General features: G+C 71.9%; 49 protein-coding genes and 1 tRNA gene (2 of these 50 cut by a window edge). 31 read left to right on the top strand and 19 right to left on the bottom strand.

The window, feature by feature from the left end:
* Positions 1-767 carry the start of an AMP-dependent synthetase/ligase gene (locus tag ACFY8U_RS04140; RefSeq protein WP_389565334.1) on the bottom strand. The gene continues 1057 nt to the left of window position 1, outside the view, so only the first 767 of its 1824 coding nucleotides appear in the window; the start codon lies at positions 765-767; its stop codon lies beyond the left edge, outside the window.
* A gap of 261 nt (positions 768-1028) precedes the next feature.
* Positions 1029-1919 (bottom strand): LysR substrate-binding domain-containing protein, encoded by an 891-nt coding sequence (locus tag ACFY8U_RS04135; protein ID WP_389565331.1) that lies wholly within the window; start codon positions 1917-1919, stop codon positions 1029-1031.
* A gap of 128 nt (positions 1920-2047) precedes the next feature.
* Between ACFY8U_RS04135 and ACFY8U_RS04130 the strand changes: the two genes are divergently transcribed.
* From ACFY8U_RS04130 to ACFY8U_RS04120, 3 genes are all read left to right on the top strand, one after another.
* Positions 2048-3103: a bile acid:sodium symporter family protein gene (locus ACFY8U_RS04130; protein WP_389565329.1), complete on the top strand. Its 1056-nt coding sequence runs from the start codon at positions 2048-2050 to the stop codon at positions 3101-3103.
* Positions 3104-3204: 101 nt separating this feature from the next.
* Positions 3205-3726 carry an isochorismatase family protein gene (locus tag ACFY8U_RS04125; protein ID WP_361757455.1) on the top strand — a complete coding sequence of 174 codons (522 nt, stop codon included), beginning with the start codon at positions 3205-3207 and terminating at the stop codon, positions 3724-3726.
* A complete protein-coding gene (locus tag ACFY8U_RS04120; protein WP_389565326.1) occupies positions 3723-4139 on the top strand; it encodes a (2Fe-2S) ferredoxin domain-containing protein in 417 nt (138 codons plus the stop codon). Before ACFY8U_RS04125 ends, ACFY8U_RS04120 begins: the two co-directional genes overlap by 4 nt.
* A gap of 151 nt (positions 4140-4290) precedes the next feature.
* On the opposite strand, the gene fdhD is transcribed toward ACFY8U_RS04120, so the two are convergent.
* Genes fdhD through ACFY8U_RS04095 form a run of 5 tightly spaced genes read right to left on the bottom strand, consistent with a single transcriptional unit; the run spans position 4291 to position 11172 of the window.
* On the bottom strand, positions 4291-5139 hold the full coding sequence (fdhD, locus tag ACFY8U_RS04115; protein WP_389565323.1) for a formate dehydrogenase accessory sulfurtransferase FdhD: 849 nt from the start codon (positions 5137-5139) through the stop codon (positions 4291-4293).
* A 4-nt stretch (positions 5140-5143) separates the two neighbouring features.
* The gene (locus ACFY8U_RS04110; RefSeq protein ID WP_389565319.1) at positions 5144-6004 is read right to left on the bottom strand and encodes a 2Fe-2S iron-sulfur cluster-binding protein; all 861 of its coding nucleotides are present in this window, start codon (positions 6002-6004) and stop codon (positions 5144-5146) included.
* Entirely contained in the window at positions 6001-8277 is a 2277-nt protein-coding gene (locus ACFY8U_RS04105; RefSeq protein WP_389565316.1) for an NADH-ubiquinone oxidoreductase-F iron-sulfur binding region domain-containing protein, read from the bottom strand. Before ACFY8U_RS04105 ends, ACFY8U_RS04110 begins: the two co-directional genes overlap by 4 nt.
* Positions 8258-10198 (bottom strand): molybdopterin oxidoreductase family protein, encoded by a 1941-nt coding sequence (locus ACFY8U_RS04100; protein ID WP_389565314.1) that lies wholly within the window; start codon positions 10196-10198, stop codon positions 8258-8260. Before ACFY8U_RS04100 ends, ACFY8U_RS04105 begins: the two co-directional genes overlap by 20 nt.
* The gene (locus ACFY8U_RS04095) at positions 10195-11172 is read right to left on the bottom strand and encodes a 2-dehydropantoate 2-reductase (RefSeq protein ID WP_389565311.1); all 978 of its coding nucleotides are present in this window, start codon (positions 11170-11172) and stop codon (positions 10195-10197) included. Before ACFY8U_RS04095 ends, ACFY8U_RS04100 begins: the two co-directional genes overlap by 4 nt.
* A gap of 270 nt (positions 11173-11442) precedes the next feature.
* Between ACFY8U_RS04095 and ACFY8U_RS04090 the strand changes: the two genes are divergently transcribed.
* From ACFY8U_RS04090 to ACFY8U_RS04000, 19 genes are all read left to right on the top strand, one after another.
* Positions 11443-12390, top strand: coding sequence for a beta-ketoacyl-ACP synthase III (locus ACFY8U_RS04090; RefSeq protein ID WP_389565308.1), 948 nt, complete (start codon positions 11443-11445; stop codon positions 12388-12390).
* Positions 12391-12532: 142 nt separating this feature from the next.
* Positions 12533-13210 (top strand): GntR family transcriptional regulator, encoded by a 678-nt coding sequence (locus ACFY8U_RS04085; RefSeq protein WP_389565305.1) that lies wholly within the window; start codon positions 12533-12535, stop codon positions 13208-13210.
* A gap of 191 nt (positions 13211-13401) precedes the next feature.
* The gene (locus tag ACFY8U_RS04080) at positions 13402-14208 is read left to right on the top strand and encodes a hypothetical protein (protein ID WP_389565302.1); all 807 of its coding nucleotides are present in this window, start codon (positions 13402-13404) and stop codon (positions 14206-14208) included.
* Positions 14209-14281: 73 nt separating this feature from the next.
* Entirely contained in the window at positions 14282-14926 is a 645-nt protein-coding gene (locus ACFY8U_RS04075; RefSeq protein ID WP_389565300.1) for a class F sortase, read from the top strand.
* 164 nt (positions 14927-15090) lie between these two features.
* Positions 15091-16272 carry an ROK family transcriptional regulator gene (locus ACFY8U_RS04070; RefSeq protein ID WP_361757429.1) on the top strand — a complete coding sequence of 394 codons (1182 nt, stop codon included), beginning with the start codon at positions 15091-15093 and terminating at the stop codon, positions 16270-16272.
* Positions 16273-16454: 182 nt separating this feature from the next.
* Positions 16455-17945 (top strand): sugar ABC transporter ATP-binding protein, encoded by a 1491-nt coding sequence (locus ACFY8U_RS04065; RefSeq protein WP_389565296.1) that lies wholly within the window; start codon positions 16455-16457, stop codon positions 17943-17945.
* A complete protein-coding gene (locus tag ACFY8U_RS04060) occupies positions 17942-18949 on the top strand; it encodes an ABC transporter permease (RefSeq protein ID WP_389565293.1) in 1008 nt (335 codons plus the stop codon). Before ACFY8U_RS04065 ends, ACFY8U_RS04060 begins: the two co-directional genes overlap by 4 nt.
* 102 nt (positions 18950-19051) lie before the next feature.
* Positions 19052-20089: a substrate-binding domain-containing protein gene (locus tag ACFY8U_RS04055; protein ID WP_361594717.1), complete on the top strand. Its 1038-nt coding sequence runs from the start codon at positions 19052-19054 to the stop codon at positions 20087-20089.
* A 64-nt stretch (positions 20090-20153) separates the two neighbouring features.
* Entirely contained in the window at positions 20154-21380 is a 1227-nt protein-coding gene (locus tag ACFY8U_RS04050; protein WP_389565290.1) for a Gfo/Idh/MocA family protein, read from the top strand.
* Positions 21381-21393: 13 nt separating this feature from the next.
* Positions 21394-22398: a sugar phosphate isomerase/epimerase family protein gene (locus ACFY8U_RS04045; protein ID WP_361646847.1), complete on the top strand. Its 1005-nt coding sequence runs from the start codon at positions 21394-21396 to the stop codon at positions 22396-22398.
* A gap of 267 nt (positions 22399-22665) precedes the next feature.
* Complete coding sequence (locus ACFY8U_RS04040) at positions 22666-26349, top strand: ThuA domain-containing protein (protein ID WP_389565285.1); 3684 nt, start codon at positions 22666-22668, stop codon at positions 26347-26349.
* An 82-nt stretch (positions 26350-26431) separates the two neighbouring features.
* On the top strand, positions 26432-27544 hold the full coding sequence (locus ACFY8U_RS04035; RefSeq protein WP_389565282.1) for an inositol-3-phosphate synthase: 1113 nt from the start codon (positions 26432-26434) through the stop codon (positions 27542-27544).
* Positions 27475-28671 (top strand): SCO3242 family prenyltransferase, encoded by a 1197-nt coding sequence (locus ACFY8U_RS04030; RefSeq protein WP_389566156.1) that lies wholly within the window; start codon positions 27475-27477, stop codon positions 28669-28671. Before ACFY8U_RS04035 ends, ACFY8U_RS04030 begins: the two co-directional genes overlap by 70 nt.
* Entirely contained in the window at positions 28668-29558 is an 891-nt protein-coding gene (locus ACFY8U_RS04025) for a sugar phosphate isomerase/epimerase family protein (RefSeq protein WP_389565279.1), read from the top strand. Before ACFY8U_RS04030 ends, ACFY8U_RS04025 begins: the two co-directional genes overlap by 4 nt.
* The gene (locus tag ACFY8U_RS04020) at positions 29552-30106 is read left to right on the top strand and encodes an EboA domain-containing protein (RefSeq protein ID WP_389565276.1); all 555 of its coding nucleotides are present in this window, start codon (positions 29552-29554) and stop codon (positions 30104-30106) included. Before ACFY8U_RS04025 ends, ACFY8U_RS04020 begins: the two co-directional genes overlap by 7 nt.
* Positions 30106-30954: a TatD family hydrolase gene (locus tag ACFY8U_RS04015; protein WP_361594733.1), complete on the top strand. Its 849-nt coding sequence runs from the start codon at positions 30106-30108 to the stop codon at positions 30952-30954. Before ACFY8U_RS04020 ends, ACFY8U_RS04015 begins: the two co-directional genes overlap by 1 nt.
* Positions 30955-30965: 11 nt before the next feature.
* A complete protein-coding gene (gene eboE, locus ACFY8U_RS04010) occupies positions 30966-32135 on the top strand; it encodes a metabolite traffic protein EboE (protein ID WP_389565273.1) in 1170 nt (389 codons plus the stop codon).
* A complete protein-coding gene (locus tag ACFY8U_RS04005; protein WP_389565271.1) occupies positions 32132-33529 on the top strand; it encodes an alkaline phosphatase family protein in 1398 nt (465 codons plus the stop codon). Before eboE ends, ACFY8U_RS04005 begins: the two co-directional genes overlap by 4 nt.
* Positions 33530-33578: 49 nt before the next feature.
* Positions 33579-34658 carry a sugar phosphate isomerase/epimerase family protein gene (locus tag ACFY8U_RS04000; RefSeq protein WP_389565268.1) on the top strand — a complete coding sequence of 360 codons (1080 nt, stop codon included), beginning with the start codon at positions 33579-33581 and terminating at the stop codon, positions 34656-34658.
* An 18-nt stretch (positions 34659-34676) separates the two neighbouring features.
* Here the strand turns inward: ACFY8U_RS04000 and ACFY8U_RS03995 are convergent, their stop codons facing one another.
* The 4 genes from ACFY8U_RS03995 to ACFY8U_RS03980 form a co-directional block, all read right to left on the bottom strand.
* Positions 34677-36062: an OFA family MFS transporter gene (locus ACFY8U_RS03995; protein ID WP_389565265.1), complete on the bottom strand. Its 1386-nt coding sequence runs from the start codon at positions 36060-36062 to the stop codon at positions 34677-34679.
* A gap of 112 nt (positions 36063-36174) precedes the next feature.
* A complete protein-coding gene (locus ACFY8U_RS03990) occupies positions 36175-38331 on the bottom strand; it encodes an acetate--CoA ligase family protein (RefSeq protein WP_389565262.1) in 2157 nt (718 codons plus the stop codon).
* Positions 38331-39575, bottom strand: a complete 1245-nt coding sequence (frc, locus tag ACFY8U_RS03985) for a formyl-CoA transferase (RefSeq protein ID WP_361594745.1) — start codon at positions 39573-39575, stop codon at positions 38331-38333. Before frc ends, ACFY8U_RS03990 begins: the two co-directional genes overlap by 1 nt.
* Positions 39576-39591: 16 nt before the next feature.
* A complete protein-coding gene (locus ACFY8U_RS03980) occupies positions 39592-41286 on the bottom strand; it encodes a thiamine pyrophosphate-binding protein (protein WP_389565258.1) in 1695 nt (564 codons plus the stop codon).
* A 145-nt stretch (positions 41287-41431) separates the two neighbouring features.
* Between ACFY8U_RS03980 and sucC the strand changes: the two genes are divergently transcribed.
* From sucC to ACFY8U_RS03965, 3 genes are all read left to right on the top strand, one after another.
* Positions 41432-42568, top strand: a complete 1137-nt coding sequence (gene sucC, locus ACFY8U_RS03975) for an ADP-forming succinate--CoA ligase subunit beta (RefSeq protein WP_389565255.1) — start codon at positions 41432-41434, stop codon at positions 42566-42568.
* A gap of 25 nt (positions 42569-42593) precedes the next feature.
* Complete coding sequence (sucD, locus tag ACFY8U_RS03970; RefSeq protein WP_389565252.1) at positions 42594-43496, top strand: succinate--CoA ligase subunit alpha; 903 nt, start codon at positions 42594-42596, stop codon at positions 43494-43496.
* A 184-nt stretch (positions 43497-43680) separates the two neighbouring features.
* Complete coding sequence (locus tag ACFY8U_RS03965) at positions 43681-45222, top strand: aldehyde dehydrogenase family protein (protein WP_389565249.1); 1542 nt, start codon at positions 43681-43683, stop codon at positions 45220-45222.
* A 12-nt stretch (positions 45223-45234) separates the two neighbouring features.
* Here the strand turns inward: ACFY8U_RS03965 and ACFY8U_RS03960 are convergent, their stop codons facing one another.
* Positions 45235-46503 (bottom strand): DUF2254 domain-containing protein, encoded by a 1269-nt coding sequence (locus ACFY8U_RS03960; RefSeq protein WP_389566153.1) that lies wholly within the window; start codon positions 46501-46503, stop codon positions 45235-45237.
* Between the two features lie 271 nt (positions 46504-46774).
* Here ACFY8U_RS03960 and ACFY8U_RS03955 point away from each other — a divergent pair.
* Positions 46775-46859, top strand: a tRNA-Leu gene (locus ACFY8U_RS03955).
* A gap of 98 nt (positions 46860-46957) precedes the next feature.
* On the opposite strand, the gene ACFY8U_RS03950 is transcribed toward ACFY8U_RS03955, so the two are convergent.
* From ACFY8U_RS03950 to ACFY8U_RS03940, 3 genes are read right to left on the bottom strand one after another with little or no spacing between them, the layout of a single operon-like run.
* Positions 46958-47671 (bottom strand): class I SAM-dependent methyltransferase, encoded by a 714-nt coding sequence (locus tag ACFY8U_RS03950; protein ID WP_389565246.1) that lies wholly within the window; start codon positions 47669-47671, stop codon positions 46958-46960.
* Positions 47640-48122: a hypothetical protein gene (locus tag ACFY8U_RS03945; RefSeq protein ID WP_389565243.1), complete on the bottom strand. Its 483-nt coding sequence runs from the start codon at positions 48120-48122 to the stop codon at positions 47640-47642. Before ACFY8U_RS03945 ends, ACFY8U_RS03950 begins: the two co-directional genes overlap by 32 nt.
* A gap of 5 nt (positions 48123-48127) precedes the next feature.
* Positions 48128-48565 carry an ATP-binding protein gene (locus ACFY8U_RS03940; RefSeq protein WP_389566151.1) on the bottom strand — a complete coding sequence of 146 codons (438 nt, stop codon included), beginning with the start codon at positions 48563-48565 and terminating at the stop codon, positions 48128-48130.
* 256 nt (positions 48566-48821) lie between these two features.
* Here ACFY8U_RS03940 and ACFY8U_RS03935 point away from each other — a divergent pair, with 256 nt between their 5' ends.
* The 3 genes from ACFY8U_RS03935 (at position 48822) to ACFY8U_RS03925 (ending at position 50806) form a co-directional block, all read left to right on the top strand.
* A complete protein-coding gene (locus ACFY8U_RS03935; protein WP_361440456.1) occupies positions 48822-49685 on the top strand; it encodes a helix-turn-helix transcriptional regulator in 864 nt (287 codons plus the stop codon).
* Positions 49686-49922 (top strand): DUF397 domain-containing protein, encoded by a 237-nt coding sequence (locus ACFY8U_RS03930; protein ID WP_137992288.1) that lies wholly within the window; start codon positions 49686-49688, stop codon positions 49920-49922.
* Between the two features lie 77 nt (positions 49923-49999).
* A complete protein-coding gene (locus ACFY8U_RS03925) occupies positions 50000-50806 on the top strand; it encodes an SAM-dependent methyltransferase (protein ID WP_389565239.1) in 807 nt (268 codons plus the stop codon).
* A 73-nt stretch (positions 50807-50879) separates the two neighbouring features.
* Here ACFY8U_RS03925 and ACFY8U_RS03920 read toward each other — a convergent pair whose 3' ends face one another.
* On the bottom strand, positions 50880-52784 hold the full coding sequence (locus ACFY8U_RS03920; RefSeq protein WP_389565236.1) for a M64 family metallopeptidase: 1905 nt from the start codon (positions 52782-52784) through the stop codon (positions 50880-50882).
* 69 nt (positions 52785-52853) lie between these two features.
* Entirely contained in the window at positions 52854-54197 is a 1344-nt protein-coding gene (locus ACFY8U_RS03915; RefSeq protein WP_389565233.1) for a 6-phospho-beta-glucosidase, read from the bottom strand.
* Between the two features lie 17 nt (positions 54198-54214).
* Here ACFY8U_RS03915 and ACFY8U_RS03910 point away from each other — a divergent pair, with 17 nt between their 5' ends.
* Positions 54215-54601 carry a VOC family protein gene (locus ACFY8U_RS03910; protein ID WP_389565230.1) on the top strand — a complete coding sequence of 129 codons (387 nt, stop codon included), beginning with the start codon at positions 54215-54217 and terminating at the stop codon, positions 54599-54601.
* Between the two features lie 13 nt (positions 54602-54614).
* Here the strand turns inward: ACFY8U_RS03910 and ACFY8U_RS03905 are convergent, their stop codons facing one another.
* Positions 54615-56408: an FAD-dependent oxidoreductase gene (locus tag ACFY8U_RS03905; RefSeq protein ID WP_389565228.1), complete on the bottom strand. Its 1794-nt coding sequence runs from the start codon at positions 56406-56408 to the stop codon at positions 54615-54617.
* 144 nt (positions 56409-56552) lie between these two features.
* On the opposite strand from ACFY8U_RS03905, the gene ACFY8U_RS03900 reads away from it, so the two are divergent.
* On the top strand, positions 56553-57014 hold the full coding sequence (locus ACFY8U_RS03900) for a YchJ family protein (RefSeq protein WP_389565225.1): 462 nt from the start codon (positions 56553-56555) through the stop codon (positions 57012-57014).
* Positions 57015-57183: 169 nt separating this feature from the next.
* On the opposite strand, the gene ACFY8U_RS03895 is transcribed toward ACFY8U_RS03900, so the two are convergent.
* Positions 57184-57671, bottom strand: the 3' portion of a protein-coding gene (locus ACFY8U_RS03895) for an MDR family MFS transporter (protein WP_389565222.1). Its footprint extends 1600 nt past the window's final position; 488 of the gene's 2088 nt are visible here — the last part of the coding sequence; the start codon falls outside the window, past its right edge; its stop codon occupies positions 57184-57186.

The raw sequence follows: 57671 nt of genomic DNA, 5'->3' as shown, positions 1-57671 counted from the left end.
TGTCCCATCTTCACCCCGCTCAGCACCGCCGCGACCTCCACCATCCGCCCGAAGACATGGGCGAGGGGGAGGAAGAGCAGGGTCGAGGCCTCGTCGCCCGGCTTGGAGTGGAAGACCGGCTCCCAGCGGCCGACCAGCATGTCCGTCTCGAACATGAAGTTGGAGTGGGTGATCACACAGCCCTTGGGGCGGCCCGTGGTGCCCGAGGTGTAGATGATCGTGGCCACGGAGTCCGGCGTCACCGCCCGGCGGTGCCGCTGGACGATGTCCTCGTCGATCTCCGTGCCCGCCGCCATCAGTTCGTCGACCGCGCCCGCGTCCAGCTGCCACAACCGCTGGAGCCGCGGCAGCCGGTCGACCACGGAACCGATCGTCATCGCGTGGTCCTCGTGCTCCACCACGCAGGCGGTGACCTCGGCGTCGTGCAGCATCCAGTAGACCTGATCGGCCGAGGAGGTGGGGTAGATCGGTACCGACTGGGCGCCCAGCGTCCACAGCGCGAAGTCGAACAGGGTCCATTCGTAGCGGGTCCTGGCCATGATGGCGACCCGGTCACCGAACCGTACGCCGTGCGCGATCAGCCCCTTCGCGAGCGCGAGCACCTCGTCCCGGAACTGCGCCGAGGTCACGTCCCGCCACTCGCCGGCGGCGTCCTTGCGGCCGAAGGCGACCCGGGTCGGTGTCTGCTCGGCGTGGTCGAACACGGCGTCCGCCAGACCGCCGACCTGAGGCGCCGCCTCGACGGGCGGCACGGTGAACTCGCGCAATGACCTGCTCCTCGACCGCTCGTTGTCGCGCTCCGTACGGCGCGGGTGACGGTACCCCACCCGACTGACGGGCGGGAGGGCCTTCACCAAGCCGGGACATTGGGTGTTGTCACAGGTCAGGGGAGGGTGAGGGGGCAAGTGACGGGCGGTCGGGGGCCGTTACTGACCGCGCAGTAAGTAGGCCGGGCCGGAATCTCCACGGAATCTGTACCGGCCGCTCACCTCGCTCACGTCGGTCGCCCGGGGAGTCCGGGCACGAGCTCAGGCGGTGAGATGTCCGGCGGCGCGGCGGGGCCGGTGCAGCCGGTCGCCCCCCGCGAGGATCGCCGCGGCCAGGGCGTCGGCCGCCTCCTGCGCCTTCCCTCGCTGCCGGCCCTTGCGCAGGACGAAGTCGACGTCGCCCAGGTCCGGCAGCCCCGCACGGGCGGGCAGTTGCGACAGGCCGGGCGGAACCAGCTCACGGGTGTGCGCCATCACCCCGAGACCGGCCCGGGCCGCCGCGATGTTCGCGCTCAGGCTGCTGCTCGTACACGCGATCCGCCAGGACCGCCCCTGAGCCTCCAGGGCTTCCAGCGCCCGGGCGCGGGTGATGCCGGGCGGCGGGAAGACGATCAGCGGCACCGGACGCTCCGGGTCGAGACGCAGCCGCGGCGAGCCGATCCAGATCAGCGAGTCCTGCCAGACCAACTCACCCGCGCTCTCCTTCGTGCGCCGCTTGGCGAGGATCAGGTCGAGCCGCCCCGCCTCGAGCCGGGCGTCGAGTGTCCCGGACAGCTCGACCGTCAGCTCCAGATCCACCTCGGGGTGCTCACGCCGGAACGACTCCAGGATCTCGGGCAGACGGGTCACCACGAAGTCCTCCGAGGCCCCGAAACGCAGCCGCCCGCGCAGCCGGGTCCCGGTGAAGTAGGCGGCCGCCCGCTCATGGGCCCGGAGGATCGTCCGGGCGAAGCCGAGCATCGCCTCGCCGTCCTCCGTCAGCTCGACGCTGTGGGTGTCCCGGGTGAACAGCGGACGCCCGGTGGCGTCCTCGAGCCGCCGCACATGCTGACTCACGGTCGACTGCCGCACCCCGAGCCGCCGGGCGGCCTGGGTGAAGCTCAGCGTCTGGGCGACGGCGAGAAAGGTACGGAGCTGCGCCGGGTCGTACACGCCTTCCAGGCTAACGCGCGCTCATCGCGATGCGTGATGACAGTCAGAGCGCTGTACGGGATTCCCGATCGCCGTGGCCGGGAGCAGGATGGGGAGGCACGATCTTTCGCCCGAGAGCAGTGGAGCACATGAACCGCCGTACCACCCTCCTGCCGTCCTGGCTGCCGATCGACCCGTACATCGCGGCACTCCTGGGCACGGTGGGCCTCGCGGCGCTGCTGCCCGCCTCCGGCGCCGCCGCGACCGTCGCCGACGGGGCCTCGACGGCGGCCGTCGCCCTGCTGTTCTTCCTCTACGGCGCACGCCTCTCCACGCGGGAGGCGCTGGACGGGCTCAGGCACTGGCGGCTCCACGTGACCGTCCTCGCGGCCACCTTCGTCGTCTTCCCGCTGCTCGGACTCGCGGCGAAGGGGCTGGTACCGGCCGTTCTCACACCCCCGCTCCACACCGGCCTGCTCTTCCTCTGCCTGGTGCCGTCCACCGTCCAGTCCTCGATCGCGTTCACCTCGATCGCCCGCGGCAACGTCCCGGCCGCGATCTGCGCGGGCTCCTTCTCCTCCCTGGCCGGCATCCTGCTCACCCCGCTGCTCGCCGCCGTTCTGATCGGCGGCGGCGCGGGCGGATTCTCCGCCGACTCGCTGCTGAAGATCGTGCTCCAGCTCCTCGCGCCGTTCCTGGCGGGCCAGCTGCTGCGGCGTTGGGTCGGGGGCTTCGTCCTACGGAAGAAGAAGGTTCTGGGGTACGTCGACCGAGGCTCGATCCTGCTCGTCGTGTACACCGCGTTCAGCCACGGCATGGTCGCCGGCATCTGGCACCAGGTCACCCCGGTCCGGCTCGGGCTCCTGCTCGCGGTCGAGGCCGTCCTGCTCGCCGTGATGCTGGCGCTGACCTGGTACGGCGCGAAGCGGCTCGGCTTCGACCGGGCGGACCGGATCGCGATCCAGTTCGCGGGCTCGAAGAAGAGCCTGGCGGCGGGGCTCCCGATGGCGAGCGTGCTGTTCGGCCCGCAGGCGTCCCTCGCGGTTCTGCCGCTGATGCTCTTCCACCAGATGCAGCTGATGGTCTGCGCGGTCATCGCGAAGCGCCGTGCCAGGGACCCGGAGCCGGCATGGGAGGCGGCGCCGGAGGGCGGGACGCCGCTGCCCGAGCGGGCGGCGGAGGCCGCGACGGCTGCCCGACGCTGAGGGCCAGCCGGCCGGGCGGCCCGTCGGGCGCCCGGCCCGCGTTGGCGGGATCACGTCCCCACCCCCACCACGATGATCATCGGGCCCGCTACCGTGCTCCCATGCCCGCACTCGATCCCGGCCGCACCGCGCTCGTCCTCGTCGACCTGATGGAACGCATCGTCGCGCTGCCGCTCGCCCCCCGCCCCGGAACCGACGTCGTCGCCGCCGCGGACCGGCTCGCCGACACCTTCCGGGCCGTCGGCGCGCCCGTCGTCCACATCAGGGTCGAGCGGCCGAACGTCGAGACCCAGCCGCCCGGCAGCGACCTCGTCCCCTCCCTCGTCCACGACGGCGACCACGTCGTCGTCAAGCGGACCGTCGGCGGATTCCAGGACACCGGCCTCCACGAGCTCCTCGCCGCGCACGCGGTCACGACGGTCGTGTTCGCCGGCATCGCCACCAACCTCGGCGTCGAGTCCACCGCCCGCGCCGCCTGCGACCTCGGCTACGAACCGGTCTTCGCCGAGGACGCCATGACCGCCCTCACCGCCGACGAGCACCACGCCTCGGTGACCCTGGACTTCCCGCGCCTCGGCACCGTCGCCCCCGTCGACGCGATCACCCTGGACGGACCCGAGTGACGCGCGTCCCGATACGGTACGGCGCCCGTCCCTGCGCCCTGGTCGTCTGCCGCGGCTGCTGCTGCGGCGACGCGGGCAAGAACCCGGGCGTCGACCACGAGGGCCAGCTCGCCCGGCTGCGCGAGGCCGCGGCGCGATCCGGCGGCCGGCTGTCCGTCCGTACGAGCGACTGCCTCGGCCCGTGCGCCCAGGCCAACGTCGTCGTGGTCCAGCCCTCCACCGAGGGCCGCCGCCGGGGCGGACGCGCCGCCTGGATCGGGTTCACGGTGGACGACGACTGCCTCGACGACATCCTCGCCTGGACGGCCGCGGGCGGACCCGGCATCGCCGAACCCCCGGCGACCCTCACGCTCCAGATGATCGACCCCCCGGCCGAGACACCACGCGCCCGCGCGGCCCGCCGCACCCGGTAGCGGCGAGCGCCGGGGGGCGCCCGTTCACACCGGTACGGGCACATCACCGCGGCGCGGCACCGCGGCCGTCCTAGGAAGGGCGCGGGACCGGCCGGCGCAGGGGGCGCTCCCCGCCGGCCGATAACCCGACCCGTGCAGCGCGCGGAGCCCGTCAGCCCCGGGTGGCCGCGGCCCCGAGGGCGATCCGGTGCTCGCCCGCGTACACGTTCATGTCCTGGCCGCGCAGGAAGCCGACCAGGGTGAGCCCCGTCTCCGCGGCCAGGTCCACGGCGAGCGAGGACGGCGCCGAGACCGCCGCGAGCACCGGGATGCCCGCCATCACGGCCTTCTGCGCCAGCTCGAAGGACGCCCGCCCGGACACCAGCAGGACCGCCCGGTCCAGCGGCAGCCGCCCGTCGCTCAGGGCGCGGCCCACCAGCTTGTCCACCGCGTTGTGGCGGCCCACGTCCTCCCGTACGTCGAGCAGCTCGCCGTCCTCCGAGAACAGCGCCGCCGCGTGCAGGCCCCCGGTCCGGTCGAAGACCCGCTGCGCCGCCCTCAGCCGGTCGGGGAGGCGGGAGAGCAGCTCGGGCGTGAGCCGGACCGGGGGAGTGTCGGCGATCGGGAAGCGTGCCGTGGTCCGTACGGCGTCCAGGCTGGCCTTGCCGCACAGCCCGCACGACGACGTCGTGTAGACGTTCCGCTCCAGGGTGATGTCCGGGACGGGGACACCGGGCGCCAGCTGGACGTCCACCACGTTGTACGTGTTCGTGCCGTCGTCCTTGGCACCGGCGCAGTACACGATGTTCCGCACGTCGGACGCCGCCCCGAGCACCCCCTCGCTGACCAGGAACCCGGCCGCGAGCGCGAAGTCGTCGCCGGGCGTGCGCATCGTGATCGCCAGCGGATTGCCGTTCAGCCGGATCTCCAGCGGCTCCTCGGCCACCAGCGTGTCCGGGCGTACGGTGACGGCCTCGCCCCGGATCCGGATGACGCGCCGTCGCTCGGTGACCCGTCCCATGTGGCTACACCCGATTCTGTACGTGCTGGAAGCCGAAACGGCCCTTGATACAGAGGTTGCCATGGGTCACCGGGTTGTCGTGCGGGGAGGTGACCTTGACGATCTCGTTGTCCTGGACGTGCAGGGTGAGGTTGCAGCCCACACCGCAGTACGCGCAGACCGTCGTCGTCTCCGTCTGCGCCGCCTCGTCCCAGGTGCCGTCCGCGCGCATGTCGAACTCCCGCTTGAAGCTCAGCGCGCCCGTCGGACAGACCTCGATGCAGTTGCCGCAGTACACGCACGCGGACTCCGTGAGGGGTCCGTCGTGCTCCACGGCGATCCGGGCGTCGAAGCCACGGCCGGTGACGGAGATCGCGAAGGAGTTCTGCCACTGGTCGCCGCAGGCGTCGACGCACTTGTAGCAGAGGATGCACTTGTCGTAGTCGCGGACGTAGAGGTCGTTGTCGACGCGCGGCTCCTCGCCGAGGCGGCGCGCGTCCGGCCCGAAGCGGTCGGGCTCCGCGCCGTACTCCTTGATCCACTCGGCGGCGCCCGGGGTGGTCGACAGATCCACCGACGAGGCGAGCAGCTCCAGGACGACCTTCCTGCTGTGCCGGGTCCGCTCGGTGTCGGTACGGACGACCATCCCCGGTTCGGCGCGGCGCGAGCAGGCCGGGACGAGGGTCCTGGCCCCCTCGACCTCGACCACGCACACCCGGCAGGCGTTCTTCGGGGTGAGCGTGTCGCCGTGGCAGAGCGTCGGCACCTCCGTACCGGCGGCGCGGCAGGCGTCGAGGATCGTGGCACCCTCCGGGACGCGCACGGGGGTGTCGTCGAGGGTGAACTCCAGGAGGCGGCGGGGCGGGGCGAGGGGAACCGTGGTCACTTGTAGACCCCCAGACGGTCGATGGCGGACTCGACGGCGTTCCACGCGGTCTGGCCGAGACCGCAGATCGAGGCGTCGCGCAGGGCCTGTCCGACCTCGCGCAGCAGGGCGATGTCACCGGCCGCCGCCTCGCCCGTACGGTCCTTGATGCGGTGCAGCGCCTCCTCCTGCCGGACCGTGCCCACCCGGCACGGCACGCACTGGCCGCAGGACTCGTCGCGGAAGAACTCGGCGATGCGCAGCAGGATCCGCGGCAGGTCCACGGACTCGTCGAGGACGAGGACCACGCCGGAGCCGAGGGTGGTGCCGGCGGCCCGGGTGCCCTCGAAGGTGAGCGGTATGCCGAGCTCGTCCGGGCGGACGAACCCGCCCGCCGCCCCGCCGAGCAGCACCGCGCGCAGGGTGTCCGGCCGCCCGGCGAGGTCGAGGAGCTCGCCGAGGGTCGCGCCGAACGGGAGCTCGTACACCCCGGGCCGTTCGACGTTGCCGGACACGCAGAAGAGCTTGGTCTCGGCCGCGCGGAACGCCTCGGCGCCCCGGGTGAGGATCGGCAGGACGTTGACGAGCGTCTCGACGTTGTTGGCGGCCGTCGGTTTGCCGAACAGCCCCTTCTCGACGGGGAAGGGCGGCTTGGATCGCGGCTCGCCCCGGTACCCCTCGATGGAGTTGAACAGCGCGGTCTCCTCGCCGCAGATGTACGCGCCGGCGCCGCGCCGTATCTCGATGTCGAAGGCGAAGCCGCTGCCGAGGACGGAATCGCCGAGGAGTCCGCGGGCGCGGGCCTCGTCGAGGGCGTGGGCGAGTCTCTCGTACGCGCGGGGGTACTCACCCCGGATGTAGAGGTAGCCCAGGCGGGCACCGACGGCGTACCCGGCGACCGTCATCGCCTCGACGAGCGCGTACGGGTCGCCCTCCATGAGCACGCGGTCCTTGAAGGTGCCCGGCTCGGACTCGTCGGCGTTGCACACGACGTAGTGGGGGGAGTCGGGCTGGGAGGCGGTCGCCTGCCACTTCCGCCCGGTGGGGAACGCGGCCCCGCCGCGCCCGACGAGCCCGGACTCCGTGACCTCCCGGATGACCCCGGCGGGCCCGAGCGCGAACGCCCGCCGCAGCGCGGCGTATCCGCCGTGGGCCCGGTAGTCGTCCACGCTGGTCGGATCGACGACCCCGACCCTCCCGAGGAGCGTGAGGTGGGCACGCCCCTCGTCGGGGAGCACCCGCCGCGCGGCGTGTTCCGCCCACTCGGTGTGCTGCCCGGCCTGCGGAACGGCCATGACGGCGGGTGCTTCGGGCGCGGTGGCCTCGGGGTGCCGGGCGGCCCGGGCGAGCTCGCCCGCCGTCGCCGGGGCGACGACGACGGCGAGGCGGGTGCGGGGGGCCGGGGATGCGGCGGCGGTGGGTCCGTCGCCCCGGGTCGTGCCTCCCGGGGCGACGGAGTTCCGGGTCCCGGCGGTGCCGGTGGCGCCCGGCCCTGTCGGCTCCTGCCCGCTGAGCGCGCCGAGCAGCGAGGTGCCGGGGCCGCCGGGGACGGGCCCCGACGGGGCGGGGGGTGTCGCGGACGGATCGGGGGCGGGCCCCGACGGGCCGCCGGGTGCCGCGGACGGATCGGGCGCCGGCACCGACGGGCCGGAGGGTGTCGCGGACGGATCGGGCGCGGGCACCGACGGGCTGGGCGCGGGCCCCGACGGGCTGGGCGTCGGCCCGGGCATTCCGGGCGTCGGCCCCGAGGCCCCGGGCGTCGGCCCCGAGGCCCCGGGCGCGGGCCCCGAGGTCCCCCCGGCACCGGCGGCGGTCGCGTCCACCCCCGCCCGTACCAGCAGAGCCGCCGGCGCCCGTTCGCAGAGGCCCAGGCACGGGCTCGGTGCGAAGGCGACGCCCTCGGCCGTGAGGCCCGCCGTCACCGCGGCCGATCCCCGCGCCGCACACGTCAGGTCCGTGCAGACGTGCAGGACCTGCGCCGGGCGGGGACGCACCGCGAACATCGCGTAGAACGTGGCCACCCCGTACGCCTCCGCCGGCGGCACCGTCAGCCGCCGGCACAGATAGTCCAGACCGCCCTCGCTGATCCACCCCACCCGGTCGTTGAGGGCGTGCAGTCCCGGCAGCAGCAGGTCCCTGCGCTCCCGGGCCTCTCGCCCGCCGCGCGCCCACCGCAGATCCGCCGCCGAGCGGTCGTCCGCGCCCTGCCACGCCGACTCGGGAGGACCGAGGACCGCGTCGACCGCCTCCCGTTCCTCGTCCGTCGGCTTGCTGTCACCGAAGCGCAGATCCATCGTCCGCCACCCCCGTCACCCTCTCGATCCGTATCGCGGACGCCTTGAACTCCGCCGTGCCCGCGATCGGACAGTTCGCCTCGATCGTCAGCTGGTTGGTGTCGACCTCGTCCGGAAAGTGCATCGTCATGAACGCGAGCCCCGGCCGCAGCGCGGGATCCACCCAGACCGGCGCCACCACCGACCCGCGTCGCGACGTCACCCGGACCTCCTGGCCCACCGCGACCCCGTACCGCTCCGCGTCCTCCGGGCACAGCTCCACGTACTCGCCGCGCCGCAGCGGGGAGGCGAAACTCCCGCTCTGTACCCCGGTGTTGTACGAGTCGAGCCGGCGCCCGGTCGTCAGCCGGATCGGATACCGCTCGTCGGTGAGATCGACGGGCGGGTCGTGCCGGACGATGCCGAACGGGGCCGGGCTGCCTCGTCGTTCGGGATCGGTCTCCCACAACCGGCCGTGCAGGAAGGTCGGTTCGAGCCGCTCCAGGTCGGGGCACGGCCACTGGATGCCCTGGTGCTCCTCCAGGCGGTCGTACGTCATGCCCCAGTGGTCCGGCGACAGCGCCCGCAGCTCGTTCCAGACGGCCTCCGCGTCCGGATACGTCCACTCCTCATGGCCGAGCCGCCGCGCCAGTTCGCAGATGATGTCGATGTCCTCGCGGGCCTCGCCGGGCGGCCGCACCGCTTTCCGTACCCGCTGGACCCGCCGTTCGCTGTTGGTCGTCGTGCCGTCCGTCTCGCACCAGGCCGCCGTCGCCGGCAGGACCACGTCCGCGAACTCGGCGGTCTTCGTCAGGAAGATGTCCTGCACCACCAGGCAGTCGAGCTTCGCGAGGCGTCCCATCGCCTGCGCGCTGTCCGCCTCCGACTGCGCGGGGTTCTCGCCGATGCAGTACACGGCTCGCAGCTCGCCGCTCTCCATCGCCTCGAACATCTCGGTCAGGTTCCGTCCGTACCGCGGCTGGATCCCCACGCCCCAGAAGGACTCGAACTTCTTCCGCACCTCCGTGTCGAGGATGTCCTGGAAGCCCGGCAGCCGGTTCGGGATGGCGCCCATGTCCCCGCCGCCCTGCACGTTGTTCTGGCCGCGCAGCGGCTGGACCCCGGAGCCGTACCGCCCGACGTGCCCGGTCAGCAGCGCCAGGTTGATCAGCGCCCGGACGTTGTCGGTGCCGTTGTGGTGCTCGGTGATGCCCAGCGTCCAGCACAGCTGGGCCCGTTCGGCGCGGGCGAAGGCATGGGCCAACTCCCGTATCGCGGCGGCCGGTACGCCCGTCACCTTCGAGGCGGCCGTCAGCGTCCACGGCTCCACCAGGGCCCGGTACTCCTCGAAGCCGCTCGTGGCGCGCTCCACGAACGCCCGGTTGTACAGGCCCTCGTGGATGATCTCGCGGCCGAGGGCGTGAGCCAGCGGGATGTCGGTGCCGACGTCGAGCCCGAGCCAGCTCTCGGCCCACTCGGCGGTCGACGTGCGGCGCGGATCGACCGCGTACATCCGCGCGCCGTTCCGTATCCCCTTCAGTACGTGCTGGAAGAAGATCGGGTGCGCGAAGCGGGCGTTGGAGCCCCACATCACGATCACGTCGGTGTGCTCGATCTCCTCGTACGAGGAGGTGCCGCCGCCCGAGCCGAAGACCGCGGACAGTCCGGCGACGCTCGGCGCGTGACACGTCCGGTTGCAGGAGTCGACGTCGTTGGTGCCCATCACCACGCGCGCGAACTTCTGCGCCACGTAGTTCATCTCGTTGGTCGCGCGGGCGCAGGAGAACATCCCGAACGCGCCCCGAGCCGCCCGGAACCCGGCCGCTGCCCGCTCCAGGGCCTCGTCCCAGCTCGCCGGCCGCAGCGGCCCGCCCTTCTCGTCCCGTACGAGCGGGTGGGTGAGCCGGGTGTACGTCTTGGGTTCGCGGTTCCGCTTCTTCATGCCGTGCTCCTGGACTGGGTCGCGAGCAGATCCGACAGGGCGTGGACGGTACGGAGCGTCGGCACGGGCACGTCGGTGATGCCCGCCAGCTCCACCACGGCGGCGAGGAGGACGTCCAGCTCCAGCGGCTTGCCCCGCTCCAGGTCCTGAAGGGTGGAGGTGCGGTGGTCGCCCACCCGCTCGGCGCCCGCGAGGCGGCGCTCGACGGAGATGTCGGGGCGGCAGCCGAGGGCCGCGGCGACCGCCAGGGTCTCGTGCATCATCTGCTCGATCACCTGCCGTGTACCGCCGTGCAGGCACATCTGACGCATCGTCGCCCGGGCGAGCGCGCTGATCGGGTTGAAGGAGATATTGCCGAGCAGCTTGATCCAGATGTCGTGCCGCAACTCCGCCTCGACCGGGCACTTCAGGCCCCCGGCCCGCATCGCCTCGGCGAACATCTCGCAGCGTGCGGAGGCCGAGCGGTCCGGCTCGCCGATGGAGAACCGGGTGCCCTCCAGGTGGCGGACCACCCCGGGGCCGCTGAGCTCGGTCGCGGCGTAGACGACGCAGCCGATGGCCCGTTGGGGGGCGAGGACGGCCGAGACCGCGCCGCCCGGGTCGACGCTCTCGACGCGATGGCCGTCGTGCGGGCCGCCGTGACGGTGGAAGTACCACCAGGGGATGCCGTTCTGAGCGGCGACGACCGCCGTGGTGTCGTGCAGGAGCGGCGCGATGAGCGGCCCGCACGCCGCGTACGCGTTGGCCTTCAGGCCCAGGAAGACGTAGTCGGCCGGGCCTACGTCGGACGGGTCGTCGGTGGCGTGCACCCGGGCGGTGAAATCGCCGCGCGGGCTCTCGACCCGTACACCGTGCTGCCTCATGGCCGCGAGATGCGGTCCACGGGCGATCAGATGGACATCGGCGCCGGCGCGGTCGAGCGCGGCTCCGACGTAGGCGCCGATCGCACCGGCGCCGAGGACTGCGACCTTCACGTGCGGATCTCCGTTCGGTCGAGGGAACCGCGAGGGAGGACGGAAGCGTTGTGTCGACGAAATATTGTCTACAGTATGGAGTGGGGGTCGACAAGGGGTCGGGAGCGCGCCCGTTCCTCGCCCGTTGTCGCGGTCTCCCAACAGGTGCGGGTGAATCTTGGTGGTTTACGCGCCCGGTTACCGATGAGTCGCTGGCGAGACTGGGTGGTCCTGCTTACTTGCACTGTGCAAGCGCTCCACGCACCACATGAACCCAAGGGGGTCCCGGGCATGACGGGCACTCGTATCGCCGCGCTCGGGCACTACCAGCCCGCCAAGGTCCTGACCAATGAGGATCTGGCCGAGCTCGTCGACACCAGCGACGAATGGATCAGCAGCCGCGTCGGCATCAGGACCCGTCACATGGCGGGGCAGGACGAGCCGGTCGACGAACTCGCCGCGCACGCCGCCGGCAAGGCGCTCGCCGCGGCCGGCCTGGTCCCCGCCGACATCGACCTCGTCCTCGTCGCCACCTCCACGGCGATCGACCGCTCGCCCAACACCGCGGCCCGCGTCGCCGCCCGGCTCGGCATGGGCTCGCCCGCCACCATGGACCTCAACGTGGTCTGCGCGGGCTTCACCCACGCGCTCGCCACCGCCGACCACGCGATCCGGGCCGGCTCCGCCCGGCGCGCCCTGGTCATCGGCGCCGACAAGATGACCGAGATCACCGACTGGACCGACCGCACGACCTGCGTGCTCGTCGGCGACGGCGCGGGTGCGGCGGTCGTCGAGGCCGTGGAGGAGGGCGTGGAGCCCGGCATCGGCCCGGTGCTCTGGGGTTCCGTACCGGAGATGGGCCACGCCGTCCGTATCGAGGGCACCCCTCCGCGCTTCGCCCAGGAGGGCCAGACCGTCTACCGCTGGGCCACCCAGCAGCTGCCCGCCCTCGCCCGCCAGGTGTGCGAGCGGTCGGGGGTCGCCCCGGAGGAGCTGGCCGGGGTCGTGCTGCACCAGGCCAACCTGCGGATCATCGAGCCGCTCGCCGCGAAGATCGGCGCGGTCAACGCTGTCGTCGCCCGTGATGTGGTCGATTCCGGCAACACCTCGGCCGCCTCGATCCCGCTGGCGCTCTCCAAGCTGGTCGAACGCGGGGAGCTCCCGTCCGGGGCGCCGACCCTGCTCTTCGGCTTCGGCGGCAACCTCTCGTACGCGGGACAGGTCGTCCGCGTCCCGTAGGCGGGCGCGCCACGCTCCGCGCGCACCGGGCGGGGTGTTTCGGACGAGATCATGAAGCGCCGCATGCCTGGACCTGTACGCCGGTAGACTGTAGACGATAGCCAATCCGTGCTCATCGCCTACGGCGTACGAGGGGGCCGCGATGTTGTCCGCAGGACTGCCGCAAGGGGCCGTGCCCAGGCTGGAGCGGCCGGGGCCGCTGCGCGACCGGGTCTACGAGGCGCTGCTCGAACTGATCACCACCCGCGCCCTGCGACCCGGTCAGCATCTGGTCGAGAGCGAACTGGCCGGACACCTCGGGGTCTCCCGTCAGCCCGTCCGTGAGGCGCTCCAGCGGCTGAACACCGAGGGCTGGGTCGACCTCCGGCCGGCGCAGGGCGCCTTCGTCCACGAGCCGACCGACGAGGAGGCCGACCAACTGCTCTCCGTCCGTACGCTCCTGGAGGCGGAGGCCGCCCGGCTCGCCGCCGCGAACTCCGGCTCGGCCGGGATCGCCGCACTGGAGGAGCTCTGCGCGCGGGGCGAGCAGGCGGTGGCGGACGACGACGTCGATCTGGCCGTGGCGACGAACGCGGCCTTCCACGCCAAGGTCATGGAACTGGCCGGAAACCTCGTCCTGTCCGAGCTGGCGGGCCAGGTCGACCGCCGCGTCCGCTGGTACTACACACCGGTCGCCCGGCAGCGTGGCAAGCAGTCGTGGAAGGAGCACCGCGAGCTGATCGACGCGATCGCGGCCCGCGACGAGGCCCGCGCCACGACGGTCATGCGCGCCCACACGGAGCACACGCGCACGACCTACCACGAGCACACCCAGGGCTGAGCGGAGTCGCGCAGTCAGGGCTGAGCGGAGTCGCCCCGCCAGGGCCGAGTGGAGTCGCCCGCTTCCCCGTTCGGCGGAGCCCGGTGGCGGGGGGCCCGGGGCCGCCCTAGCTTCGGACGGGGCGAGGGACATCACCCGCCGTACGCGGCAACGGGCCGCCGGGCGTTCCTCGTGTGATCTGGAGGAGCGCCATGCGCGCGATACGTGTTGCTTCCGCGGCCCTGCTCGCCACGGCCGCCCTCTCGCTCGCGGCGCCGACGGCCGCACTGGCCGACGAGGGAACCGGGAGCGACGCGACGCCGAGCGTGGGCGCGCAGGCCGGCGGCGTGTCGAGCGACCCGACGGACGCAGCCACCACGGTCGACCCCGACGACGTCGCCGAGGCCGCCGGTGGCGAGGGCACACAGAGCGTCGGCGTCGGCGCGGCCGAGGCCGGTACGGACGGGCCGGCCACGAACGCGGCCGGCCCGGTGGACGTCGGCGCGTCGGGCGACGCCGTACCTTCCCCCGTCGACGTCCCGTCCGCCGAGACGGTCCCGTCGACCGACGGCACCGCCGACAACGTCACGCCGTTCGGCTTCTCCGTCACGCCCGCGACCGTCGCCCCCGGCGGCACGGTCACGCTGACCTCCGACGGCTGCGAGGCCTCATCCGTCACCGTCACCTCCGGGGTCTTCGACACCGTCACGCTCACCGAGGGCCGCGCGGGCACCGCCACCATCGACGTCGAGGCCAAGATCGCCGCGGAGTACGAGGTGACCTTCGACTGCAAGGGCAAGAAGGGCACCGCTCCCCTCACCATCACAGCCGGCTCCACCGGTCACTCCGCGGGCGGCCATGACACCGGCGCGGACAAGGGCGTCAAGGCCGGCTTCGGCGGCGGCGCCGGCGAACTCGGCGTCACGGAGGTGGCCATGGGAACCGCGCTGATCGCGGGCGCGCTGGGCGGCGGCGGAATGCTGCTGACGCGCCGCCGTGGAACCGGCGACCGCGCCTGATACGGCTCCTTCGCCCCGGGGTGACGAGGTCCGGGGCGGGGGAGCGTCATCGCCTACACCGGGAGTGCGGATCGTGCACGGGTCGAGCGGACTGTCCAGGCGGGGCGCCTGGGGCGTCGTCGCCGTCGTCCTGCTCGTAGGCATCCATCTGGTGCGGGGCGGTACGGAGGAGTGGCGCGCCGGCGGCCCGCCTCAGCCGCTCGCCGCCGCGGCCCCGGCACACGCCGCCGCCCTCGCTCCCGCGGCAGGTCCCGGCCCGCTGCCCGCCTCCCGCCCCACGCACGTCCGCGTGCCCGCCGTCCGAATCGACGCGCCCGTCACGCCCGTCGGGCTCGACGCCGAGGGCTGGATCGACACACCGCCCGCGGACGAGACCGGCCTCGCCGGCTGGTTCACCGGCGCCGTCACCCCCGGCGAGAAGGGCACGGCGGTCGTCGTCGGCCATGTCGACACCCCGGACGGTCCGAGCGTCTTCTACGAACTCGGCGCGCTGAGCAAGGGGCAGCGCATCGAGATCGCCCGCCAGGACGGCCGGACGGCCGTCTTCTCCGTGTACGGCGTCGAAGTGGTCCCGAAGGACGACTTCCCGGCCGAGCGGATCTACCGGACGTCCCCCCACCCCGAGCTGCGCCTCCTCACCTGCGGCGGCGGATTCTCCCGGCAGAAGGGGTACGACGGCAACGTCGTCGTCTCCGCCCGTCTCGTCGAGGTGCGCTGACCCACGGACCACAAGGCTTTGTCCTCACCCGGGAAAAAGTCGGACCGGATTGCTGCGCAACTTCTTCCCAGTCCCGGACACCACTGCTACGTTCCCCTCGAAAGCCCGACGGCGAGCCGACCGAAGGGCTTCGCCAACTCGTCAGGGGAGGGCGCGTGAGACGCATGACGGCACGACCCGCCAACGCGCACCAGGCGCGACTGCTGCGGCTGCTGCGCGACGGAGGCCCCAACTCCCGTGCGCAGCTGGGCGATCAGATCGACCTGTCACGCTCCAAGCTCGCCGTCGAGGTCGACCGGCTCCTGGAGACCGGCCTCGTCGTCGCCGACGGACTCGCCGCCTCCCGCGGCGGCCGCCGGTCGCACAACATCCGGCTCGCGCCCGAACTCCGCTTCCTCGGCGTCGACATCGGCGCCACGTCGATCGATGTGGCGGTCACCAACGCCGAGTTGGAGGTGCTCGGACATCTCAACCACCCCATGGACGTCCGCGAGGGCCCGGTCGCAGTATTCGAGCAGGCGCTCGCCATGGCGGCCAAGCTGCGCGCCTCCGGCCTCGCCGAAGGCTTCGACGGCGCCGGCATCGGTGTCCCGGGTCCGGTCCGCTTCCCCGAGGGCATCCCGGTCGCGCCCCCGATCATGCCCGGCTGGGACGGCTTCCCCGTACGGGAGGCGCTCAGCCAGGAACTGGGCTGCCCGGTCATGGTCGACAACGACGTGAACCTCATGGCCATGGGGGAGCAGCACGCCGGCGTCGCCCGCTCGGTCGGCGATTTCCTCTGCGTCAAGATCGGTACGGGCATCGGCTGCGGCATCGTCGTCGGCGGGCAGGTCTACCGCGGTACGACGGGCAGCGCCGGAGACATCGGGCACATCCAGGTGGAACCGGACGGCCGCTCCTGCGCGTGCGGCAACAAGGGCTGCCTGGAAGCCCACTTCAGCGGAGCCGCCCTGGCCCGCGACGCCGAGGACGCGGCGCGCGCGGGCCGGTCGGACGAGCTCGCCGGACGCCTCGCGGCGGCCGGCCGGCTCACGGCGGTCGACGTCGCCGCGGCGGCCGCCGCGGGGGACGCCACCTCACTCGCCCTCATCCGTGAGGGCGGCAACCGGGTCGGGCAGGTCATCGCCGGACTCGTCAGCTTCTTCAACCCCGGTCTGGTGGTGATCGGCGGCGGTGTCACCGGCCTCGGTCACAACCTCCTCGCCAGTGTCCGCACCCAGGTCTACCGCCAGTCCCTGCCGCTGGCCACCGGCAACCTCCCCATCGTGCTGGGCGAGCTGGGACCGACCGCCGGAGTGATCGGCGCGGCCCGACTCATCAGCGACCACCTCTTCTCCCCGGCGTAAACCCCGCCTTCCGGTGGTCCGTGTGCCTTCGTTCCGCAGGACGGAGGCACACACCACCCACCGGCGACCAGCCGCCGGACCCCACCCTTCACACCCACTCGCTCAGGCGCCACCCGCACCCGCCGAGGGGATCACCCATGCCATCGCCACCTCCGGCACGCCCTGAAACGCCCCTGCTCACCATGTCCGCCATCACCAAGTCCTTTCCCGGTGTCCGCGCCCTCGACGGCGTCGACCTCGACGTCGCCCCCGGCGAGGTCCACTGCCTCCTCGGCCAGAACGGCGCCGGAAAGTCCACCCTGATCAAGGTCCTCGCCGGCGCCCACCAGCCCGACGGCGGGAGCATCACCTGGCGCGGCGAACCCGTCCAGCTCCGCTCCCCGATCGCCGCCATGCGCCTCGGCATCGCCACCATCTACCAGGAACTCGACCTCGTCGAAGGGCTCTCCGTCGCCGAGAACGTCCACCTCGGACACGAACCCACCACCGCGGGATTCGTCGTCCGCGGCCGCGCCGCCCGCGCGTCGACGGCAGCTCTGCTGAAGCGGCTCGGCCATCCCGAGATCGACCCCGGCCGCCGCGTCGGCGAACTCTCCGCCGCACAGCAGCAGATCGTCTCGATGGCCCGCGCCCTCTCCCACGACGTCCGGCTCATCGTCATGGACGAGCCGTCGGCCGCCCTCGACCCCGACGAGGTCGACAACCTCTTCCGCATCGTCGCCGACCTCACCGCGGACGGGGTCGCCGTCGTCTACATCTCCCACCGTCTGGAGGAGATCCGCCGCATCGGCGACCGGGTCACCGTCCTGAAGGACGGCCGCGCCGTGGCCGGCGGCCTGCCCGCCGCCTCGACCCCCACCCGGGACATCGTCGCCCTGATGACCGGCCGCAACGTCGAGTACGTCTTCCCGCCGCGCCCCGCCGAACCCCCGGCAGCCGCACCCGTGCTCCAGCTCCAAGGCCTCGCCAGGGAAGGTGAGTTCGCCCCCGTCGACCTCGAAGTGCGGCCGGGCGAGATCGTGGGTCTCGCCGGGCTCGTCGGCTCCGGACGCTCCGAGATCCTGGAGACGGTCTACGGCGCCCGGAAGGCCACCGCCGGACGCGTCGTCGTCGACGGCCGCGCCCTGCGCCCCGGCAGCGTCCGCGACGCCGTCCGCGCCGGGCTCGGGCTCGCCCCCGAGGAACGCAAGGCCCAGGGGCTGCTCATGCTGGAGTCCGTCACCCGCAACGTCTCGGTCTCCACGCTCGCCCGCTTCTCGCGCGCCGGCTGGATCGACCGTACCGGCGAACGCGAAGCGGCCCGGGCGGCCACCCGGGAGCTGTCGCTGCGGCCCGACAACCCCGACGCCCCGATCCGTACCCTCTCCGGCGGAAACCAGCAGAAGGCCGTCCTCGCCCGCTGGCTCCTGCGCGGCTGCCGCGTCCTCCTGCTCGACGAGCCGACCCGCGGCGTCGACGTCGGCGCCCGCGCCGAGCTGTACGCCGTCATCCGCCGCCTCGCCGACGACGGCCTCGCCGTCCTCCTCGTGTCGAGCGAAGTGCCCGAGGTGCTGGGCCTGGCCGACCGTGTCCTGGTGCTCAGGGAGGGCCGTGTCGTCCACACGGCACCCGCCCGCGAGCTCGACGAACACCGCGTACTCGACCTCGTGATGGAAGGGAGTCCCACGTCATGACGCTGTCCACCGCCAAGGACACCACGGCGCCCGCGCAGGAGGGCGGCCGGCGCCCGCTCGGTCTGCGGGCCGACGTCCGGAACCTCTCCCTGCTCGGGGTGCTCGCCGTGCTGATCGCGGTCGGCGGCTTCACCCGGCCCGACGAGTTCCTCGCCGTCTCCAACCTCCAGCTCGTGCTCACCCAGGCGTCCGTGATCGGTGTCGTCACCGTCGGCATGACCTTCGTCATCACCAGCGGCGGCATCGACCTCTCCGTCGGCGCGATCGTCGCCCTCGCCTCCGTCTGGGCGACCACGCTGGCGACACAGGAGTACGGATTCGCCGGCATCCTCTTCACCGCCGTCGTCGTCGGCGTGGGGTGCGGCCTGGTGAACGGGCTGCTCATCGCGTACGGCGGGATGGTCCCCTTCATCGCGACCCTCGCCATGTTCGCCTCGGCCCGCGGTCTCGCCCTCCAGATCACCGACGGACGCACACAGATCGTCAGCGTCGACTCCGTCCTCGACCTCGGCATCCCCGACGCCTACATCCTGGGCATCCCGCCGCTCGTCCTCGTCTTCGCCGCCGTCACCGTCGCGGGCTGGCTGATCCTCAACAGGACCACCTTCGGCCGCCGCACGGTCGCCGTCGGCGGCAACGCGGAGGCCGCCCGCCTCGCTGGCATCGACGTACGCCGCCAGCGCCTCTACCTCTACCTGCTCTCCGGACTGTGCTGCGGCATCGCGGCCTTCCTGCTGATCATCCTCTCCGGCTCCGGCCAGAACACCAACGGCAACCTGTACGAACTCGACGCCATCGCCGCCGCGATCATCGGCGGCACCCTCCTCACCGGCGGCCGCGGCACGATCGTCGGCTCCGTCCTCGGTGTCCTGGTCTTCACCACGATCACCAACATTTTCGCGCTCAACAACCTGCAGAGCGACGTCCAGCAGATCGCCAAGGGCGCGATCATCGTCGCCGCCGTCCTGGTCCAGCACCGCACCGCGCGCCACGGCGGCACCTGACCTCCCCATCCGCCACGGCGGCACGTGACCTCCCCCTTCCGCCACGACGAACCCCCATCCGCCCCCCGAGAGCCTCCCTCACCCCCGAAGGGATCCATCGCCATGCCAGAAACCAGCCGCAGAGGACTGCTTTTCGGCTCCGCCGCCGTCTCCGCCGGCGCGCTCCTCACCGCCTGTACCAGCAACGAGCCCAAGAACGCGGCCCCGGCCGCGAGCAACGCCCCCGCCGCCGACGACAAGCCCGGCACCCCCGTCACCATCGGCTTCGCCGGCCCCCAGGCCGACCACGGCTGGCTCAACGCCATCAACCAGAACGCCAAGGAGCGCGCGAAGAAGTACTCCGAGGTCACCCTGGAGATCACCGAAGGCTCCAACGACACGGCCACCCAGATCGGCCAGATCCAGACCCTGATCAACAAGAAGGTCGACGTCCTGGTCATCCTGCCCGCCGACGGCAAGGCGCTCACCCAGGTCGGCCTCCAGGCCATGAAGGCCGGCATCCCGGTCATCAACCTGGACCGCATCTTCGCCTCCCCGCAGGCCTATCGCTGCTGGATCGGCGGCGACAACTACGGCATGGGCCTCAACGCCGGCCGCTACATCGGCGAGAAGCTCAAGGACAAGCCGGGCGCCACCGTCATCGAACTCGCCGGCATGGACAGCCTGGAGCTGACCAAGCAGCGCACCCAGGGTTTCGACGACGCCCTCAAGAACTACCCCAACATCCGTAAGGTCGCCCGCCAGGCCGCCGACTTCACCGTCGAGTCGGGCCAGGCCAAGATGGCCCAACTCCTCCAGGCCCAGCCGAAGTTCGACGCCCTGTGGAACCACGACGACGACCAGGGCGTGGGCGCCCTGCGGGCCATCGCCCAGGCCGGCCGCAAGGACTTCCTGATGGTCGGCGGCGCCGGAGCCAAGTCCGCGATGGACGCCATCAAGGCCGACGACGGGGTCCTCAAGGCCACCGTCCTCTACCCGCCGACCATGGCCGCCTCCGCCATCGACCTGGCCCGCGCCCTCGGCCAGAAGAAGGGCGTCGGGGGTCTCGCCGAGCTGGAGATCCCGGCCTCCCTCACCCTCTACTCGGCCGTCGTGACCAAGGAGAACGTCGACGAGTACCTGCCCACCGGCTTCAGCTGACCGGGGTCCGGCCGCCGGCCCGAGCCCGGCACCCCCCACCGTGCAACCGATGAGGAGGAACCGTATGGAACAGCGGGAGAGCGAGGCCGGCCCGACCGGTCAGGCCGGCGAGGCCACGGCGCCGTCACTCGGCATCGGGATGGTCGGCTACGCGTTCATGGGCGCCGCCCACTCCCAGGGGTGGCGGACCGCGGGGCGTGTCTTCGACCTGCCGCTGCGGCCCGTGCTCGCCGCCGTCGCCGGCCGTGACCGGGCCGCGGTCCGGGCGGCGGCGGCCAAGCACGGCTGGGCGGCGGCCGAGACCGACTGGCGCGCCCTCGTCGCACGCGACGACGTCCAGCTCGTCGACGTCTGCACCCCGGGCGACAGCCACGCGGAGATCGCGATCGCCGCTCTGGAGGCGGGCAAGCACGTCCTGTGCGAGAAGCCGCTCGCCAACTCGGTCGCCGAGGCCGAGGCCATGGTCGCCGCCGCGGAGGCGGCGGCCGCCCGTGGCCAGGTAGCCATGGTCGGCTTCAACTACCGGCGGGTGCCGGCCATCGCGTACGCCCGTGGGCTCATCGCCGAGGGCAGGCTGGGCGCCCTGCGGCACGTACGGGTCACCTATCTGCAGGACTGGCTCGTCGACCCCGGCTTCCCGCTGACCTGGCGCCTGGAGCGCGAACACGCGGGATCCGGGGCCCTCGGGGACCTCGGCGCGCACGCGGTCGACCTCGCCCAGTACCTGGCGGGGGAGCTCCTGGTCGGGGTCTCGGCGCTCACCGAGACCTTCGTACGGGAGCGGCCGCTGCTCGCGGGGGTCTCGGCCGGTCTCTCCGGCGCCGCCACGGGCGGGGCGTACGGGGCGGTGACGGTGGACGACGCCGCGCTGTTCACCGGGCGGCTCGCCTCCGGCGCGCTCGCCTCCTTCGAGGCGACCCGGATGGCGGCGGGGCGGAAGAACGCCCTGCGGCTGGAGATCAACGGGGAGAAGGGCTCGCTCGCCTTCGACCTGGAGCGGCTCAACGAGCTCTCGTTCCACGACCACACGGAGCCGGCCGCCTCCGCGGGCTTCCGCCGGATCCTGGTCACCGAGCCGGACCATCCGTATCTGGAGGGCTGGTGGCCGCCGGGCCACGCGCTCGGGTACGAGCACACCTTCGCCCACCAGGCCCGCGATCTGGTCCTCGCCATCGCGTCCGGTACCGCCCCCGCGCCCACCTTCGCCGACGGGCTCCAGGTCCAGCGGGTGCTCGCCGCGGTGGAGGAGAGTGCCGAGAAGAACGCCGTCTACACCCCCGTACAGCTCTAGGAGGCCGTCGACCGTGACCCGTCCCTTCACCCTCTTCACCGGCCAGTGGGCCGACCTGCCGCTGGAGGAGGTCTGCCGGCTCGCCCGTGACTTCGGCTACGACGGCCTCGAACTCGCTTGCTGGGGCGACCACTTCGAGGTGGACAAGGCGCTCGCCGACCCCTCGTACGTCGACGGTCGCCGTGCCCTTCTGGAGAAGTACGGTCTGAAGTGCTGGGCGATCTCCAACCATCTGGTGGGTCAGGCCGTCTGCGACCACCCGATCGACGAGCGGCACGAGGCGATCGTGCCGGCCCGGATCTGGGGCGACGGAGAGCCGGAAGGCGTACGGCGGCGGGCGGCGCGCGAGCTCGCCGACACCGCGCGGGCCGCCGCCGCCCTCGGCGTCGACACCGTCATCGGCTTCACGGGCTCGTCGATCTGGCATCTGGTGGCGATGTTCCCGCCCGTCCCGGAGCGCATGATCGAGCGTGGCTTCGAGGACTTCGCGGAGCGCTGGAACCCGATCCTGGACGTCTTCGACGCCGAGGGCGTCCGCTTCGCGCACGAGGTCCATCCGAGCGAGATCGCGTACGACTACTGGACCACGCAGCGAGCCCTCGAGGCGGTGGACCGGCGTCCGGCCTTCGGGCTGAACTTCGACCCGAGCCACTTCGTCTGGCAGGACCTGGACCCGGTCGGCTTCCTCTGGGACTTCCGCGACCGGATCTACCACGTGGACTGCAAGGAGGCCCGCAAACGCCTCGACGGGCGCAACGGGCGGCTCGGCTCGCACCTGCCGTGGGGCGATCCGCGGCGCGGCTGGGACTTCGTCTCGGCCGGGCACGGTGACGTGCCATGGGAGGACGTCTTCCGGATGCTGCGCTCGATCGACTACGCGGGGCCCGTCTCCGTGGAGTGGGAGGACGCCGGGATGGACCGGCTGACCGGCGCGCCGGAAGCGCTTGCTCATCTCAAGCGGTACGACTTCGATCCGCCCGCGGCCTCCTTCGACGCGGCCTTCGGGGGCCGCGACTGACCTGACACGGCAGGTGAGAGCCCGGCGGCGGCGACGCCACCGGGTTGCTCCGCCGTGTCCTCAGCGGGCTTTGTCCTGTCGCGGTGAAAAGATCGACCAGGTCTGTGCGCAAGGGCTTTCCGCTGGGGACGAACCCCGCTACGGTCCTTGAGGTGTACATGACGTAACCATGCAAGAACCTGTGCTCCACCGTGCTTTGAGACCAGCGTGACGGCGCGCGCCGGTCCCCGGACACCCGCACACCCGGCCCTACTCCGGAGGACATCCGTGCACAGCAAACGACTCCGAGCCAGAAAGACACTCGCCCTCCTCGCCGTCGGACTCCTCACCCTCGGGGGTCAACAGGCCCTCGCGGCCGAGACGGACGGCGGCGCTGGCACCGCCGCGGCCGCCGAGGAGTTCCAGCAGGTCACCCTCGCCAAGGGCGGTGAGGAGGTCGGCGAACCGATGTCGCTGGCCGTGCTCCCCGACCGCAGCGTCCTGCACACCTCACGCAACGGCGAACTCCGCCGCACCGACGCGGCGGGCAACACCAAGGTCATCGGCACCGTCCCCGTCTACTCCCACGACGAGGAAGGCCTCCAGGGCATCGGGCTCGACCCGGACTTCGCCCGGAACAAGGCCATCTACCTCTACTACGCACCGCCGCTCGACACCCCCTCCGGCGACGCCCCCGAGAACGGCACGGCCGCCGAGTTCGCCCGGTACGACGGCGTCAACCGCCTCTCCCGCTTCACGCTGAAGGCCGACGGCACGCTCGACAACGCGAGCGAGAAGAAGGTCGTCGACATCCCCGCCACCCGCGGCATCTGCTGCCACGTCGGCGGCGACATCGACTTCGACGCCCAGGGCAACCTGTACCTGTCGACCGGTGACGACTCCAACCCCTTCGCCTCCGACGGCTTCACCCCCATCGACGAACGCCCGGGCCGCAACCCCGCGTTCGACGCCCGGCGCACCTCCGGCAACACCAACGACCTCCGCGGCAAGATCCTGCGCATCAAGGTCGCCGAGGACGGCTCGTACACCGTCCCCGACGGGAACCTCTTCGCCCCCGGTACCGCGAAGACCCGCCCCGAGATCTACGCGATGGGCTTCCGCAACCGCTTCCGCTTCAGCGTCGACAAGGCCACGGGCGTGCTGTACGTCGGTGACTACGGCCCCGACGCGGGCGCCGCCGACCCCAAGCGCGGACCTGCGGGCCAGGTCGAGTTCGCCCGCGTCACCAAGCCCGGCAACTTCGGCTGGCCCTTCTGCACCGGCAACAACGACGCCTACCTCGACTACGACTTCGCGACCAAGGTGTCCGGAGCGGCCTTCGACTGCGGCGCGCCGAAGAACGACTCGCCGTACAACACCGGACTCGTCGACCTCCCGCCGGCCGAGCCCGCCTGGCTCCCGTACAACGGCGGCTCCGTACCTGAGTTCGGTACCGGATCCGAGTCCCCGATGGGCGGGCCCGTCTACCGCTACGACGCCGCCTCCACCTCCCCGGTCAAGTTCCCGGAGGCGTACGACGGAGACTTCTTCGCCGGAGAGTTCGGCCGCCGCTGGATCAAGCGCATCGAGCAGGGCTCCGACGGCGCCGTCCAGTCCATCAACTCCGTCCCCTGGACCGGCACCCAGGTGATGGACATGGCCTTCGGACCCGACGGAGCGCTGTACGTACTCGACTACGGCACCGCCTGGTTCGGCGGCGACCACAACTCCGGGCTCTACCGCATCGAGAACGCCACCGGCGGACGCTCCCCGGTCGCCGAGGCGAGCGCGAACAAGACCTCCGGCACGGCCCCGCTGAAGGTCGCCTTCTCCTCCGCGGGCACCTCCGACGGCGACGGTGACGCCCTCACGTACAGCTGGGACTTCGGCGACGGCGGTACGTCGACGGCCGCCAGCCCCACCTACACGTACCGCAAGAACGGCACCTACACGGCGACGGTCACGGCGAAGGATCCGAGCGGGCGCACCGGCTCCGCCTCCGTCCACGTCGTCGTCGGCAACACCGCGCCCAAGGTCACCCTCGAACTCCCCGCGGAGGGCGCCCTCTTCTCCTTCGGCGACGAGGTCCCCTTCAAGGTGAAGGTCACCGACCCGGAGGACGGCACGATCGACTGCGCCAAGGTCAAGGTCACCTACGTCCTCGGCCATGACAGCCACGGCCACCCTGTCACCTCGGCCAACGGCTGCACCGGCACCATCAAGACCTCCTCCGACGGCGGCCACGACGACGACGCCAACATCTTCGCGGTCTTCGACGCCGAGTACACCGACGGCGGAGGCGGCGGCCAGGCCACCCTTACCACCCACGACCAGGCCAAGCTCCAGCCCCGCCACCGTCAGGCCGAGCACTTCGACGCCCAGAACGGCGTCAACGTCTTCGACAAGGCGGAGGCGAACGGCGGCCGGACCGTCGGCGACATCCACGACGGCGACTGGATCTCCCTCAAGCCCTACAACCTGAGCGGAGCCACCAAGCTCACCGCCCGCGTCTCCTCCGGCGGCGTCGGCGGCTTCCTCGAAGTCCGCACCGGCTCCCCCACCGGCACCCTCCACGGCTCCGCGCCCGTCCCCGTCACCGGTGGCTGGGAGACCTTCCAGGACATCGACGTGCCGCTGCGCAACGTGCCCCGCACCACCACCGAACTCTTCCTCGTCTTCAAGGGCGGCGCCGGCGCGCTCTACGACGTCGACGACTTCACGTTCTCCAACGCCCCGGTGAACCGGAACGCCAAGCGGGTGCTGGTCTTCTCCAGGACCGCCGGATTCCGGCATGACTCCATCGGCACCGGCATCGCCGCCCTCAAGGAGCTGGGCGCCGGCAGCGACATCACCGTCGACGCCACCGAGGAACCCCGCCAGTTCACCACCAGCAACCTCGCCCGCTACGACGCCGTCGTCTTCCTCTCGACGACCGGTGACGTTCTCAACGCCGAACAGCAGACCGCCTTCGAGAACTACGTCTCCACCGGCGGCGGCTACATGGGCATCCACGCCGCCGCCGACACCGAGTACGACTGGGAGTTCTACGGCGGTCTCGTCGGCGCCCACTTCGCCTCCCACCCGCATATCCAGCCCGCGACCGTACGCGTCGAGGACCACGACCATCCGGCCACCGCCCACCTCGACGGCCCCTGGCAGCGGACCGACGAGTGGTACAACTACCGCACCAACCCGCGCGGTCAGGCCCGGATCCTCGCCACCCTCGACGAGACCACCTACCAGGGCGGCACCATGAAGGGCGACCACCCGATCGCCTGGTGCAAGACCTACGGCGGCGGCCGCTCGTTCTACACCGGCGGCGGCCACACCAAGGAGTCGTACGCCGAGCCGGCCTTCCGGCAGCACCTCCTCGGCGGGCTCACCTACGCCACCGGCCAGGCCACGGCCGACTGCCGGCCGCAGACCGGGTACCGCGAGCTCTTCAACGGCCAGACCCACGAGGGCTGGAAGCAGGCCGGCCCCGGCGGCTTCGACATCGCCGACGGTGAACTGCGCTCGGTGGGCGGCATGGGCATGCTCTGGTACCAGGCCAAGGAGTTCTCCTCCTACTCCCTCACGCTCGACTGGAAAGCGGCGGGCGACGACAACTCCGGCATCTTCGTCGGCTTCCCCGCCTCCGACGACCCCTGGTCCGCCGTGAACAAGGGGTACGAGATCCAGATCGACGCGACCGACGCCGCCGACCGGACCACCGGGGCCGTCTACGGCTTCAAGTCCGCCGACCTGGCGGCCCGGGACCGCGTGCTGCGCCCGCCGGGGCAGTGGAACAGCTACGAGATCCGCGTGCGCGGCGAGCGGCTCCAGGTGTTCCTCAACGGAGTGAAGATCAACGACTTCACCAACACCGACCCGGCCCGCAGCCTCAAGGACGGTCACATCGGCCTCCAGAACCACGGGGCCGACGACCAGGTGTCGTTCCGCGGCATCAAGCTCAGGGAGCTCCCCTCGTAGAGCCCCCGCTCAGCCGGCGGCGGGCGGGGAGGCGCCGTACCCCCCGCCCGCCGTCTCCACCACAGTCCAGGGAGGCAGAGTCGTGACCACAGGAACACGTACGGGAGTCTGGCTCATCGGGGCGAGAGGCTCCGTGGCCACCACGGCGGTCACCGGCTGCGCCGCGACCACGGCCGGCCTGCACCCACCGACCGGCATGGTGACCGAGACCGACGCCTTCGCCTCGGCCGGCCTCCCACCCCTCGCCTCCCTCGTCTTCGGCGGACACGACACGGCGGCGTGTCCGCTGCCCAAACGGGCCGAGGAACTCACCGCCGCGGGAGTCCTTCCGCACGGCCTCGCCGCCGCCGTCGCGGCCGAACTCGCGGCCGCCGACGCGGAGATCCGCCCCGGCGGACCGCTGCCCGGCGGCAGCCACGATGCGGAGGACCTGATCACCTCCTTCGCCGCCGACATGACCGACTTCCGGGACCGGCTGGCCCTGGACCGGGTAGTCGTCGTCAACGTGGCTTCCACGGAGCCGGCGCCGGGGGGCGCCGCGCTCCCACCCAGCTCCCTCTACGCGGCCGCCGCCCTCCGCGCCGGCTGCCCCTACGTCAACTTCACCCCCTCGACCGGACTGCGCCACCCCGCCCTCACCGATGCCCTCGCCGCGAGCGGTCTTCCCCACGCGGGCCGCGACGGCAAGACCGGCCAGACCCTCCTGCGCTCCGTCCTCGCCCCGATGTTCCACCAACGCGCCCTGACCGTACGGGCCTGGTCGGGCACCAATCTGCTGGGTGGCGGCGACGGCGCGGCCCTCGCCGACCCGGCCGCCGCCGCGGCGAAGAACGCCGGCAAGGAACGGGTCCTCGCGGACGTCTTCGGCCACGTCCCCGAGGGCGAGGTCCACATCGACGAGGTCCCGGCCCTGGGGGAGTGGAAGACGGCCTGGGACCACATCGCCTTCGACGGCTTCCTCGGCTCCCGCATGATCCTCCAGACCACCTGGCAGGGCTGCGACTCGGCCCTCGCCGCGCCCCTCGTCCTCGACCTGGCCCGGCTGACGGCCCGCGCCCACGAACGGGGCCTCGCCGGCCCGCTGGAGGACCTCGCCTTCTACTTCAAGGACCCGGAGGGTGAGTCATCCGCCTGCCTCGCGGACCAGTACGCGCGCCTCGTGGCGTTCGCCGCGAGCCTGGGGGAGGTCCGGTGAGCCGGGCGAGCGGACGCGCGGCCGCCTGGGCGGAGCTGCTGCGCGTCTCCGCCCTGGCCACGGTGCCGGGCGACGCCCTGGCGGGCGCGGCGGCCGCGGGCCTGCGCCCCAACCGCTCGACCCTGCTGGCCATCGGCTCCTCCCTCTGTCTGTACGAGGCCGGCATGGCGCTCAACGACTGGGCCGACCGGGCGGAGGACGCCGTCGACCGCCCCCACCGCCCCCTCCCCTCCGGCCGCATCACCCCCCGCGCCGCCCTCGCCGCCTCCGCCGCCCTCACGGCCGCCGGCCTCACCTTCGCGGCCCGCGCAGGCCGCCCCGCCCTCGCGACCGCCACCGCCCTCGCCGCGACGGTCTGGTTCTACGACCTCCACCTCAAACACACCCCTGCCGCCCCCGCCACCATGGCGACGGCCCGCGCTCTGAACCTCCTCCTCGGCACGATCGCGACGACGACGGGGCGCCCCGGCGCGCGACGCGGGGGCCGCCCGCCTGTCGCCGCCCTCCCTTCGGCCGCCCTGCTGGGCGCCCACACCTACGCGGTGACCGCGGTCTCCCGCCACGAGGCCCAGGGCGGCTCGACGCGCGCACCGCTCCTGGCCCTCGCCACGACCGTGGCCCTGGCCGCCGTCACATCCAGGCCGCGCACCGGCGCGGCGACAGGCAACCCCGGGGGTGCCGCCCCCGGGGCACACCGGTCTCCGGCAGTCGGCCCGGGCGCCGCCAGGGCCGGCGGTCCGAAGGCCGTTCCGGTCGGCGCTCCGGTTGGCGTTCCGGGCGCCGTTCCGGGCGGCCGCGCCCTTGTCGGCCACTCCTCGGCCGGCCACGCCCCGAGCGGCCCACCCGCCGACATCGGCCCGGGCGGGCCCATCGCCGCACCGATCGGCCCGCTCGTCACCGCCGCACTGGCCGTCGCCTACGCCCGGACCCCGGCCGCCTCTCTCCTCCACGCGGCCCTCAACCCGTCACCTCCCCTCACCCAGCGCTCCGTCGGCGCCGGTATCCGTGCCCTGATCCCCCTCCAGGCGGCCCTCGCCGCCCGGGCCGGTGCGCCCGGCACCGCGCTCCTGGTGCTCGGCCTCGCCCCGCTCGCCCGCGCCCTCGCCCGGAAGGTGAGCCCGACATGAGCCCCAGACCACCCGCCGTCCGCTTCGGCTACGGCACGAACGGCCTCACCGACCTCCGGCTCGACGACGCGCTCGCCCTCCTCGCCGACCTCGGCCACGACGGCGTCGGCCTCACCCTCGACCACATGCACCTCGACCCCCTCGCCCCCGACCTCCCCGCCCGCACCGCCGCCGTGGCCCGGCGCCTGGACGCGCTCGGCCTCGGCGTCACCGTCGAGACCGGCGCCCGCTACGTCCTCGACCCGCGCCGCAAGCACGGCCCCTCCCTCCTCGACCCGGACCCCGAGGCCCGAGCCGCCCGCGTCCGACTTCTCCTGCGCGCCGTCCGCGTCGCCGCCGACCTCGGCGCCCACGCCGTGCACTGCTTCAGCGGCATCACCCCCGCGGACACCCCCGACGAGACCGCCTGGAAGCGACTCGCCTCCTCTCTCACCCCCGTTCTCGAAGCCGCGGCCGCCGCCCGCGTCCCCCTCGCCATCGAACCCGAACCAGGTCACCTCCTCGCCACCCTGGACGACTTCCACACGCTGCGTGGCCTCCTCGGCGACCCGGACCCCCGCCACCTCGGCCTCACCCTCGACATCGGCCACTGCCAGTGCCTGGAACCCGCGCCCCCCGCCGACTGCGTCCGCGCCGCCGCGCCCTGGCTGCACCACGTCCAGATCGAGGACATGCGTCGCGGTGTCCACGAACACCTGCCGTTCGGCGACGGCGAGATCGACTTCCCGCCCGTCCTCGCCGCCCTCGCCGACGTCACCGCCGCCGGCTACCCGGGCCTGACGGTCGTCGAACTGCCCCGCCACTCCCACGCCGGCCCCGAACTCGCCCGCTCCTCCCTCGCGTTCCTGCGCCGTCACTCCGCCCCACGGGAGGCCCCGGCATGCTGACCGCCACCGCCCAGGCCTGGCTGGACGAGGCCCTCGCCGCCGCCACCGCCCGCACCACCCTCTGGGAGCTGCGCTTCGCCTCCGCCGGCCGGCACTGCGGCGCCGAGCACGCCGACTCCGTCCGCGTCCTCCTCCTCAAGGCGGCACGCGCCGACACGGCCGTCCTCACCCGCCTCTATCACCACGGCTCCGCCGCAGAACGCCGCGCCGTGCTCCTGTCCCTCCCCTCACTCGTCGCGGGACCCGAGGCCCTGCCCCTCGTCGACGACGCGCTGCGCGCCCACGACACCGATCTGGTCGCGGCCGCCCTCGGCACCTACGCGGCCACCCACCTCGCCCCCCACGCCTGGCGCCACGCCGTCCTCAAGTGCCTCTTCACCGGAGTCCCCGTCGACACCGTGGCCGGACTGCACGAACGCGCCCGTGGCGACAGCGAGCTCGCCCGCATGCTCACCGACTACGCCGCCGAACGCACCGCCGCCGGCCGCACCGTCCCCACCGACCTCTACCGCGTCCTCGCCCTCACCGCCCCCACCGAGGAGTCCTGATGCGCATCTTCGACCCCCACATCCACATGTCCTCGCGCACCACGGACGACTACCAGGCCATGTACGACGCCGGAGTCCGCGCCCTGGTCGAGCCGTCCTTCTGGCTCGGCCAGCCCCGCACCTCACCCGCCTCCTTCCTCGACTACTTCGACTCCCTCCTCGGATGGGAACCCTTCCGGGCCGCCCAGTACGGCATCGCCCACCACTGCACCCTCGCCCTCAACCCCAAGGAGGCCAACGACCCCCGCTGCACCCCCGTTCTCGACGCCCTGCCCCGCTACCTCGTCAAGGACAACGTCGTCGCCGTCGGCGAGATCGGCTACGACTCCATGACCCCCGCCGAGGACACCGCCCTGGCGGCTCAGCTCCAGCTCGCCGCCGACCACGGCCTGCCCGCCCTCGTCCACACCCCGCACCGCGACAAGCTCGCCGGGCTGCGCCGGACCCTCGACGTCGTCCGCGAGTCCGACCTCGCCCCGGAACGGGTCCTGCTCGACCACCTCAACGAGACCACCGTCAAGGAGGCCGCCGACAGCGGCGCCTGGCTGGGGTTCTCCGTCTACCCCGACACCAAGATGGACGAGGACCGCATGGTCGCCGTTCTCAAGGACCACGGCCTCGAGCGCGTCCTGGTGAACTCGGCCGCGGACTGGGGCAAGAGCGACCCGCTCAAGACCCGCAAGGTCGGCGACGCCATGCTCGCCGCCGGATTCTCCCCGGACGACGTCGACCAGGTGCTGTGGCGCAACCCCGTCGCCTTCTACGACCTCAGCGGCCGCCTGCGGCTCGACCCCCCTTCACCGGACACCTCCCACGAGGGCAACTCCATCCTCCGCGGCGGGGAATGAGGCGGCCGCCCATGCGCTTCCGCCACCCCGACGGCTCCACCGTCCACCTCGCCTACTGCACCAACGTCCACCCGGCCGAGACCCTCGGCGGCGTCCTCGCCCAACTGCGAGACCACTGCGAACCCGTCCGCCGACGTCTCGGCCGGGACCGGCTCGGCATCGGCCTCTGGCTGGCCAGGGACGCCGCCCAGGCCCTGATCACCGACCCGGGCTCCCTGCGAACGCTCCGGGCCGAGGTCGACCGCCGCGGCCTCGAAGTCGTCACCCTCAACGGCTTCCCGTACGAGGGCTTCGGTGCCGCGGAGGTCAAGTACCGCGTGTACCAGCCGGACTGGACCCGCCCCGAACGTCTCGCCCACACCACCGACCTCGCCCGGCTCCTTTCCGCGCTCCTCCCCGACGACGTCACCGAAGGCTCCGTCTCCACCCTGCCGCTCGCCTGGCGCACCCCCTTCGACTCGCGCGCCGCGGACACCGCCCTCGCAGCCCTGACCACCCTCGCCGAACGCCTCGACGCCCTCGAGGAACTCACCGGAAACAGCATCCGGATCGGACTCGAACCCGAACCCGGCTGCACCGTCGAGACCACCGCCGACGCAATCGCCCCGCTCACTGCCGTATCAAGCCCCCGCATCGGCGTCTGCGTCGACACCTGCCATCTCGCCACCTCCTTCGAAGACCCGCACACCGCCCTGGACGCCCTCGGCGCCGCCGGCATCCCCGTGGTCAAGGCGCAGCTCTCCGCCGCCCTGCACGCCGAACACCCCCATCTCCCGGAGGTCCGCGCCGCGCTAGCCGCCTTCGCCGAACCCCGCTTCCTCCACCAGACACGCACACGGACCGCCGCCGGCCTGCGGGGCACCGACGACCTTCCCGAAGCCGTCTCCGGCCGCGCCCTCCCCGACGGCGCCCCCTGGCGCGCGCATTTCCACGTCCCTCTGCACGCCCCGCCCGAGCCTCCGCTCACCTCCACTCTTCCCGTGCTCAGGACCACGCTGGCCCAGCTCGTCGGCGGCCCCCGTCCCCGCACCCACCACCTGGAGGTCGAGACCTACACCTGGCAGGCCCTGCCGGCCGGCCGGCGCCCCCGCAACCGCGCCCGCCTCGCCGACGGAATCGCCGCCGAACTCACCCTGGCCCGCGACCTGCTGACCGACCTCGGCCTCAAGGAACTGCCATGACCAGCCCCCGGAGCGACACGCGACCCACCCCCCTCCTCGTCCTCGACGTCGTCGGTCTCACGCCCCGCCTCCTGGAGCACATGCCCCATCTGCGAGCCCTCGGCCGCACCGGCTCGCAAGCGGCCCTGTCCACCGTCCTGCCGGCCGTCACCTGCACTGCCCAGACCACCTTCCTCACCGGCACCCTCCCCTCCGAACACGGCATCGTCGCCAACGGCTGGTACTTCCGCGAACTGGGCGACGTCCTGCTCTGGCGCCAGCACAACGGCCTCGTCTCCGGCGACCGCCTCTGGGACGCCGCCCGCCGCTCCCACCCCGGCTACACCGTCGCCAACATCTGCTGGTGGTACGCCATGGGCGCCGACACCGACATCACCGTCACCCCCCGTCCCGTCTACTACGCCGACGGCCGCAAGGAACCCGACTGCTACACCCGGCCCCCGGCCCTCCACGACGAACTCACCGAGAAGCTCGGCACCTTCCCCCTCTTCCACTTCTGGGGCCCCGGCGCGGATCTGGTCTCCAGCCAGTGGATCATCGACGCCACCCGCCACATCCTCCGCACCCGCCACCCCGACCTGGCCCTCGCCTACGTCCCCCACCTCGACTACGACCTCCAGCGGTACGGCCCCGACGACCCGCGCGCCTTCCGTGCCGCGGCCGAACTCGACGCCGCCCTAGCCCCCCTCCTCGACGACGCCCGAGCCGAAGGCCGTACCGTCGTCGCGCTCTCCGAGTACGGCATCACCCGGGTGAGCCGCCCCGTGGACATCAACCGCGCCCTGCGCCGTGCCGGCCTCCTGGAAGTCCACACCCAGGACGGCATGGAGTACCTGGACCCGATGACCTCCCGGGCCTTCGCGGTCGCCGACCACCAGCTCGCCCACGTCTACGTCCGACGCCCCGAAGACCTCGAACTCGTCCGCGAGACGCTGGCCGGGCTGCCCGGCATCGAGCGACTCCTCGACGACGAGGGCAAGAAGGAGAACGGCCTCGACCACCCCCGTTCCGGGGAGCTCGTCGCCCTCGCCGAACCCGACGCGTGGTTCACGTACTACTACTGGCTCGACGACGCGCACGCCCCCGACTTCGCCCAGCTCGTCGAGATCCACCGCAAACCCGGATACGACCCCGTCGAACTCTTCATGGATCCGCTCGATCCCTACGTACGGATCAAGGCGGCGAAGGCGATCGCCCGCAAGAAGCTCGGCATGCGCTACCGGCTGGCGGTGGTCCCCCTGGACCCCTCACCTATTCGCGGCAGCCATGGCCGCCTCCCCACGAGCGACGACGAAAGTCCGCTCATTCTGTGCTCCACCCCCCGCGCTGTGAGCGGCCGCGTAGCGGCCACCGATGTGAAGTCCCTCTTGCTCCAACTGGCCGGTCTTCACTGACCGGACTCCAGTGAAGCAGACCTCACCGACAACAAGGAGTTATCCACAGATGACCCGCGCCCGCCGCCTCTCGCACACCACCCCCGACCCCGAGCTCACCCACAAGCTCAGCAGACGGAACATGCTCGGCGTCGCCGCCGGCGCCACCGCCGCCGCCCTCCTCGGCGCGACCGCCCCCACCGCCGCGGCCGCGGAAGCCGGCACCGCGGACCGCGGCCACGACCACAGCCACGGCCACGGCAAGGGCCGCCCCGTCCTGCCGCCCGGCCGCCTCGGCATCCAGCTCTACTCCCTGCGCGACAAGGTCGCCACGCTCGGCTTCGCCACCGTCTTCGCCGAGCTGAGCAAGTACGGCTACGACGAGGTGGAGTTCGCCGGGTACAGCCAGGGATCCGCGGGCCCGATCACCCTCGCCGAACTCCGGCGGCTCACCCGCGACCACGGCCTGCGCGGCATCGGCAGCCACGTCGGCTACTACTCCACCGACCCCAACGCCTACACGTTCGCGCAGAACCTCGACAAGGTCCTCGACGACGCCCAGGCCCTCGGCCTTCCGCACATCGGCACCGCCTCCGGCCCCTGGCGCTACGGCGCCACCGTCGACGGCTGGAAGCGGTGCGCCGAGGAGTTCAACCACTACGGAGCCGAGGCGAAGAAACGCGGCATGAAGTTCTACCAGCACAACCACGCCGAGGAGTTCTCCTTCGCCACCGACCGTCCCGACGTACGGCTCTACGACGTGCTGCTCGCCGAGACCGACCCCGAACTCGTCCACCTCGAAATGGACGTCTACTGGGCGTACGTGGCGCAGCACCGTTTCTCCCGCCGTGTCGACGGCACCCCCGCGCCCTTCGACCCGCTGCGCTACGTCCTCGACCAGCCCCACCGCTATCCGCTCTTCCACGTCAAGGACGGCGAACGCGACGAATCCGTCCGCGACGGCTACCGGATGGCGGACGTCGGGGACGGAGACATCGACTACCGGCGCTTCATCTCCGCGGTGAACCGCACCCACCACGGGTACCGGTCCCACCACTGGCAGGCCGAACACGACAACCCGGTCGAGTCCTTCGCGTTCGCCCGCAAGTCGAGCGCGCACCTGCATTCCCTGCGCGAGAAGCACCGCTGAACCGGCGGCCCATGACGCTCACACGTCCCGGCTGATCGGCCGCGGGTTCGCCGTCGTCCGGCGGGCCCGCGGCCGCCCTGGCGGATGCAGGAACACCGCCACGCAGCCGGCGAACAGCGAGATCGACCCCGCCAGCACGAAGGCGCCGGAATAGCCCCAGGCCGCGACCACGACCGCGCCCATACCGGAGCCGAGCAGACCCGACACCAGCTTGGAGCTGTAGACCAGGCCGTAGTTGGAGGCGTTGTTGTTCTCCCCGAAGTAGTCCGCCGTCATCGCCGCGAACATGGGGAAGATCGCGCCACCGCCGAAGCCCGAGATGCTGGAGAACACCAGGAACAACGGCAGGTTGTGGATGTTGCCGGACCAGAGGATGCCGTACTGGGCGAGCCCCAGGACGATACAGACGAAGATCAGACACTGCTTGCGGCCGTAGCGGTCCGAGAGCCAGCCGATCACACCGCGGCCGGTGCCGTTCACGATGGCCTTGAGCGACATCGCCGTCGCCACGATTCCGCCCGCGAAGCCCGCCTCGTCACCGAACGGGACCTGGAAGGCGATGCCGAAGATGTTCACGCCCGAGGTGCAGAGCAGACAGAACCACATCAGCGCGACCCGCCCGGTCCGCCAGGCCTCGATCGGCGTGTACTGCTTCACCGCCGGCGGGTTCTTCTCCAGCGCCCGCCTCGCGCGCGGGTCGTCCGGCTTCTTCAGCGGGTCCACCGTGGCCGGCCACCAGTTCTTCGGCGGGTCCTGGAAGAAGTACCCGGCCACCGCGACCATCGCCGCCAGGAAGACACCGACGGAGACCAGAACCCAGCGGAAGTTCGTCAGATCCATGTAGCCGGTGAAGATGAAGACGAACGGCACCGAGCCGTAGGCGAAGCCGCCGTTCACGAAGCCGGTCTTCCCGCCCTTCCGCTCGGGATACCACTTGCCGACCATGTTGACGCAGGTCGCGTAGACCATGCCCGCGCCCATACCGCTGAACATGCCGAAGCCGATGTAGGCGACGATCACATGGGGGGCGAAGGCGAGCGAGACATAGCCGAGCAGCGTGCCCACCGCGCCCAGCATCATCGCCCAGCGGGCGGGCAGCCGCCCGCTCTCGCGCAGTTTTCCGGCCGGGAAGGCCACCGCGGCCTGGAAGAACACCCAGACCCCGAGCATCCAGAAGATGTGCGCGCTGCTCCAGCTGTGCGCGCTGTGCAGCGTGTCCTCGGCGGACGCGAACGCGTACTCCGCCGAGCTGATGCCCATCATGCCCACCCAGGGCAGGATGACCATCCACTTGCGTGTGCGGCCCATCAGGTCGACGTCGGTCTCACCGAGCCGGTACGTGCGGCCGTTGGCGTCCGTCACCTCTCTGTAAGGGAGGGTGGTGGTGATGTCGGTTGTCGTCATGGAGATCGAACCCCTCGCGTGGAAGAAGTCTGGCCAGCGCCCCCTGTCCGTTCCCTTCGCACCGGGGCCCGCGGCATGCGGCCGCCGCGAGCCCCGTGGTTCGAGCTGTCGCTCAGCTCACCGCACCACCGCCCAGGAGTCCCGCCGCGCGGGCCCACCGGTACTTCGCGCCGAGCACCGCCACGGGCCGCTCGGTCGTGTACGGATACGCCACGACACCCCGCTCGAAGAGGTACTGGCACGCCTCCTCGACCTCGACATCGCCCGCGAGGGAGGCCACGACCGGCTTCTCGATGCCCCGGTCGCGGAACTCCGCCACCACGCGCGCGGTGAGCTCGGCGAACACCATCGGGGGAGTGACGATGGTGTGCCAGTAGCCGAGGACGAGCGCGTGGATGCGCGGGTCCTCCAGACCGAGCCTGATGGTCGCCTCGTACGTGGACGGCGGCTCGCCGCCCGTGATGTCGATGGGGTTGCCCGAGGCCCCGAAGGGCGGGATGAACGCCTTGAAGGCGGCATCAAGGTCGTCGGGGATGTCCATCAGCCGGAGCCCGTTGTCGACGATCGCGTCCGACAGCAGCACCCCGGATCCGCCGGCTCCGGTGATGACGACGACGTTGTCCCCTCGCGGTGCCGGCAGTACGGGCAGGGCCCGCGCGTACTCCAGCATGTCGCTCAGCCCCGGCGCCCGGATGACGCCCGCCTGCCGCAGGATGTCGTCGTACACCGCGTCGTCGCCCGCGAGCGCGCCCGTGTGCGAGCCCGCCGCGCGTGCCCCGGCGCTGGTGCGCCCGGCCTTGAGGACGATCACCGGCTTCTTCGGCACGGTCTGCCGGGCCGCCTCGACGAAGGCCCGCCCGTCCTTGAGGTCCTCCAGATGCATCGCGATGCAGTCGGTACGCGGATCCTCACCGAACCAGGTCAGCAGGTCGTCCTCGTCGATGTCCGACTTGTTGCCGAGCCCGACGATCGCCGACACACCCGTCCTCGTCGTACGGGCGAAGCCCAGGATCGCCATCCCGATCCCGCCCGACTGCGAGGTCAGCGCCACACCCCCCTTGACGTCGTACGGCGTGCAGAACGTCGCGCACAGGTCCTGCCAGGTCGAGTAGTAGCCGTAGATGTTCGGGCCCAGGAGCCGGATTCCGTACCGCTCCGCCACGGCCACGATCTCGTCCTGCAGGGCGTGTTCCCCGGTCTCGGCGAAGCCGGACGGGATCAGCACCGCGTTGGGAACGCCCTTGCGGCCCACCTCCTCGAGCGCCGCCGCCACGAACGGAGCGGGGATCGCGAAGACCGCCACATCCACCTCACCGGGAACGTCCGTGACACTCTTGTACGCCTTGCGGCCGAGGATGTCATCGGCCCGGGGATTCACCGGATGGATCTCCCCCGGGAAGCCACCGTCGATGAGGTTGCGCATCACCGAATTGCCGATCTTCCCGGTCTCGTTGGAGGCCCCGATCACGGCCACCGCGTTGGGCTGCATCAGCCGCCGCATGGACCGCAGGATCTCCTCGCGGCCGAACGTCCTCCGTGGCGCGGGCACTTCGGAGGCGAGGATGACGCGGATGTCGGCGGCCGTGGCACCGTCGGGCGTGGCGATCACCGGGTTGAGGTCCACCTCGGCGATCTCCGGGAAGTCGGTGACCAGTCGGGAGACGCGCCGGATCTGCTCGGCGAGCGCCCACCGGTCCACGGCCGGCGCCCCACGCACCCCGCGCAGGATCTCCGCCGCCCTGATCGAGTCCAGCATCGACACCGCCTCGTCGGCGGTCACAGGCGCGAGCCGGAAGGTGACGTCCTTCAGTACCTCCACGAGCACTCCGCCGAGCCCGAAGGCGACGACCTTGCCGAAGGCCGGATCGGTGACGGCGCCGACGATGACCTCCTGACCGGGCGGCAGCATCTGCTGCACCTGCACCCCGTCGATGCGCGCGTCGGGAGCGTAGGCCCGGGCGTTCTCGACGATCCGGCAGAACGCCTCGCGGACCTGGGCCGCTCCCTCCACCCCGACGACGACACCGCCGGCGTCGGTCTTGTGCAGGATGTCGGGGGAGACGATCTTCAGGACCACCCGCCCACCGAGCCGGTCGGCCTGCGCCACCGCCTCGTCCACGTCCCGTGCGAGCGCCTCGCCCGGTACGGCGATCCCGTACGCGTCGGCGATCGTCTTCCCCTCGGGCGCGGTGAGCGCGGTGCGCCCCTCCGCCCTGACCGCGTCCAGCAGGTCGCGTACGGCCTGCCGGTCGAAGCTGTGCGCCGTCACTAGATCACCCCACTCGTCTTGAGCAACCTCAGCTCCTCGTCGCCGAGCCCGAGCTCGCCGACGTACACCTCTTCGTTGTGCTCGCCGAGCAGCGGGGAGGTGACGACCTCCACCGGGGAGTCGGAGAGCTTGAGCGGGGAGCCCACCGTCGTGAAGGTGCCGCGCTCGGGGTGGGGGACCTCGACCACCATCTCGTTGGCGACCAGCGAGGCGTCCTCGATGATCTCCTTGGTGGACAGGATCGGCCCGCAGGGAATGCCCCGGGCGTTGAGCTGCTCCAGGACCTCCCACTTCGGCAGTGCGGAGGACCACTCCTCGATCAGCTGGAACATCTTGGGGAGCTTGGGCAGCCTGGCTTCCGGCGTCGCCCACTCCGGATCCTCGGCGAGCTCGGGCCGGCCGATGAGCTCCGAGATCGGCGCCCAGCCGACGGGCTGGACGATGACGTACACGTAGTCGTTCGGTCCGCCGGGGGCGCATCGCACCGCCCAGCCCGGCTGGCCCCCGCCGGAAGCATTACCCGAACGAGGGACTTCCTCGCCGAAATCTTCGTTGGGATACTCGGAGAGCGGCCCATGAGACAGCCTCTGCTGGTCCCGCAGTTTCACCCGGCAGAGATTCAGCACCGCGTGCTGCATCGCGACGTTCACCCGCTGCCCCCGCCCGGTGTTCTCGCGCTGGAAGAGCGCCGCCAGGATCCCCGCCACGGCATGGATGCCGGTGCCGGAGTCACCGATCTGGGCGCCCGTCGCCAGCGGCGGCCCGTCCTCGAACCCGGTGGTGGCCATCGAGCCGCCCATGGCCTGTGCGACGACCTCGTACGCCTTGAAGTTGGTGTACGGGCCGTCCCCGAACCCCTTGATGGAGGCATAGACGATTCGTGGATTGATCTCCTGGATGCGATCCCAGGTGAAGCCCATCCGGTCGACGGCCCCCGGGCCGAAGTTCTCGACCATGACGTCGCTGCGACGGATCAGCTCGGTGAGCAGCTCCTTGCCGCGCTCGGACTTGGTGTTGAGGGTGATGCTCCGCTTGTTGCAGTTGAGCATCGTGAAGTAGAGCGAGTCGACGTCCGGAAGGTCCCGTAGCTGTTTGCGGGTGATGTCCCCGGAGGGAGCCTCCAGCTTCACCACGTCCGCACCGAGCCAGGCGAGCAGCTGCGTGGCGGAGGGACCGGACTGCACATGCGTCATGTCGAGGACGCGAATGCCTTCGAGTGCCTTGGTGCCCTGTGCCTTGGTCATGACGGTGACCGGCCTCTCACTTGTACATGGTCTGGTTCATGGTTCCGGGGGCGTACGCGTCGGGGTCGACCCAGACGTTGATCAGCGACGGCAGCCCGGATTCGCGGGCCCGGCGCAGCGCCGGCGCGATGTCGGCGGGGTCCCGCACCTCCTCGCCGTAACCGCCCAGCATCTGCGCGAACTTGTCGTAGTGCACGTCGCCGAGGGTGTTGCCGACCCGCTCGCGCTCCAGGCCGTACTTCTGGGCCTGGCCGTAACGGATCTGGTTCATGGAGGAGTTGTTGCCGACGATCCCGACGAAGGGGAGGTTGTAGCGGACGAGGGTCTCGAAGTCCCAGCCGGTGAGGGAGAACGCGCCGTCACCGAAGAGCGCCACCACCTCCTTGTCCGGGCGCGCCTGCTTGGCGGCGAGGACGAAGGGGATACCGACGCCGAGCGTGCCGAGCGGGCCCGGGTCCATCCAGTGCCCGGGGGACTTGGGCTGTACGACCTGCCCGGAGAAGGTGACGATGTCCCCGCCGTCGCCGATGTAGATCGAGTCTTCGGTGAGGAAGTCGTTGATCTCGCTGACCAGGCGGTACGGGTGGATCGGCGAGGCGTCCGAGCGGAGCTGCGGCAGCCGCTTGTCCAGCGCGGTCTGCTCGGCGGTGCGCAGCTCCTCCAGCCAGGCCTTGCGCCTGGTGGCGCCGCCGTTGAGCCGGCCGCTCGCGGCCTCGGTGACCGACTTCAGGATCAGCCCCGCGTCGCCGACGATCCCGAGGTCGATGTCACGGTTCTTGCCTACGGTCCGGTAGTCGAGGTCGATCTGGACGACCGTGGCGTCGGGGGAGAGCCGCTTGCCGTAGCCCATCCGGAAGTCGAAGGGGGTACCGACGATCACGATGACGTCGGCGTTGGAGAAGGCGTAGCGCCGGGAGAGCTGGAAGTGGTGAGGGTCGCCCGGCGGCAGGGTGCCGCGTCCGGCGCCGTTCATGTACGCGGGGATGTTGAGGGTCCGTACGAGCTCGACGGCCGCGTCCGTGGCCCGGGTCGTCCAGACCTGGCTGCCCAGCAGGACGGCCGGCTTCTCGGCGTGCACGAGCAGGTCGGCGAGCCGCTCGACCGCCTCGGGGTCGCCGGCGCTGCGGGCGGAGGCCCGGTACTGCCCGGCCTTGGGGACCCGCGCCTTCTCCACCGGGACGGTGGCGTCCAGGACGTCGCGCGGGATCTCCAGGAAGGAGGGCCCTGGCGCACCGTGGTAGCACTCGCGGAACGCCATGGAGACCATGTCCGCCGCGCGGGCCGTGTCCGGCACGGTCGCGGCGAACTTGGTGATCGGCGTCATCATGTCGACGTGCGGGAGGTCCTGGAGCGAGCCCATCTTGTGCTGGGTGTGGGCTCCCTGACCACCGATCAGAAGCATCGGTGACTCGGCGCGGAAGGCGTTGGCGACTCCGGTGACCGCGTCGGTGGTGCCGGGACCGGCGGTGACCACGGCGCAGCCGGGCTTACCGGTGATCCGGGCGTACCCGTCGGCGGCGTGAGCGGCGACCTGTTCGTGGCGTACGTCGACGACTTCGATGCCCTCGTCGACGCAGCCGTCGTAGATGTCGATGATGTGGCCGCCGCAGAGCGTGTAGATGACGTCCACGCCCTCCGCCTTGAGGGCCTTGGCGACCAGATGGCCGCCGGAGATGCGTTCCTGCTGAGGCTGCTGGCTGTCGTCGGACATGGCGAAGTCCTGTCCCTTCGTAGGGGAGTTGAGGGTGATCGCGGTCGATTGCATACAGTCGACGAATACTGTATGAAGCTTGTTATCCCGCATCGCCTGGATGGTGTCCAGGGGGTGTGCGGCACTTTCGAGTCAGGGAGCCGAGATGGACCTGTACGAGCACCAGGCAAGGGAAGTCTTCAAGGGCTACGGCATCGCGGTCCCGGACGCGGCCGTCGTCGACCACCCACGCGAGGCCCGCCACGCCGCCGAACTCCTCGGTGGACGCGTCGTCGTCAAGGCGCAGGTGAAGACCGGTGGCCGGGGCAAGGCCGGCGGGGTCAAGCTCGCGGCCGACCCGGCCGCCGCCGAGATCACCGCCCGCCAGATCCTCGGTATGGACATCAAGGGCCACACGGTCCGCCGGGTCATGATCGCCCAACCCGTCGACATCCAGGACGAGTTCTATGTGAGCTTCGTCCTCGACCGGGCGGCCGGCACCTTCCTCGCGATCGCCTCCGCCGAAGGCGGGATGGACATCGAGGAGGTCGCCGCCACCCGCCCCGAGGCCGTCGCGCGTATCCCCGTCGACCCGGCGGAAGGGGTCACCGACACCAAGGCCGCCGAGATCGCCACCGCCGCCGGGCTCCCGGCGGAGACGGCCGACGTACTGGCCCGCCTCTGGCAGGTCCTCGTCCGCGAGGACGCCCTCCTCGTCGAGGTCAACCCCCTCGTCCGTACCACCGACGGCGCGATCCTCGCCCTCGACGGCAAGGTCACCGTCGACGACAACGCCCGCTTCCGACAGGCCCGTTGGGGCGACGCGTCAGAGGTGCGCGACACCGACGCCGAACCGCTGGAGGCCGCCGCCGCGGCCAAGGGGCTCACCTACGTCAAGCTCGATGGAGAGGTCGGCATCATCGGCAACGGAGCCGGACTCGTCATGTCCACCCTCGACGTCGTCGCCGGCCGGGGCGCCCGCCCCGCCAACTTCCTCGACATCGGCGGCGGCGCCTCCGCCCAGGTCATGGCCGACGGCCTCGACGTCATCCTCTCCGACCCCGACGTCAAGGCCGTCCTCGTCAACGTCTTCGGCGGCATCACCGCCTGCGACGCCGTCGCCGAAGGCATCGTCCGGGCCCTGGACTCCGTCCACCTCACCCAGCCCCTCGTCGTACGCCTCGACGGAAACAACGCCGCGCGCGGCCGGGCCATCCTCGACGCCCGCGCCCACCCGCTGGTCGAGCAGGTCACCACGATGGACGGCGCCGCCGCCCGCGCCGCTCAACTCGCCAACCGCTGAGGCACGCTGAAGGGATGTGAACCCCATGGCCATCTTCCTGACCAAGCAGAGCAAGGTCCTCGTCCAGGGCATGACGGGCGCCGAGGGCATGAAGCACACCCGCCGGATGCTCGCCTCCGGCACCGACGTCGTCGGCGGTGTCAACCCGCGCAAGGCGGGCACCACCGTCGTCCTCGACGGCCGCGGAATTCCCGTCTTCGGCTCCGTCCGGGAGGCCATGGACGCCACCGGAGCGGACGTCACGGTCGTCTTCGTCCCGCCGCCCTTCGCCAAGGCGGCCGTCCTCGAAGCGGTCGACGCCCGCATCGGCCTCGCCGTCGTCATCACCGAGGGCATCCCGGTCCACGACGCCGTGGCCTTCCAGGCACAGGCCCGCGCCCACGGCACCCGGATCATCGGCCCCAACTGCCCTGGCCTGATCAGCCCCGGCCAGTCCAACGCCGGCATCATCCCCGCCGACATCGCCGCCGAGCCCGGCCGGATCGGACTCGTCTCCAAGTCAGGCACGCTCACCTACCAGCTCATGTACGAGCTGAAGGAGTACGGCTTCTCGTCCGCGGTCGGGATCGGCGGCGACCCGGTCGTCGGCACCACCCACATCGACTGCCTCAGCGCCTTCGAGGCCGACCCGGACACGGACCTGATCGTCATGATCGGAGAGATCGGCGGCGACGCGGAGGAGCGCGCCGCCGACCACATCGCGGCGCACATCACCAAGCCCGTCATCGCCTACATCGCCGGGTTCACGGCCCCCGAGGGCAAGACCATGGGCCACGCCGGAGCCATCGTCTCCGGATCGTCCGGTACGGCGGAGGGAAAGAGGAAGGCCCTGGAAGCGGCCGGAGTCCAGGTCGGCGCAACCCCCACGGAGACGGCCGCCCTCGTGCGTTCCCGCCTGGCGAGCCCCCGGGACCTCACCCACGATTGACGCGCCCCAGCTCACGCCCCAGCGGCCGAGCTCACGCCCCACCCACCGCGCCCCGTCCCAGCCAGCCCGCCCCCGCCTCCCCGCCCCCACCGCACCCCCACCGCACCCCGCCCCCACCCCACCGCACCGCGCCCCCAGCCGTCCCACCTCCCGCCCGACTGTGCACCGAGAGCGGAGATCACCCATGGCCCCGACCCTCCTCCTCAAGCCCGGCACCGCCTGGGCCGACGCCTGGCAGCGCTGTCTGGCCGCCGCCCCCGAGGCGTTCCGCGACGACACCGTCCTCAACCTCTGGGCCGGCACCTGGCAGCCCGACGGGCGGGCGTTCCCCGCCACCAGCCCAGTCGACGGCAGCCCGGTCGCGGGTCCGCCGCGCCTCGACGCCCCCACCGCCCACCAGGCCGTCCGCGCCTCGCTCGACCAGCACCGGGCCTGGCGCCACATCCCGCTCCCCGAGCGCCGCGCCCGCGTCTCCGCCACCCTCGACGCGCTCACCGAGCACCGCGAGCTGCTCGCCCTCCTCCTCGTCTGGGAGATCGGAAAGCCGTGGCGGCTCGCCCAGGCGGACGTCGACCGCGCGATCGACGGCGTGCGCTGGTACGTCGACGGCATCGACACCATGCTGGACGGCCGCACCCCGCTGCCCGGCCCCGTCTCCAACATCGCCAGCTGGAACTACCCGATGTCCGTGCTGGTCCACGCCCTGCTCGTCCAGGCGCTGGCCGGGAACGCCGTCATCGCCAAGACCCCGACCGACGGCGGCCTCGCCTGCCTCACCCTCGCCTCCGCGCTCGCCGCCCGTGAGGGCGTCCCGATCACCCTGGTCAGCGGCAGCGGGGGCGAGCTCTCCGAGGCCCTCGTCCGCGCCCCCGAGATCGGCTGCGTCTCGTTCGTCGGCGGCCGCGACACCGGCGCGCGGATCGCCACCGCAGTCGCCGACCTGGGTAAACGCCACATCCTCGAACAGGAGGGCCTCAACACGTGGGGCATCTGGAACCACACCGACTGGCCGGCCCTCACCGCCGTGATCCCCAAGCTCTTCGACTACGGCAAACAGCGCTGCACCGCCTACCCCCGCTTCGTCGTCGAGCGCACCCGGTTCGCCGACTTCCTGGCCGCCTACCTCCCACCCGTCCGCGCCCTGCGCTTCGGGCATCCGCTGGCCGTCGAGCACCCGGACGACGCTCTCCCCGACCTCGACTTCGGGCCGCTCATCAACGCCGCCAAGGCCAAGGAGCTCGGCGACCAGGTCGCCGAGGCCGTCGACCGGGGCGCGATCCCGCTCCACCGCGGCTCCCTCGCCGACGGCCGCTTCCTGCCGGGGCAGGACACCTCGGCGTACCTCCCGCCCGTCACCCTCCTCAACCCGCCCCCGTCCTCACCCCTCCACCACGCCGAGCCGTTCGGCCCGGTCGACACGATCGTCCTGGTCGACACCGAGGCAGAGCTCCTCGCCGCCATGAACGCCTCCAACGGGGCGCTCGTCGCGACGCTCGCCACCGACGATCCGGAGACGTACGCCCGGCTCGCCCCGCAGATCCGGGCCTTCAAGACCGGGCACGGCGCCCCGCGCTCCCGCGGCGACCGTGACGAGCTGTTCGGCGGCTTCGGCGCCTCCTGGCGCGGCGCGTTCGTCGGCGGCGAGCTGCTGGTCAAGGCCGTCACCGAAGGCCCCGAGGGCGAGCGGCTGCCCGGCAACTTCCCCGACCACCACCTGATGCCGTAGGCCGTCGCCGGCTCACCCGATTCCCTGGCGGTCGGCCTCCAGCGCGAAGGCGCGGTCGGCCGCCTCCGGCGCCGTACGCTCCACCAGCTGCGTCAACAGCGTGCGGTGCCGGATCAGGGGCTCCCGGCGTTCGGCCGGAACCAGCGTGAGCAGATCGTCGATCCCCGCCAGCATGCGCCGTGACACCTGAGGGCTGCCCGGCGCGCAGCCCCGGATCTCGGTGAGGCCGAGATCCACCAGATCCGTCCAGTCCGGTACGTCCTGCACCAGCCGGACCGTGCCCTTACGGTCGCGGTGGTGGACGGCTCCCAACGGGCGGTTCGCCACCGCCGCCAGGAACTGGGTGATCCGGTCCAGACACTGCACGGCCGTCGTCGGGTCGTTGACGGCGGGGGAGAGGGCCCGCAGTCCGATGTCCGCGAGCTGCCGGAGCCCGAACGCGAGGTCCTGGTGGAAGGTCCGTTCGACACCGACCGAGACCGCCGCCCCGATCCGCCGGGGCACGGTTCCGCCGTGCACGGCCAGGATGGGCGTCCCCGGCACCACGAAGTCCCCGATCCTCGGCAGCATCCGCAGCACCACGCCGTGGCGCTGGGCCAGCCGTACGAGCAGCGCGACGTTCACATCCCGCAGCACCCCGGCGCGCCCCCGGTGCAGGACATGGTGGGTCGCCTCCCCGACGTCGGCGAGCTCACCCACGTACCAGGGCTGCTTCGTGAGGACGCCGAACGCCTCCCGGGTGATCAGGTCCACCACGTGCCCCACCCGCATCAGCCGCAGCGTCGAGTTCACGTACGCCACGAAGAGCAGCAGGCTCAGGGCGACCATGGCCAAGGTCAGCACCGACGACACGAGCGGCACGGTCGACACGTACCGCGGATCGGTCTCGCTGTCGTAGGAGGTGAGGACGAGCAGCGAGAGCGCGAACGTCGCGAGGAAGACGGAGAAGGCCGCCTTGGTGATGCGGCTCCGGATGAAGATCCGGACGATGCGGGGGCTGAACTGTCCGCTGGCCATCTGGACGGCGACCAGCGAGATGGAGAAGACGACACCGATGAAGGTCATCATCGCCGAGCTGATCGTCGTCACGATGGTCTTGGCGTCCTCGACGATCCCGATGAGCTCGGTGACCTCGTCGTACGCCTGCTCGTCCTGCAGGTACCCGACGATGGCGGAGTCGATCGCGGAGGCGATCAGCCACAGCACGAAGATGCCGATCAGCGCGGCGACCGGGGCGAACCAGAAGGTGTCCCGCAGATGCTCCCGCAGGGGCGAGAGCATCCGGGGCCTGCGGTACGTGGCCCCGCGGCCGGGTGCCCCGCGGTCTTCGAAGAGGTTGCTCACCCAGCGCAGGCTAGGCGGCGGTGGCCGCGACTCCTCGTATGCGTACGGCGACACTCTGTGCGCCGCCGCGACACGCCCGGACCTGATCAAGGACCGGGCGCCCGCCGCACCTCACTGACCACGGGAAACGTGGGTGAAAGGCACCTCAAACCCCTGGTAGAGTTATCCATGTCGCCGCGGGGAACACCCCGGGACGACACAACACCTGGTCCGGGTGGCGGAATGGCAGACGCGCTAGCTTGAGGTGCTAGTGCCCTTTATCGGGCGTGGGGGTTCAAGTCCCCCCTCGGACACAGATCGGATACGGCCCCAGTTCATCTGGGGCCGTTCCGCGTTTCCAACGCCTTTCGAGGGCGCCTCACCGTCGGCCCGGCAGCGGCGCTGTCCGGAGCTATGCCTTCCGCGCCACCACCAGCCGGCACCGCGGGCTGCCGTCCTCCTGGCGGCCCAGGGAGTCCAGTGCCGCCGTCTCCACCGCGAAGCCCGCACGGGTCAGCCGGTCCCGGACGTCCGCGAGGCGGAACGTGCGGTAGTACATGACGAAGCGCGGCCGCCACAGCGCGTTCCGTACCCGCATCGCCGCGTCGAAGCCCAGCAGCGTCCAGTACGGGAGCGAGCCGACGCGGGGTGGGGCCGGGAGGGGGAAGGCGAGGAGGCCGCCCGGGCGGAGGGACGCGTGGGTCTGGCGGAAGAGAGTGAGCTGATCCTTCGGGAGGAAGTGGCCGAAGGCGCCGAAGCTGACCGCCAGGTCGAACGCGGGCGCGAAGGGGAGCGCGAGCGCGTCCGCGCGGACCAGGGTGGCCTTCGGGTGCGCCCGGCGGGCCTCCGCCAGCATGCCGGCGCTGAAGTCGACGCCCGTGACCCTGCAGCCCGCGCACAGCGATCGCAGGACGGAGAGGCCCGCGCCCGTGCCGCAGCACAGATCGAGGCCCGCGTCGAAGGGGCCGAGGGGGCGCAGCGCGTCCGTCACCGCCGACAGCACCGGCTCCGACGTGCGGAACGGCGTCGCGTCGAACTTCGCCGCCAGCAGGTCGTACCCGTGCTCCACCGAGGAGAGGGCCTGGACGGTCAGCTCACGGGCGGTCGGGCCCTGAGGGGTGAACATGCCCCGACACTACGCCGTCACTCGGCGTGCGGAGGGCCGTCCAGGACGGTGCGATCCCGGTCAGCTGGCAGGTCAGCAGATAGAGAGGGATCGGCGGGGTGTACGGAGAGGTGCCGTCGGGGTGGTGGATCAGACGGGGGCTGCGGTCGGGGACCTCCGCGCCGGGGGCGTAGCAGGAGGGCAGGGGCCAGATCACGTCCAGGTCGGAGCCGGTCGGGACCAGCCACCACCACCAGTCCGTGTCCGCGTAGACACAGCCCTTGGCGGGCAGCCGGGACAGGATCCGGAAGCCGTAGCGCGCCGGCACGCCCACCGCGTCGCAGCCCAGCGTCGTACGGAAGTCCTCCGGGACCACCAGGCGCGTCGAGGTCGCCGGGTCGGGCGAAGAGCCGAGCGACGGGCCCGGCGTGTCCGAGGGCCTGCGCGACCTCGGCGTCAGGAGGGTCGCCATCGACCTCAGCACGTGTACCCCATGCCGTGGGCCAGCTCGGCCCAGACGACGCGTGCCGTGCCGTGTCCCGTACTGTCCGCTCCCCACGCGTGGGACAGCGCCTCCACGAGGACCAGCCCGCGGCCGCGCTCCTCCTCGCCGCAGTCGCGGATCCGGGGGTCGCCCAGGCCGCCCTCGTCCCGTACCGCTATGCGCAACTGCTCTTCCCCTTCGCGCAGTTCACATACGACATGCCTGCTCGCGGTGTGCACGACCGCGTTGGTGACCAGCTCGGAGACGATCAGCGTCACCGTGTCACGTATGTCGGGGGCGCAGCCCCAGAGGATGAGCCGCTCCTCCGCCAGTCTGCGGGCGCGTGAGACCGACTCCGTGCGGGCGGGGAGTTCGAAGGCGAACCGGCGGACGTCGTGACGGAGAGCATCGGTGCGTGGGCGCTGCTGCATGACGCGGGGGCTCATGAGACTTGAGGGAAGCGCGTTACCAGAAGCCACGACCGGTTCCTCACAACAGTGGGTAAGCAGTGCCGTGAGTCGCCCCCCGTGGCGGCGCGCGGCAGCAGCGCGTACTGGTTCACCGGAATACTTTGCTCCCGACGCGGACACTTGGCAAGTGGCACTCTGAAAATTGCAGAGTGCGGTGTTCTCTCTGGCCGTGTTCGTGGCACACTCAGGCGAAACAGCGCGTCGGGGAGGTCTGAGAGTGAGCGAGCCGCGGTCCGCCCCCACGGTGGGACAGGTCGTTCTCGGCAAGCGTCTGCAGGATCTGCGCGAGCGGGCCGGCCTGAAGCGGGAGGAGGCCGCGAGGATCCTCCGTGTCGCCCCGGCCACCATCCGCCGCATGGAGACCGCGGAAGTCGCGCTGAAGATCCCGTACGTACAGCTCCTGCTGAAGGCGTACGGCATCACGGACTCCGAGGCCGAGGCGTTCGTCGCCCTCACCGAAGAGGCCAACCTTCCCGGCTGGTGGCAGCGGTTCCACGACGTGCTGCCCGGCTGGTTCTCCATGTACGTCAGCCTGGAGGGGGCCGCCGGCCTCATCCGGGAGTACGAACCCCAGTTCGTCCCCGGTCTGCTGCAGACCGAGGGATACGCCCGCGCCATTCTGCGCAGCGGGGCGGTCGGCGGCAGCACTGCCGAGGAGATCGAACGTCATGTGGCCCTGCGGATGGAGCGGCAGTCCCTGCTGACCAGGGAGGACGCCCCGAAGTTCTGGGTGATCATGGACGAGACGGTCTTCCGCCGACCGGTCGGCGACGGGCCCGAAGTGATGCGCGACCAGCTCGACCGGCTGCTCGAAGCGTCCGAGCTGCCGAACGTCACCCTGCAGATCGCGGAGTTCTCGTCCGGCCACCACCCCGGCACCTACGGACCGTTCGTCCTCTTCCGCTTCGCCGTGCCCGAACTCCCGGACATGGTCTACAGCGAGTACCTCACCGGCGCCGTCTACCTCGACGCGCGCCCCGAGGTGGCCTCACATCTCGAGGTCATGGACCGAATGGCGGCCCAGGCCGCGACTGCACAACGCACGAAGGAGATCCTCCGGGGTCTCCGCAAGGAGCTGTGAATGGATCGCATATACAACGGCATGCCCGCCGCGGATCTCGGTGCCGAGGGATGGCACAAGCCGTGGAGCGGCGGGAACGGGGGCAACTGCGTGGAGGCCATGAAGCTGGCCGACGGCAGAGTCGCCGTGCGACAGTCCGCAGACCCGGAGGGACCGGCGCTCATCTACACCCACGGCGAGATCGCCGCGTTCATCCAGGGAGCGAAATCCGGTCAGGCCGACTTTCTGCTCACCTGACCCCTTCCGTCACACCCCTACCGTCGCGTAACTCTTGCTGCAGTGCCAGTAGTTCCACTCCCGGACCAGGAGCCCCGATGACCCAGGACCCCGCAGCCGTACGGATCGACACCAGCAAGCCGCATCCCGCGCGCATGTACGACTGGTTCCTGGGCGGCAAGGACAACTACCCCGTCGACGAGGAGATGGCCAGGCAGCTCCTCACCGTGGATGCCCGCGGCCGGGACATGGCGCGGGTCAACCGGGCCTTCATGCACCGCGCGATCCGCTGGTTGAGCGCCGAGGGCGTACGCCAGTACTTGGACATCGGCACCGGCATCCCGACAGAGCCGAACCTGCACCAGATCGCCCAGGAGTCCGCGCCGGAGTCGCGGATCGTCTACTGCGACAACGACCCGATCGTGCTCGCGCACGCGGCCGCGCTGCTGCGCTCGACGCCCGAAGGGGCCACCGAGTACATCCAGGCGGACGCCCGCGACCCGGAGGTCATCCTCGAAAGGGCCGGAAAGGTCCTTGATTTCGACCGGCCCATAGCCCTGTCGATGCTCGCCCTGCTGCACTTCGTGGGGGACGAGGACGGGGCGTCCGACCTGGTCCGCAAGCTGGTCGACCAGCTGGCGCCGGGCAGCTACCTCGTCCTCTCGCACGTCACCGGGGACTTCGACCCGGAGGGCGCCGCGAAGGCCGTCGGCATGTACAAGGCCCGCGGACTGACGCTGCGGCCGCGCTCGCGCGACGAGCTGGCCGCGTTCTTCGACGGCCTGGAGCTCGTCGAGCCCGGGGTCACGCTCACTGCCGAGTGGCACCCGGAGCTGGGCGAGGTCGTCCCGGTCCAGGGCGACGACCCGATCCCGGGCTGGGCCGCCGTCGGCCGCAAGCTCTGACGGGACCCGCTGTACGAGAGGAGGCCCGCGGACCGTCCCGGTCCGCGGGCCTTCGCATTCATCCGGCGAGGCGTCAGCCCCGCGGCTTCTCCAGCGTCACCAGGAAGGACTTCGCGGCCCCCACATTGCCCGCCGCGTCGATCGTCCGGTACTCGACCGTGTGCGTGCCGTAGTCCGGTGTCGCGTCGTCCCACGGCACCGCCCGGCTCCGGCCCAGCTTTCCGTACACGAGATCGTCGATGACCGTACCGCCCGGCGAGAAGCGGAAGGGCGCCTCGGCGTCGGTCGGCCAGCCGTAGTACGTGTACCAGCCGTCGCCGTTCACCCGGAACTGGCTCACCACCGCACCGGGTTGATCGTCACGCGCCGTCAGCTTCATCGTGAACTCGCCGTCGTAGACGTACTCGACCGGGTGCCCGGGCCGGCTCACCGTCCGCAGTGGCTCGGACAGCTCGTACGCTCCCGTCGCCGGACGGGCGTCCACCGTCCACCTCAACTCGGCGTCCGCGCCAGGGATTCTGGCCGTGAGGGTGTGGGTGCCGGGGGTGAGGCGCAGGGAACGCAGGTCCAGATCACGGTCGTTGCCCGGGTTGGGTACCTGCCGGCCGTCGAGGCGCCACCGGACGGGAAGTGTCCGCCGTATCGGATGGGTGGTGTCGGCGTGGACCACCGAGCGCGCGCCGACCGGCGACGTGGTCGGCGTGTGGCCGGTGAAGGCGGGCGCGACGTCGTCCCCCGGGGTGGTCAGGGCCCGGTCGACGGTCCAGCTGACCGTGCGGGTCAGCGCCGCCGAGCCGCGTACCGCCGGGTCCCGCACGAAGGGCGTCGGGTCGCTCACCGTCGCCGTCAGGGTATGGGCGCCGGGGGAGAGGGAGAGCGAACGCAGGTCGACCGTCCGGGCGTTCCGGGTGGCGAGTGTCCGGCCGTCCAGCCGCCACACGACGTCGAGTTCCCCGCCCAGCGGATGCAAGGTGTCGACCCACACCGTCCGATCGGCCCCGATCGGAGCCGAGTTGGGCGTGTGCCCCTGCACGAGGTTCACCTTCGCCGAGATCGCCTTCACCATGACCTCGCGCTCGACCTGGTCGAAGGCGTAACCGAGCGTCTTCATGATCGAATGCCTGCTCGGCCGCCACACGCCCTTCGTGCTGTACAGCCCGCCTTCGTGCCGGCCGATCACGCCGCCCGCCTCGCTCGGCTCGCCCAGCCAGCGCCACCACTTGGCGCGCTGTTCCCGCATCCGCTCCTCGGTCAGCAGGGTGTGGTGCGCCGATGTCGGCTCGGTCCCCTCGTACGTGCCGCCCGCGACACCACGCGCGTAGTAGTCGTACTCGTCCTGGAGCCCGCCCAGGGAGTGGCCGATCTCGTGCGGGGTGATCAGCGAGGAGAGCGCGTTCCCGCCGGACGCCGTGGCGTAGCTGCCGCCCGCGCCCCCGTAGGTGTCGCTGTTCGCCAGGGCCACGATCTGCCGGTTGGCGGCGCTCGTGCCCGGCACGAGATCGGCCAGGCCGGCGGCCTTCGCGCTGTCGACGGTCAGCAGCCGTTGCACGCTGTTCGGGTTGCAGCCGCCCCAGAAGCCCATGTCGAGCGGGGTGTCGCGCCGGGGCGCGTCGAGTCCCGGATCGCAGTCCACGCCCGACTCAGGCGAAGGGACCTCCACCGCCCAGACGTTGACGTACGAACGGTACGAGGCGAACGGCTCGATGCTCCACAGCACGCCCAGATGGGTTTCGACGTCCGCCCGGAACTCGGCCGTCTCCCCGTCGGTGTAGCCGTCGCCCATGATCACCAGGTTGAACCGCTTGTCGGCGGGGCCGGTGAGCTGGACGGGGACGACGTTCGCCGCGGCGAGGGCGGATTCGGCGGGCGCGGGGGACTCGGCGACCGCCGGTCCGGCGCCCACCAGTCCGGCGGTCAGCAGACAGCCCGTGGTGAGACGGGCGATCGCCCTTCGAAGGCGTGTGCCAGGTGAGGTCATGGGGCGCGAGCGTATGCCGCGCCCCCTGCGGCGTAAAGATGTTCGTCGGACAGTCGTCCGGCCGTCGGATCAGCGTCGCAGGTAGGCCAGTTCCGGGTGTTCGGCCGTGTAGCCGTCGACGAGTCGGCGTGCCACCGAGACCGAGTCGACCAGAGGGTGCAGCGCGAACGCCTTCACCGCCGTCGCCCGCGATCCGCTCGCCGCGGCCGCGAGCACCTCGCGCTCGACCGCCTTGACCGCCGTCACCAGACCCACCGCGTGGTACGGAAGGGGCGCCACGGAGACCGGGTGGGCGCCGGCCGCGTCCACGAAGCACGGCACCTCGATCACCGCGTCCGCGTCCAGTACCGAAAGAGTCGTGCCGTTACGGACGTTGAGGATGAGCGTGGCCCGCTCGTTGCGCGCGATCGCCCGCATCAGCGCCAGGGCCACGTTCTCGTACCCGCCCGACTCCAGATCCTGCTCGTCCCGCTCGCCCATCCCCGCCGCCTCCCGGTTGGCGGCCATGTAGGTCGCCTCGCGGTCGGCGAGCGTACGGCGCCAGGTGGCCAGCGCGGACGTGTCCGGCTTGCCCATCTCGTCGTAGAAGCCGGCCTGCTGGTCGCGGAGATAGGCGCCCCGGGTCCGCTCGGCCTGCTGGTAGGCGCGCACGGCCTCGCGGTTGAAGTAGTAGTAGTGCAGGTACTCGTTGGGGATCGCGCCCAGCGTCCGCAGCCACTCCGGGCCGAAGAGCCGGCCCGCCTCGAAGGAGCCGAGCGCCTCGTCGTCCGCGAGAAGCCGCGGGAGCTCGTCCCGGCCGCCGACCCGCAGGCCCCGCAGCCAGCCGAGGTGGTTGAGACCCACGTAGTCGATCCACGCCTCGTCCGGGTCCGCACCCAGGATCCGGGCGACCTGGCGGCCGAGCCCGACGGGGGAGTCGCAGATGCCGACGACCCGGTCGCCGAGGATCCGCGACATCGCCTCCGTCACCAGACCCGCCGGGTTGGTGAAGTTGATGACCCAGGCGTCCGGGGCGAGTACGGAGATCCGGCGGGCGATGTGCTCCGCGACCGGCACGGTCCGCAGTCCGTACGCGATCCCGCCCGCGCCGACCGTCTCCTGGCCGAGGACCCCTTCGGCGAGGGCGATCCGTTCGTCAGCCGCCCGGCCCTCCAGACCGCCGACCCGGATCGCCGAGAAGACGAAGTCCGCACCGCGCAGCGCCTCGTCCAGATCCGTCGTCGCCGTCACCCGCGGTGCGTCCGGCACCCCCGCGCCCTGCTCGGCGAGGACCCGGGTGATCGCCGCGAGCCGTCCGCCGTCGAGATCGTGGAGCGTCACCTGGGTGACCCGCCCTTCGGCGTGATCGCCGAGCAGCGCGCCGTACACCAGCGGGACCCGGAACCCGCCGCCTCCGAGAATCGTCAGTTTCATGGTCGTACGCTACTGCGATGCACGTACTGAGCAGCCGGATTCTGCTCCGGCCTTCCGACCCCGAAGCCTCCCGGCGCTTCTACGGAGAGCGGCTCGGGCTCCCGGTGTACCGCGAGTTCGGCACCGGACCCGACCGGGGGACCGTCTACTTCCTGGGCGGCGGGTTCCTGGAGGTCTCCGGCCGCGCCGCCCCGGCCGAGCCCCAGCCACGGCTGCGGCTCTGGCTCCAGGTGGCGGATGTACGGGCCGCGCACCGCGAACTCCTCGACCAGGGCGTCGACATCGTGCGGGAGCCGGTGACCGAGCCCTGGGGACTCGTCGAGATGTGGATCGCGGACCCCGACGGCGTCGAGATCGTCGTCGTCGAGGTCCCCGAGGACCATCCGCTGCGCTACCGCCCCTGAGCGGTGCGCCCGGTCACCCCACGTCGAGGGCGTTGCGCAGACCCAGCCGGTACCGCAGCCGGTCGTGCCGCTTGAGCGCCTCCAGCTCGGGCGCGCGGAACAGCGGCTCGACCGTGCAGCGCGCCGCCGTCGAACCCGTACGGTCGAGGAGCGCGTTGACGGCCTGCCGGGCCGAGGCGTTGGCGCCCTCCATGGTGGCCAGGTCGATGTCGACGGCCACGTAGTCGCCGGCCAGATAGAAGTTCGGCACGTTCGTGGCGGCCCGCGGGCGGTTGTGGAAGGTGCCGACCGGGTGGATGAGCAGCTGGTCGTCGTTGGTCGGGTTCGGCGTTCCCAGGCCGTCCACGCCCGGGTCCAGGAACCACGAGTGCAGGGAGCCGTCCCTCAGCACCGTGCGGCCCGTGTCGTTGAACGCCGCCTTCAGCTGCGCCCACACCTCGCGCGCGACTTCCGTACGGGTGCACTGCTTGGCGGTCCTGCCGTAGAGGATGCCGGGCCGGTCCCACTCCGAGACGTCCACCGACAGACAGTCCACGACCGCGCCGTCGCCGTAGTCGGCGGGGAAGTCACGGGCCGGCCAGTGGTGCGCCTGCTGGATGCAGGTCAGGGACCAGGGGGAGTCGATCAGATTGGCATGCCCGGCGAGCAGCGGCGCCCGCTCGGTCAGATAGAACTGGATGCCCGTCATCCAGTCCGTCTCCAGCTTGTCGCACCGGGCCAGCTGCGGGTCGGCGGCCCGCAGCGCCGCTCCCCAGGTCCGCCGCGCGTGCTCCACCGGCATGGCGGAGATGTAGTGGTCGGCCGTCACCGAGCGGCGCACGCCGTCCGGGTCCTCGATCACGGCGGCGGAGATCCTGCCGCCCGCGGAGTCGTACGCCATCTCCCGTACGGTCCAGCCGACGCGGAACTCCACGCCGAGGCCGGTCAGATGAGCCACCCACGGGTCGATCCAGGCCTCGTTGGTGGGCAGGGCGAGGATCCGGTCGAGCGGTCCGTCCGCCCCGCGCCCGAGCGCGTTGAAGGCGAAGGCCTCCAGGAGTGTGGCGACCGTACGGGTGCTGGCCTCCTCCGCCTTGGTGGCCACGATGTTGCGGGTGAGGCCGACCGCGAGGATGCGCTGGTAGTCGTAGCTCATCCGCTCGGCCCGCAGGAACTCCCACCAGGGCGTCGCCTCCCAGGTTCTGTCCCGCCGCTCGTCGCAGCTGGTGAGGAAGACCAGGAATCGGTTGACGAAGTACGCGGCCTCGTGGAGCGGGATGGAGCGGGCGGTCTCCAGGAGCGCGGTGAGCGCGCGGCGGATCTCGTCGAGGGTGAGTTCGGCGGGCCGGTGCCCGGGCCAGGGGAGCGGGATGCGCAGGTCCTCGCGGCCCGTGCGGGCGAAGGACATCTCGGCCGGGGCGACGAGGTTGTCCCAGACACCGTTGGCGTTGCCGGGGAAGGGGATGCGCCGCATCGTGTCGGGGAGGTTGTGGTAGATCCCGGGGATGAAGCGGAAGCCGTGCTCGGCGGGGAGCGGCCGGCGGCCGCCGCGCGCGCTGTCGGGCACGTCCATCGAGCGGGCCTTGCCGCCGAGCGCCCGGCGCTCGTAGACGGTGACGCGGAACCCGCGTTCGGCCAGTTCGTGGGCGGCGGTCAGGCCGGCGACGCCGCCGCCGAGGACCGCGACGGACAGGGGCGCGGCAGGCGTGGAGGCGGGTCCGTCCGCCGCCCGGGCCGGCACGGCACCGACGGTGGCCGTGGCGGTGGCCGCGGTGACGGCGGCGGCCGTGGTCACGAAGGTGCGTCGCGAGGTACCCGTACGGTTCATGCCCCAGCCCCTTTGACTTACCGGCGGTAACGGTCACGTCCGGCGCAGGAGCATAAGGGCCTCCCTCGGCTCCCGGAAGCGTCGTGCGGGCCACACCGCGCACATGGCGCGATCCCGCCCCTCCGTACACGGGACAATGAGCTCATGTCCCGACGCACCACCCGCCCCAAGCGGCGCCCCGCCACGACCACCGCACCTTCCGCGCCCGCCGTCACCGCGAGCTCGCCGTGCCCCTGCGGCCTGCCCGAGACGTACGGCGCGTGCTGCGGACGCTTCCACTCCGGGCCCACCGGCGCGCCCACCGCCGAACTGCTCATGCGCTCCCGCTACAGCGCCTTCGTCGCGCGCGACGCCGGGTATCTGCTGCGGACCTGGGCCCCGGAGACCCGCCCCGGGGATGTCGACTTCGACCCGTCGATGCGGTGGGCCGGTCTGGAGATCCGCGACACCACCGACGGCACGGCCTTCCACCAGTCCGGGACGGTCACCTTCGTCGCCCGCTACACCCACGGCGGCGAGGCCGGCTCCCTCCACGAGCGCAGCCGCTTCCGGCGCCACGAGGGCGCCTGGGTGTACGTGGACGGCGACTTCATCGACGAGGCCTGAAGGGAGGGCCGCACGGCGGGGCTGCCGCACGGCCGGGCTGCCGGACGGCGGGCTGCCGCACGGCCGGACTGCCGGACGGCGGGCTGCGGGAGTGCCGACCGGCGGACTCCCGACGTGCCGGACTTCGGGAGAGCCGGCGGGCCGGACTGCGGTTGTTCCGGCCTGTTGCTCAGGACGTGACGCCGACCGGCTCCCGGCCGTGCCGTGGCAGGCCCTGCGCCAGGTCCTCGGCGATCAGCTTCTTCGTGATCGCGTCCGTCGCGGCCCTGAGCTCCGGCCCGCTCGGCCGGCCGGTCTCCCGCTCGACCCGGTCGCTGAGCCAGTCCCCCCACGCGTGGGTGATGACCTCGGCCTCCCGCCGCCCCGCGGGCGTGTGGGAGAGCAGACTGCCGTCCCGGGTCAGGAACCCCTCGTCGACCATGCGGTCGAAGACCGGCAGCAGAACCTCCGGGGGAACGCGGCGTCCCGCGGAGATGAGCCCGAGACTGGCGTGGCCGACCGTCCGGGTGAAGAGCTCCACCTGCATCACCGCCCACGCGCCCGCCGTGTCGAGCCGGGTGTCCGACTCGGAGACGATCCGGCGCGCGGTCTCCAGGTCCGTCTTCTGCAGGATCCTTCCGACGGTGAGTTCGAGCAGCTTCGCCGAGTCGCCCGCCG

Source organism: Streptomyces sp. NPDC012508 (assembly GCF_042902595.1).
Taxonomy (GTDB): domain Bacteria; phylum Actinomycetota; class Actinomycetes; order Streptomycetales; family Streptomycetaceae; genus Streptomyces.
This window is presented reverse-complemented; position numbering and strand designations above follow the sequence as displayed.

Excerpts from the sequence above, each read along its gene's own strand:
- ACFY8U_RS04130 (WP_389565329.1), top strand. The coding sequence starts at position 2,048 with ATGAACCGCCGTACCACCCTCCTGCCGTCCTGGCTGCCGATCGACCCG.
- ACFY8U_RS04125 (WP_361757455.1), top strand. The coding sequence starts at position 3,205 with ATGCCCGCACTCGATCCCGGCCGCACCGCGCTCGTCCTCGTCGACCTG.
- fdhD (WP_389565323.1), bottom strand. The coding sequence starts at position 5,139 with ATGGGACGGGTCACCGAGCGACGGCGCGTCATCCGGATCCGGGGCGAG.
- ACFY8U_RS04105 (WP_389565316.1), bottom strand. The coding sequence starts at position 8,277 with ATGGATCTGCGCTTCGGTGACAGCAAGCCGACGGACGAGGAACGGGAG.
- ACFY8U_RS04100 (WP_389565314.1), bottom strand. The coding sequence starts at position 10,198 with ATGAAGAAGCGGAACCGCGAACCCAAGACGTACACCCGGCTCACCCAC.
- ACFY8U_RS04090 (WP_389565308.1), top strand. The coding sequence starts at position 11,443 with ATGACGGGCACTCGTATCGCCGCGCTCGGGCACTACCAGCCCGCCAAG.
- ACFY8U_RS04085 (WP_389565305.1), top strand. The coding sequence starts at position 12,533 with ATGTTGTCCGCAGGACTGCCGCAAGGGGCCGTGCCCAGGCTGGAGCGG.
- ACFY8U_RS04080 (WP_389565302.1), top strand. The coding sequence starts at position 13,402 with ATGCGCGCGATACGTGTTGCTTCCGCGGCCCTGCTCGCCACGGCCGCC.
- ACFY8U_RS04070 (WP_361757429.1), top strand. The coding sequence starts at position 15,091 with ATGACGGCACGACCCGCCAACGCGCACCAGGCGCGACTGCTGCGGCTG.
- ACFY8U_RS04065 (WP_389565296.1), top strand. The coding sequence starts at position 16,455 with ATGTCCGCCATCACCAAGTCCTTTCCCGGTGTCCGCGCCCTCGACGGC.
- ACFY8U_RS04060 (WP_389565293.1), top strand. The coding sequence starts at position 17,942 with ATGACGCTGTCCACCGCCAAGGACACCACGGCGCCCGCGCAGGAGGGC.
- ACFY8U_RS04055 (WP_361594717.1), top strand. The coding sequence starts at position 19,052 with ATGCCAGAAACCAGCCGCAGAGGACTGCTTTTCGGCTCCGCCGCCGTC.
- ACFY8U_RS04050 (WP_389565290.1), top strand. The coding sequence starts at position 20,154 with ATGGAACAGCGGGAGAGCGAGGCCGGCCCGACCGGTCAGGCCGGCGAG.
- ACFY8U_RS04025 (WP_389565279.1), top strand. The coding sequence starts at position 28,668 with ATGAGCCCCAGACCACCCGCCGTCCGCTTCGGCTACGGCACGAACGGC.
- ACFY8U_RS04020 (WP_389565276.1), top strand. The coding sequence starts at position 29,552 with ATGCTGACCGCCACCGCCCAGGCCTGGCTGGACGAGGCCCTCGCCGCC.
- ACFY8U_RS04015 (WP_361594733.1), top strand. The coding sequence starts at position 30,106 with ATGCGCATCTTCGACCCCCACATCCACATGTCCTCGCGCACCACGGAC.
- eboE (WP_389565273.1), top strand. The coding sequence starts at position 30,966 with ATGCGCTTCCGCCACCCCGACGGCTCCACCGTCCACCTCGCCTACTGC.
- ACFY8U_RS04005 (WP_389565271.1), top strand. The coding sequence starts at position 32,132 with ATGACCAGCCCCCGGAGCGACACGCGACCCACCCCCCTCCTCGTCCTC.
- ACFY8U_RS04000 (WP_389565268.1), top strand. The coding sequence starts at position 33,579 with ATGACCCGCGCCCGCCGCCTCTCGCACACCACCCCCGACCCCGAGCTC.
- ACFY8U_RS03995 (WP_389565265.1), bottom strand. The coding sequence starts at position 36,062 with ATGACGACAACCGACATCACCACCACCCTCCCTTACAGAGAGGTGACG.
- frc (WP_361594745.1), bottom strand. The coding sequence starts at position 39,575 with ATGACCAAGGCACAGGGCACCAAGGCACTCGAAGGCATTCGCGTCCTC.
- ACFY8U_RS03980 (WP_389565258.1), bottom strand. The coding sequence starts at position 41,286 with ATGTCCGACGACAGCCAGCAGCCTCAGCAGGAACGCATCTCCGGCGGC.
- sucC (WP_389565255.1), top strand. The coding sequence starts at position 41,432 with ATGGACCTGTACGAGCACCAGGCAAGGGAAGTCTTCAAGGGCTACGGC.
- sucD (WP_389565252.1), top strand. The coding sequence starts at position 42,594 with ATGGCCATCTTCCTGACCAAGCAGAGCAAGGTCCTCGTCCAGGGCATG.
- ACFY8U_RS03965 (WP_389565249.1), top strand. The coding sequence starts at position 43,681 with ATGGCCCCGACCCTCCTCCTCAAGCCCGGCACCGCCTGGGCCGACGCC.
- ACFY8U_RS03960 (WP_389566153.1), bottom strand. The coding sequence starts at position 46,503 with ATGCTCTCGCCCCTGCGGGAGCATCTGCGGGACACCTTCTGGTTCGCC.
- ACFY8U_RS03950 (WP_389565246.1), bottom strand. The coding sequence starts at position 47,671 with ATGTTCACCCCTCAGGGCCCGACCGCCCGTGAGCTGACCGTCCAGGCC.
- ACFY8U_RS03945 (WP_389565243.1), bottom strand. The coding sequence starts at position 48,122 with ATGGCGACCCTCCTGACGCCGAGGTCGCGCAGGCCCTCGGACACGCCG.
- ACFY8U_RS03940 (WP_389566151.1), bottom strand. The coding sequence starts at position 48,565 with ATGCAGCAGCGCCCACGCACCGATGCTCTCCGTCACGACGTCCGCCGG.
- ACFY8U_RS03930 (WP_137992288.1), top strand. The coding sequence starts at position 49,686 with ATGGATCGCATATACAACGGCATGCCCGCCGCGGATCTCGGTGCCGAG.
- ACFY8U_RS03925 (WP_389565239.1), top strand. The coding sequence starts at position 50,000 with ATGACCCAGGACCCCGCAGCCGTACGGATCGACACCAGCAAGCCGCAT.
- ACFY8U_RS03920 (WP_389565236.1), bottom strand. The coding sequence starts at position 52,784 with ATGACCTCACCTGGCACACGCCTTCGAAGGGCGATCGCCCGTCTCACC.
- ACFY8U_RS03915 (WP_389565233.1), bottom strand. The coding sequence starts at position 54,197 with ATGAAACTGACGATTCTCGGAGGCGGCGGGTTCCGGGTCCCGCTGGTG.
- ACFY8U_RS03910 (WP_389565230.1), top strand. The coding sequence starts at position 54,215 with ATGCACGTACTGAGCAGCCGGATTCTGCTCCGGCCTTCCGACCCCGAA.
- ACFY8U_RS03905 (WP_389565228.1), bottom strand. The coding sequence starts at position 56,408 with ATGAACCGTACGGGTACCTCGCGACGCACCTTCGTGACCACGGCCGCC.
- ACFY8U_RS03900 (WP_389565225.1), top strand. The coding sequence starts at position 56,553 with ATGTCCCGACGCACCACCCGCCCCAAGCGGCGCCCCGCCACGACCACC.